51 protein-coding genes and 1 tRNA gene (1 of these 52 running past the window's edge) are annotated in these 57671 nt (G+C 54.6%); 22 read left to right on the plus strand and 30 right to left on the minus strand.

The genetic code is table 11. The features are described from left to right. Positions 1-12 precede the first annotated feature (12 nt). Positions 13-88, minus strand: a tRNA-Thr gene (locus ACETPC_RS14025). A gap of 17 nt (positions 89-105) precedes the next feature. Then, positions 106-366, minus strand: a complete 261-nt coding sequence (locus ACETPC_RS14030) for a hypothetical protein (protein ID WP_380182243.1) — start codon at positions 364-366, stop codon at positions 106-108. Positions 367-536: 170 nt separating this feature from the next. On the opposite strand from ACETPC_RS14030, the gene coaA reads away from it, so the two are divergent. Then, positions 537-1487 carry a type I pantothenate kinase gene (gene coaA / locus ACETPC_RS14035; protein WP_380182245.1) on the plus strand — a complete coding sequence of 317 codons (951 nt, stop codon included), beginning with the start codon at positions 537-539 and terminating at the stop codon, positions 1485-1487. 63 nt (positions 1488-1550) lie between these two features. On the opposite strand, the gene ACETPC_RS14040 is transcribed toward coaA, so the two are convergent. From ACETPC_RS14040 to ACETPC_RS14055, 4 genes are all read right to left on the minus strand, one after another. After that, positions 1551-2447 (minus strand): alpha/beta hydrolase, encoded by an 897-nt coding sequence (locus ACETPC_RS14040; RefSeq protein ID WP_380182247.1) that lies wholly within the window; start codon positions 2445-2447, stop codon positions 1551-1553. A 215-nt stretch (positions 2448-2662) separates the two neighbouring features. Then, the gene (locus ACETPC_RS14045) at positions 2663-3169 is read right to left on the minus strand and encodes a TIGR00645 family protein (protein WP_380182249.1); all 507 of its coding nucleotides are present in this window, start codon (positions 3167-3169) and stop codon (positions 2663-2665) included. Between the two features lie 84 nt (positions 3170-3253). Next, positions 3254-3484, minus strand: a complete 231-nt coding sequence (locus ACETPC_RS14050; protein ID WP_380182251.1) for a hypothetical protein — start codon at positions 3482-3484, stop codon at positions 3254-3256. A gap of 20 nt (positions 3485-3504) precedes the next feature. Further along, positions 3505-3837 carry a helix-turn-helix domain-containing protein gene (locus tag ACETPC_RS14055; RefSeq protein ID WP_380182253.1) on the minus strand — a complete coding sequence of 111 codons (333 nt, stop codon included), beginning with the start codon at positions 3835-3837 and terminating at the stop codon, positions 3505-3507. A 204-nt stretch (positions 3838-4041) separates the two neighbouring features. Between ACETPC_RS14055 and ACETPC_RS14060 the strand changes: the two genes are divergently transcribed. From ACETPC_RS14060 to ACETPC_RS14070, 3 genes are all read left to right on the plus strand, one after another. Continuing rightward, positions 4042-4941, plus strand: coding sequence for a LysR family transcriptional regulator (locus ACETPC_RS14060; protein ID WP_380182255.1), 900 nt, complete (start codon positions 4042-4044; stop codon positions 4939-4941). A gap of 478 nt (positions 4942-5419) precedes the next feature. Further along, complete coding sequence (locus ACETPC_RS14065; protein WP_380182257.1) at positions 5420-6796, plus strand: MFS transporter; 1377 nt, start codon at positions 5420-5422, stop codon at positions 6794-6796. A gap of 102 nt (positions 6797-6898) precedes the next feature. Then, entirely contained in the window at positions 6899-8026 is a 1128-nt protein-coding gene (locus ACETPC_RS14070; protein WP_380182259.1) for a GNAT family N-acetyltransferase, read from the plus strand. A 29-nt stretch (positions 8027-8055) separates the two neighbouring features. On the opposite strand, the gene ACETPC_RS14075 is transcribed toward ACETPC_RS14070, so the two are convergent. Continuing rightward, a complete protein-coding gene (locus ACETPC_RS14075; RefSeq protein ID WP_380182261.1) occupies positions 8056-9888 on the minus strand; it encodes an ABC transporter ATP-binding protein in 1833 nt (610 codons plus the stop codon). A 190-nt stretch (positions 9889-10078) separates the two neighbouring features. Between ACETPC_RS14075 and ACETPC_RS14080 the strand changes: the two genes are divergently transcribed. After that, on the plus strand, positions 10079-10990 hold the full coding sequence (locus ACETPC_RS14080) for a LysR family transcriptional regulator (protein ID WP_380182263.1): 912 nt from the start codon (positions 10079-10081) through the stop codon (positions 10988-10990). 121 nt (positions 10991-11111) lie between these two features. Next, on the plus strand, positions 11112-11717 hold the full coding sequence (locus tag ACETPC_RS14085) for an alpha/beta hydrolase (protein WP_380182265.1): 606 nt from the start codon (positions 11112-11114) through the stop codon (positions 11715-11717). Here the strand turns inward: ACETPC_RS14085 and ACETPC_RS14090 are convergent. The 20 genes from ACETPC_RS14090 to tssH form a co-directional block, all read right to left on the minus strand. Further along, positions 11692-12219: a GNAT family N-acetyltransferase gene (locus ACETPC_RS14090; protein WP_380182267.1), complete on the minus strand. Its 528-nt coding sequence runs from the start codon at positions 12217-12219 to the stop codon at positions 11692-11694. The two genes, ACETPC_RS14085 and ACETPC_RS14090, sit on opposite strands and share 26 nt — an antisense overlap. Positions 12220-12296: 77 nt before the next feature. After that, positions 12297-12692 (minus strand): polyketide cyclase, encoded by a 396-nt coding sequence (locus tag ACETPC_RS14095; protein ID WP_380182269.1) that lies wholly within the window; start codon positions 12690-12692, stop codon positions 12297-12299. Between the two features lie 74 nt (positions 12693-12766). Continuing rightward, a complete protein-coding gene (locus ACETPC_RS14100) occupies positions 12767-13258 on the minus strand; it encodes a type VI secretion system baseplate subunit TssE (RefSeq protein WP_380182271.1) in 492 nt (163 codons plus the stop codon). Positions 13259-13267: 9 nt separating this feature from the next. Next, positions 13268-14065: a type VI secretion system accessory protein TagJ gene (locus tag ACETPC_RS14105; protein ID WP_380182273.1), complete on the minus strand. Its 798-nt coding sequence runs from the start codon at positions 14063-14065 to the stop codon at positions 13268-13270. Between the two features lie 17 nt (positions 14066-14082). Next, on the minus strand, positions 14083-14916 hold the full coding sequence (locus ACETPC_RS14110; protein WP_380182275.1) for a TagK domain-containing protein: 834 nt from the start codon (positions 14914-14916) through the stop codon (positions 14083-14085). A gap of 3 nt (positions 14917-14919) precedes the next feature. Next, positions 14920-15186, minus strand: a complete 267-nt coding sequence (locus tag ACETPC_RS14115) for a PAAR domain-containing protein (RefSeq protein WP_380182277.1) — start codon at positions 15184-15186, stop codon at positions 14920-14922. A gap of 93 nt (positions 15187-15279) precedes the next feature. Beyond that, the gene (gene tssI / locus ACETPC_RS14120) at positions 15280-17691 is read right to left on the minus strand and encodes a type VI secretion system tip protein TssI/VgrG (RefSeq protein ID WP_380182682.1); all 2412 of its coding nucleotides are present in this window, start codon (positions 17689-17691) and stop codon (positions 15280-15282) included. A 95-nt stretch (positions 17692-17786) separates the two neighbouring features. Next, a complete protein-coding gene (locus tag ACETPC_RS14125; protein WP_380182279.1) occupies positions 17787-18401 on the minus strand; it encodes a hypothetical protein in 615 nt (204 codons plus the stop codon). 29 nt (positions 18402-18430) lie between these two features. Continuing rightward, positions 18431-22255 carry a type VI secretion system membrane subunit TssM gene (gene tssM / locus ACETPC_RS14130; RefSeq protein ID WP_380182281.1) on the minus strand — a complete coding sequence of 1275 codons (3825 nt, stop codon included), beginning with the start codon at positions 22253-22255 and terminating at the stop codon, positions 18431-18433. Positions 22256-22266: 11 nt separating this feature from the next. Next, positions 22267-23604, minus strand: a complete 1338-nt coding sequence (gene tssL, locus ACETPC_RS14135; RefSeq protein WP_380182283.1) for a type VI secretion system protein TssL, long form — start codon at positions 23602-23604, stop codon at positions 22267-22269. Further along, complete coding sequence (gene tssK / locus ACETPC_RS14140) at positions 23604-24950, minus strand: type VI secretion system baseplate subunit TssK (protein ID WP_380182285.1); 1347 nt, start codon at positions 24948-24950, stop codon at positions 23604-23606. Before tssK ends, tssL begins: the two co-directional genes overlap by 1 nt. 3 nt (positions 24951-24953) lie before the next feature. Beyond that, on the minus strand, positions 24954-25487 hold the full coding sequence (gene tssJ, locus ACETPC_RS14145; RefSeq protein WP_380182287.1) for a type VI secretion system lipoprotein TssJ: 534 nt from the start codon (positions 25485-25487) through the stop codon (positions 24954-24956). Between the two features lie 96 nt (positions 25488-25583). Further along, a complete protein-coding gene (locus ACETPC_RS14150) occupies positions 25584-26069 on the minus strand; it encodes an Hcp family type VI secretion system effector (protein WP_380182289.1) in 486 nt (161 codons plus the stop codon). A 118-nt stretch (positions 26070-26187) separates the two neighbouring features. Then, positions 26188-27681, minus strand: coding sequence for a type VI secretion system contractile sheath large subunit (gene tssC / locus ACETPC_RS14155; RefSeq protein ID WP_380182291.1), 1494 nt, complete (start codon positions 27679-27681; stop codon positions 26188-26190). A 17-nt stretch (positions 27682-27698) separates the two neighbouring features. Next, positions 27699-28229, minus strand: a complete 531-nt coding sequence (tssB, locus tag ACETPC_RS14160) for a type VI secretion system contractile sheath small subunit (RefSeq protein WP_380182293.1) — start codon at positions 28227-28229, stop codon at positions 27699-27701. 82 nt (positions 28230-28311) lie between these two features. Then, positions 28312-28875 carry a fimbrial protein gene (locus tag ACETPC_RS14165; protein WP_380182294.1) on the minus strand — a complete coding sequence of 188 codons (564 nt, stop codon included), beginning with the start codon at positions 28873-28875 and terminating at the stop codon, positions 28312-28314. Beyond that, positions 28863-31424, minus strand: coding sequence for a fimbria/pilus outer membrane usher protein (locus tag ACETPC_RS14170; RefSeq protein ID WP_380182296.1), 2562 nt, complete (start codon positions 31422-31424; stop codon positions 28863-28865). Before ACETPC_RS14170 ends, ACETPC_RS14165 begins: the two co-directional genes overlap by 13 nt. 72 nt (positions 31425-31496) lie before the next feature. Next, the gene (locus ACETPC_RS14175) at positions 31497-32237 is read right to left on the minus strand and encodes a molecular chaperone (protein WP_380182297.1); all 741 of its coding nucleotides are present in this window, start codon (positions 32235-32237) and stop codon (positions 31497-31499) included. Between the two features lie 86 nt (positions 32238-32323). After that, positions 32324-32872: a fimbrial protein gene (locus ACETPC_RS14180; protein ID WP_380182299.1), complete on the minus strand. Its 549-nt coding sequence runs from the start codon at positions 32870-32872 to the stop codon at positions 32324-32326. 65 nt (positions 32873-32937) lie between these two features. Then, complete coding sequence (tssH, locus tag ACETPC_RS14185; protein WP_380182301.1) at positions 32938-35661, minus strand: type VI secretion system ATPase TssH; 2724 nt, start codon at positions 35659-35661, stop codon at positions 32938-32940. Positions 35662-36042: 381 nt separating this feature from the next. Between tssH and tssF the strand changes: the two genes are divergently transcribed. From tssF to ACETPC_RS14225, 8 genes are read left to right on the plus strand one after another with little or no spacing between them, the layout of a single operon-like run. Further along, positions 36043-37920, plus strand: coding sequence for a type VI secretion system baseplate subunit TssF (gene tssF, locus ACETPC_RS14190; RefSeq protein WP_380182303.1), 1878 nt, complete (start codon positions 36043-36045; stop codon positions 37918-37920). Continuing rightward, positions 37920-38927 (plus strand): type VI secretion system baseplate subunit TssG, encoded by a 1008-nt coding sequence (tssG, locus tag ACETPC_RS14195; protein WP_380182305.1) that lies wholly within the window; start codon positions 37920-37922, stop codon positions 38925-38927. Before tssF ends, tssG begins: the two co-directional genes overlap by 1 nt. A gap of 58 nt (positions 38928-38985) precedes the next feature. Beyond that, a complete protein-coding gene (locus ACETPC_RS14200; protein ID WP_380182306.1) occupies positions 38986-40008 on the plus strand; it encodes an ImpA family type VI secretion system protein in 1023 nt (340 codons plus the stop codon). A gap of 2 nt (positions 40009-40010) precedes the next feature. Continuing rightward, the gene (locus ACETPC_RS14205) at positions 40011-41024 is read left to right on the plus strand and encodes a fimbrial protein (protein WP_380182307.1); all 1014 of its coding nucleotides are present in this window, start codon (positions 40011-40013) and stop codon (positions 41022-41024) included. A 12-nt stretch (positions 41025-41036) separates the two neighbouring features. After that, on the plus strand, positions 41037-42368 hold the full coding sequence (locus ACETPC_RS14210; RefSeq protein ID WP_380182309.1) for a GlcNAc-transferase family protein: 1332 nt from the start codon (positions 41037-41039) through the stop codon (positions 42366-42368). Then, entirely contained in the window at positions 42365-42937 is a 573-nt protein-coding gene (locus tag ACETPC_RS14215; protein WP_380182311.1) for a hypothetical protein, read from the plus strand. Before ACETPC_RS14210 ends, ACETPC_RS14215 begins: the two co-directional genes overlap by 4 nt. Beyond that, positions 42934-44352, plus strand: coding sequence for an OmpA family protein (locus tag ACETPC_RS14220; protein ID WP_380182313.1), 1419 nt, complete (start codon positions 42934-42936; stop codon positions 44350-44352). Before ACETPC_RS14215 ends, ACETPC_RS14220 begins: the two co-directional genes overlap by 4 nt. Next, positions 44345-44830 (plus strand): DcrB-related protein, encoded by a 486-nt coding sequence (locus ACETPC_RS14225; RefSeq protein WP_380182315.1) that lies wholly within the window; start codon positions 44345-44347, stop codon positions 44828-44830. The genes ACETPC_RS14220 and ACETPC_RS14225 overlap by 8 nt, the downstream gene beginning before the upstream one ends. Before the next feature lie 39 nt (positions 44831-44869). Here the strand turns inward: ACETPC_RS14225 and ACETPC_RS14230 are convergent, their stop codons facing one another. Then, positions 44870-45379: a helix-turn-helix transcriptional regulator gene (locus ACETPC_RS14230; RefSeq protein ID WP_380182317.1), complete on the minus strand. Its 510-nt coding sequence runs from the start codon at positions 45377-45379 to the stop codon at positions 44870-44872. 762 nt (positions 45380-46141) lie between these two features. Between ACETPC_RS14230 and ACETPC_RS14235 the strand changes: the two genes are divergently transcribed. The 3 genes from ACETPC_RS14235 to ACETPC_RS14245 are packed head-to-tail and all read left to right on the plus strand — an operon-like array spanning position 46142 to position 49625. After that, complete coding sequence (locus ACETPC_RS14235) at positions 46142-48256, plus strand: TonB-dependent receptor (protein WP_380182319.1); 2115 nt, start codon at positions 46142-46144, stop codon at positions 48254-48256. 10 nt (positions 48257-48266) lie between these two features. Next, entirely contained in the window at positions 48267-49283 is a 1017-nt protein-coding gene (locus ACETPC_RS14240) for an ABC transporter substrate-binding protein (RefSeq protein WP_380182321.1), read from the plus strand. A gap of 30 nt (positions 49284-49313) precedes the next feature. Continuing rightward, on the plus strand, positions 49314-49625 hold the full coding sequence (locus tag ACETPC_RS14245) for a hypothetical protein (protein ID WP_380182684.1): 312 nt from the start codon (positions 49314-49316) through the stop codon (positions 49623-49625). Positions 49626-50116: 491 nt separating this feature from the next. Here ACETPC_RS14245 and ACETPC_RS14250 read toward each other — a convergent pair whose 3' ends face one another. Both ACETPC_RS14250 and adhP read right to left on the minus strand, forming a co-directional pair. Further along, a complete protein-coding gene (locus ACETPC_RS14250) occupies positions 50117-51127 on the minus strand; it encodes an alpha/beta fold hydrolase (protein ID WP_380182323.1) in 1011 nt (336 codons plus the stop codon). Positions 51128-51493: 366 nt separating this feature from the next. Then, positions 51494-52513, minus strand: a complete 1020-nt coding sequence (gene adhP, locus ACETPC_RS14255) for an alcohol dehydrogenase AdhP (RefSeq protein WP_380182325.1) — start codon at positions 52511-52513, stop codon at positions 51494-51496. 311 nt (positions 52514-52824) lie between these two features. Here adhP and ACETPC_RS14260 point away from each other — a divergent pair, with 311 nt between their 5' ends. From ACETPC_RS14260 to ACETPC_RS14280, 5 genes are all read left to right on the plus strand, one after another. Then, entirely contained in the window at positions 52825-54414 is a 1590-nt protein-coding gene (locus ACETPC_RS14260) for an MFS transporter (protein WP_380182327.1), read from the plus strand. A 31-nt stretch (positions 54415-54445) separates the two neighbouring features. Beyond that, on the plus strand, positions 54446-55585 hold the full coding sequence (locus ACETPC_RS14265; RefSeq protein WP_380182329.1) for a glycoside hydrolase family 105 protein: 1140 nt from the start codon (positions 54446-54448) through the stop codon (positions 55583-55585). Positions 55586-55599: 14 nt separating this feature from the next. Continuing rightward, positions 55600-56358, plus strand: coding sequence for a 2-dehydro-3-deoxy-D-gluconate 5-dehydrogenase KduD (kduD, locus tag ACETPC_RS14270; RefSeq protein ID WP_380182330.1), 759 nt, complete (start codon positions 55600-55602; stop codon positions 56356-56358). Between the two features lie 42 nt (positions 56359-56400). Continuing rightward, positions 56401-57042, plus strand: coding sequence for an RpiB/LacA/LacB family sugar-phosphate isomerase (locus tag ACETPC_RS14275; protein ID WP_380182332.1), 642 nt, complete (start codon positions 56401-56403; stop codon positions 57040-57042). A 325-nt stretch (positions 57043-57367) separates the two neighbouring features. Beyond that, positions 57368-57671, plus strand: the 5' portion of a protein-coding gene (locus tag ACETPC_RS14280) for an SgcJ/EcaC family oxidoreductase (RefSeq protein WP_380182334.1). Its footprint extends 152 nt past the window's final position; the window shows 304 of its 456 coding nt (coding positions 1-304); its start codon is at positions 57368-57370; its stop codon lies off the right edge, out of view.

Consider the following 57671-nt stretch of genomic DNA (forward strand, 5'->3'; position numbering starts at 1 on the left):
TGGGGTACTTGATGGTGCCGGCTACCGGAATCGAACTGGTGACCTACTGATTACAAGTCAGTTGCTCTACCAACTGAGCTAAGCCGGCATCAAGTGGAGCGCATTCTAGGAAGTGTGGCGGCGGGATGCAACAAAAAAATTGCGATAAAAGTTCTTATGCCTGTTATTTGTGCAATTCTTCGCAAAATCCTGCGCTTCATCAAAAGATTCGTTTAAAGATGCGCCGCTTCGACTGTTTTTCCGCCGCGCCGCCAGCGCCTTTTTTTGTTCTGCTCTGCCCGCCGCCCGGCCTGATTTCTTTTTCACAGGGTAAAAAGCGACAGATGTGCCTTTGATGAGCCGTGATTTTTTCAATAAATGCGGCAAGCGTTCCGTTTGCGGACTCAGATTTTATTTTTCCTTCTGATTCCGCCCCGTCTGGTGTTAACCTCCTGCCCATTGTTTTCTGAAATTTACCTTAGTTACGCGAGCGAGACGGCGCAAGCCCACTCTGCGCACGCCACGACGGGCAAGTTCTTGCTGGCAGAAGCATGCATATGAGTAAAAAAGAGTCCTTGTTGACCACACCCTATCTGCAATTTAACCGTTCGCAATGGGCAGCGCTGCGTGATTCCGTGCCGATGACCCTGAGTAAAGAAGAAATTGCCCGGCTTGAAGGGATAAACGAAGATCTTTCTCTGGATGAGGTGGCGGAGATCTACCTGCCGCTCTCACGCCTGCTTAACTTTTATATTAATTCCGACTTACGTCGCCAGGCGGTGCTGGAACAGTTTCTGGGCACTAACGGCCCGAAGATCCCCTATATCATCAGTATCGCCGGCAGCGTGGCCGTAGGCAAGAGCACCACTGCCCGCGTGCTTCAGGCGCTGCTGAGCCGCTGGCCGGAGCATCGCCGCGTTGAGCTGATCACCACGGATGGCTTCCTGCATCCTAATCAGGTTTTGAAAGAGCGCGGCCTGATGAAGAAAAAAGGCTTCCCGCAATCTTACGATATGCACCGGCTGGTAAATTTCGTTTCCGCGTTAAAGTCAGGTGCGGCCCAGGTTACCGCGCCGGTTTATTCGCATCTGATTTACGATGTCATTCCCGATGGCGATAAGCTTGTTCAACAGCCGGATATTTTAATTCTGGAAGGCCTTAACGTGCTGCAAAGCGGCATGGACTATCCGCATGACCCGCATCACGTCTTCGTTTCCGATTTTGTAGACTTCTCGATCTATGTGGATGCGCCGGAAGATCTGCTGCGCCACTGGTACATCAATCGCTTTCTGAAATTCCGCAAAGGCGCTTTTACCGATCCGGATTCCTATTTCCACAATTATGCGAAGCTGCCGGAGGACGAAGCTGTCGGCATCGCTACGCAGCTGTGGGAAGAGATCAACCTGATGAATCTGAAAGAAAATATCCTGCCAACCCGCGAAAGAGCCAGCCTGATTATGACCAAGAGCACCGATCACGCTGTGGATCTGGTCAGGCTCAGAAAATAACGCCCCGGCTATCCGTGCTACGGAAGGCGCAGAAACAGTCGCGGCGGAGTTGGTTCGCCAATTTTATCGCCGCGCCGCCAGCCAGATCGCATAGGCCTCGTCCCAGATAGCCGCAGGCGTTCCCGCTCTGCCAAGGCCAAAACCGTGCCCTCCTTGCGTTATCTTTATCTGCTCCACTGGCACGCCCATACGGCGGCAGGCATCGTGCATAATCTGCGTATTGTGTGGATTGGAAGTATGATCGTCTTCCGCCTGGGCTAAGAAGGTTGGCGGAAAGCGGCGCGTAACGTAATTTTCCACCGACCAGCCAGCCTCGTCTGCTGGTGAAGCGTTTTTCCCCACAATTTCGCTATGAGTGCGCGTGTGGGTATAGGGCGCCTCTAGCGTAATCACCGGGTAGATCAGCGCCACGCTGTCCGCCACAGGTGAAATTTGATCCAGCGTATCCTGCGGCCTATAGGTAACAAAATCTGGCCGCGCCGCCGTCATACCCAGCAGATGCCCGCCTGCGGAAAAGCCTAACAGATGGACTTTTCGCTCCAGAGAACGCACCAGTCTGATCGCACGCTGCGCATCCTGAAAGGGCGCCAGCCTGCCCGCATGCCATTTTTCGTGCGGCAGGCGATAGCTCAGCACATAGGCCGTATAGCCGCGCGCATTCAGCCAGCGTGCCACTGGCCAGGCTTCGCCGCCCATGCCGATCCAGCGATAGCCGCCGCCCGCCGCGATCAATACCGCAGAACCATTCGGCTCTTGCGGCTGGAACCGTTGGATAGCCGGGCTGACGATATTCGACCAGGAACCGTTAGCGGAAACATGTAAATTGCCATGCGGCCCGCCGCCACCCGGCGGCTCGTCCGGCCATAGCGGAATGATATCTTCTCTGGCGAAAAGTTTTCCGGTGGTCATCGCAAGCATGGCTGCGCCGGTTCCCAAAATTAACCGACGTCGACTAATCATTTGGCATGTTCTTCCTCAGTGACAAAGCTTTTCATCACTTTTTCCGCTGTAAACTCATCCGCAGATCCTGCAAAGCGGATGCCAAATCGGTAGAGCGTGAAGCGAAATAAATTATCGGCAGGAAACAGCGCTTTTTTATGCGATTTGACCGGAAGGAAGCAAGAGAAATTAACGGTGAGGTTGAGACTGCCCGGTGCAAGCCGGGCAGAAAGCGCTTAGTGCGCGCTGCTTTTTTCTCTGCGCGACATGGCATCCAGATAGCCCATCACGAAAGCGGAAAGCACAAACGCCAGATGGATAATCACATACCACATCAGCTTGTTATCAGGGATATTTCTTGCGTCCATAAAGACCCGCAGCAGATGAATCGAGGAGATTGCCACAATCGAAGCCGCTACTTTATTTTTCAGCGAGCCGGAATCCATTTTGCCCAGCCAGCTCAGCTTCTCTTTGTGCTCGCCGATATCCAGTCGCGAGACAAAGTTTTCATAGCCAGAGAGCATTACCATCACCAGCAGGCCGCCAACCAGCGTCAGGTCGATCATCGACAGCAGCACCAGCACCAGATCGTTTTCTGCGATAGCCAGCACGTTGGGCAGCAGGTGAAAAACTTCCTGGAAAAATTTGATCGCCAGCGCCAGCAGACCCAGCGAGAGGCCAAGGTAGATAGGCGCTAACAGCCAGCGCGAGGCGTAGATAAGGTTTTCAGTGAAACGTTCCATAGCATTCCGTAAACAGGTAGACACGTGCGTTAGTATACCCGATGGAATGTTAAATTTTTCACGGCCGCAAAACGGGCAGCGGAATTATTTGACCGGCCGAGCCAGCATGTCCGCCTCAACAGGTTCCAGTACGCGGCGCGCCTGGCGCTCAATACCGCCCATTCCCTGCACCAGCTCGTTACCGGCCTGGACGGGCTGCTGGCAGTCGTCAGGCACGCACCAGCCAGGCATTTCAACAATCGCCAGACGAGCAGGAACGGCAGCAAACCCCGTACTACCGGCCATTAAGGCGATAAGAAGAACATATTTTTTCATGGTTAACTTGAATCGACCGATCAGTGCAGCGCGCGATGCTGGTTGCGATAGTCTCTTGGCGTGACGTTAAAATGCTTTTTGAAAACGCGCTGAAAACACTGCTGGGAAGAAAAGCCCAGATCCATGGAAATGGTCATAATGGTCTTATGCGAGGTGATCAGGCTTTTCGCTGCTTCATCCAGGCGACGGCAGCGGATAAAGCTGCCCAGCGTCATGCCTTTTTTCTCTTTAAAAGCACGCTGTAAGTGCCATTTAGAATAACCGGAGCGGGCGGCCACGGCTTCGATATTCAGTCCATCGTCCAGATGCGCTTCGATCCAGTCGACGATAACGTCTACGATTTCACCTTTCACTTGCTTTCTCCTACGGCAACGCCCTGCATACGGCGTCGCCTGCCACGATGTAATTTTATATCTATATGTTTTTATTAGTTAAATTTTGATATGCAAAAAAACGAATAACTTATCAAAATTTGCCGGGAGGATATAAAGAAGCGTAAAATAGTTCAAATAGATAATTTTAATCTTCGTTAATAGATAGTCTCTATAGAGGTAGCTATGCTGGATCTCAATCTGGTGCGCGTTTTCACCGCTATTTATGAAACGCGCAGCGTCAGCGGCGCTGCCGATCGGCTTTTTATCACCCAGCCATCCGCCAGCTATGCCCTCGCCCGCCTGCGCAGCGAAACCAACGACGAGCTTTTCAAACGCAGTCGTAAAGGCATGGAGCCGACGCCGACCGCAATGCAGCTTTATAAAGTCTTTAAAAAGTCGCTGACCGGCATAGAAAAAGCCGTAGCGGAAACCCGCATCTTCTCGCCGGAAACCTCACGCTATAAGTTTCGCCTGGCGCTGACGGACTTAGGCGAGCTACTGCTTCTGCCCAAGCTGATTACGCTATTTCGCAACGTAGCGCCGCACATTCAGCTGGAAGTGGTGCCGGTAGACGTGCATAAGCTGGACGAATGGCTGCTGACGGGCCGCATTGACGCGGCGCTTTGCAGCCGTAACGAGTCCGTTTCCTCAGCCCAGCGGGAGCTGATGGCGTATGAACGCTACGTCTGCCTGTTAAACGTCGGGCATCCACGCATTCAGGATAAACTGACACTGGATGACTATATGCAGGAGCGCCACGTCGTGGTCGCTGCCACCAGCGGCCATCATATTGTGGAAGACAGGCTGAAAGAGTTTGGGCTGGAGCGGGAAATCGCGCTGGAAGTGCCGCACTTTGCCGCGCTGGGCGAGCTGATCGCCTCCAGCGATCTGCTGGTGACGCTGCCTTCCAGCGCCGCCAGGATCTATGCGCGCCGGGGTAATGGCCGCATGCTGGAACTGCCTTTCCACGTACCGAACCAGGAAGTCTTTCTCTATGCGCATACCGAAATCGGCGATATCACCGCAAAAACCTGGTTTTATAATGTGCTGCGCATTGCCGGGCCGACCATGATCGATCCCTGAACGTCCCGTCCTTAGAAGAGCTTACGAAAAGAAAACCAGACCCAGAGCACGTTCCTGACAAGCCACACCGTCAGGCAGCGATTGAGATGACGGAATGTGAAGCGGTTCAAGCCGCTTTGGGCGTCTTTCCGAATATATCGCAGAAATTTCCTGCTAATCCCGACAACAGCACAATGACCCCTTCTGAACCCGCCTCCTATAGTTGATGAAAACGTCCACCGGGCGTTTCAAACCTGAAGCGATGGAGGGCCTGTGGCTGGAGCAAAGCATTACGGGCCATGGACGGCCCGTACTGAGCTGCCATGGAAGGCGCTTTTTGCGTCTTTGCGTAAGACACAGGCCCTCCTGAGCCGGCATCGGCATGCTTTGTCATCAACTTCAAACGCCTGCCGGGCGTTTCCTCTCTCACCTGCCGCTACGGCAAGCTTCGTCATCTCTGCGCCTGTATTCAGAGCGACAATAAATAAGGGTAAGCACTATGACAGCAAAAAACGCATCGCACGTGCGCGTATGGATATTAATGCTGATACTGTTTCTTTCCGTTATCGCCTATGCGGATCGCTCAATTCTCTCTATCGCGGGCGGCGCCATTAAGGAAGAATTCGGCCTCTCGCCGATCCAGCTCGGCTTTATCCTTTCTGCCTTTAGCTGGGCCTATGTCATCGGCCAGATCCCCGGCGGGCTCTTTTTGGATCGTTTCGGCACCAAGCGAGTTTATGGTATCACCCTGGTGCTCTGGTCGATCTCTACACTGGCGATGGGCTTTGTCGGTGAGTTTTCTACCGGCCTGACCAGCGCGCTGGTGATTATGTTTTCCCTGCGCTTCGCGCTGGGACTGATTGAAGCGCCGAGCTTCCCGGCCAACGCCCGCGTCGCCATTATGTGGTTTCCGAAAGCCGAACGTGGCCGTGCCTCTTCGCTGTTTGCCTCGTCACAATATTTCGCCGTTGGTATCTTTTCGCCGCTCTCCGGCTGGCTGGTTTCCGAGTTCGGCTGGCCGTGGCCCTTCTTTGTGCTGGGCGCTATCGGTATCGTCGCCTTCTTTGTCTGGCTCTGGTATATGCAGGAACCCAGGCTGCACCGCAGCGTGTCGCCGCAGGAGTTGAATCATATTGTAGCGGGCGGCGGCCTGATTGATATCGATTCGGCGCAGCAGCGCAAAGACAAATCACGCCTTTCGCGCGCTACCTTTCGCAAGCTGCTAACCAACCGTATGCTGTGGTGCGCCTATATCGGCCAGTATTGCACCATAGCGCTGAGCTACTTCTTTATTACCTGGTTCCCTATTTACCTTGTGCAGGCGCGCGGCATGGATATTCTGCACGCTGGTTTCGCCACCGTCGCGCCCGCGCTGTTTGGCTTTGCAGGCGGCATTTCCGGCGGCATCATTTCTGATTATCTGATTGGCAAAGGCTGGTCGGTTTCCTGGGCGCGCAAAACCCCTTATATCGTTGGCATGTTAATGGCCGCCACGCTGATCGCCGCTGCCGTCGCTAACAGCAACTTTTGGGTAATAGCTATTATGTCCTTCGCTTTTTATGGCAAGGGCGTAGCGGCAGGCGCGGGAACCTGGGCAGTGATCAGCGACACGGCGCCAAAAGAAGCGGTCGGCCTGGCGGGCGCCATCTTTAACTGCGTCGGCAATATTGCCGGGATCGTCACCCCTATTATCTTTGGTTATCTGGTAGCGCTGACCGGCAGCTATAGCCTGGGACTGGTGTTTGTCGGCGCTCACTGCATAGTCGCTGCCTGCTGCTTCCTGTTCATTATGGGGCCGATAGAGCGCGTCGGCGGCGAAACGCCGGAGGATAAAGCATACCCGACCGGCACAGCGCCCGCCGCGCGCAGGCTTTAGCCGCGACAGGAAGACGTTGATCTTCGCCGATAAAACCTACACTTTACCTTTATGAGCAATCGGGCAGGCTCTTTCCTGCCCGCATAAAGACGGAGTGCACCTATGTCGCTAACCCTTCTGACGCAGTTGGCCGACCTTCCCGCCAGTCAGTGGGATGCTTTACTTCCTGATGACCAACCCTTTCTCCGTCACGCCTTTTTGAGCACGCTGGAAGAGAGCGGCAGCCTGGGCAAGCAGAGCGGCTGGCAGCCGGAGCACCTGCTCTGGGAGGAACAGGGCAAGATCCGCGCTGCGCTGCCGGGCTACCGCAAAAGCCACTCAATGGGCGAATACGTTTTCGATCACGCCTGGGCGGACGCCTGCCGTCGCGCCGGATTGCCCTATTACCCTAAATGGCTGGCCGCCGTGCCGTTCAGTCCCGTTACCGGCGCGCGGCTGCTGGGCGAAAGCGGCTTCGCCGCAAAATTGTTGCAGCATATTCCCGATTTTCTTCAGCAGCGCCAGCTGCACAGCGCTCATATTAACTTTGGCAATGCGCAAACCCGCGAGCTGATGGCGAAGCAAGAACGCTGGCTGCCGCGTCTCGGCTGTCAGTATCACTGGCGCAATCCCGGCTACCGCGACTTCAAGGATTTTCTGGATACGCTGATGTCGCGCAAACGCAAGCAGATGCGCAAAGAGCGAGAGCTGGTCGCCAGCCAGGGCTTTGAGTTCGAGTGGCTGGCCGGGCATCAGCTCAGCGAGGCGCACTGGGATTTTGTTTATACCTGCTACGCCAATACTTACGCGGTACGCGGCCAGCGGCCCTACCTTACCCGTGATTTCTTCAGCCTGCTGGCGGAGAAAATGCCGGAAGCCATTCGCGTAGTGCTGGCGACGCTAAACGGCCAGGCGGCGGCAATGGCCTTTAGCCTGGTGGATAGCGGAACGCTGTATGGCCGCTACTGGGGCTGCCTGGCGGAGTTTAACCGGCTGCATTTCGAAACCTGCTTCTACCAGGGAATGGACTACGCCATTGAACACGGGCTGAAAAGGTTTGACGCTGGCGCGCAGGGCGAGCACAAGCTGGTGCGCGGTTTCGAGCCGGTGATTACCGAGTCATGGCATTATCTGCGGCACGAAGGCCTGTTCGAAGCGGTAGCGGATTATTTACAACAGGAGCGGCCTGGCATACAGGCCTGGGCTGAGGAAGCCCGCGAGTCACTACCTTATCGGCGCGACGGTGAATAACGGGCAGTCCGTAAACTGCCCGCAACACGCTAAGCTTCGCCGACGAAGCCGCCGGTCTGATGCCGCCACAGCCGCGCGTACAGGCCGTTTTGCGCCAGCAGTTCGCTGTGGCTGCCCGTTTCGGCGATGCGGCCGTTTTCCAGCACCACCAGCCGATCCATTTTAGCGATGGTAGAAAGGCGATGCGCGATAGCAATCACCGTTTTGCCGCCCATCAGCGTCTCCAGGCTCTCCTGAATCGCCGCTTCCACTTCAGAATCCAGTGCGGAGGTCGCCTCATCCATAATCAGAATCGGGGCGTCTTTGAGGAGAACCCTGGCAATAGCGATACGCTGGCGCTGGCCGCCGGAAAGCTTCACGCCGCGTTCGCCAACGTGTGCATCCAGCCCGAAACGGCCCTGCGGATCGGAAAGCAACGGGATAAACTCATCGGCCTTCGCGCGATGGATCGCCTGCTGTAACTCTTCTTCAGTTGCGTGAGGACGACCATACAGCAGGTTATCGCGGATGGAGCGATGCAGCAGAGAAGTATCCTGCGTAATCATACCGATCTGCGCGCGCAGGCTTTCCTGGCTGACATGAGCAATATCCTGACCGTCGATGGCGATGCGTCCGCCGTCCAGGTCATACAGGCGCAGCAGTAAATTAACCAGCGTAGATTTTCCCGCGCCCGACGGCCCAATCAGGCCAATCTTTTCGCCAGGCCGGATGGTTAGCTGAAGATTATCGATAACCCGACGTTCTTTGCCGTAGTTGAAATTGACGTTTTCATAGCGAATCTCGCCGCGATCGACTTTTAGCGTCGGCGCCTGTGGCTTATCGTTCACGCTAACCGGCTGGGCGATAGTCTGCAAACCGTCCTGCACCATGCCGATGTTTTCAAAAATGCCGTTGACCACCCACATAATCCAGCCGGACATATTGACGATGCGGATCACCAGCCCGGTCGCCAGCGCGATGGCGCCCACGCTAATCAGCGACTGCGTCCACAGCCATAGCGCAAGCCCGGTCGTGCCCACAATCAGCAGGCCGTTCAGCGTAGTGATAGCAACATCCATATTGGTCACCATACGGCCCTGCTGGCGGGTTTTATCGGTCTGATCGCCAATCGCCTCGCGCGCATAGGCGCGCTCCAGATCGCTGTGTGCAAACAGTTTTAGCGTGGTGATATTGGTATAGCCATCCACAATAGTGCCCATCAGCTTCGAGCGTGCATCGGAAGAGGCGACGGAACGGGATTTCACGCGCGGTACAAAATACTTCAGACTGACAATGTAGCCCGCAATCCACAGCAGCAGCGGGATCATCAGCCGCCAGTCCGCTTCGGCAAACAGCACCAGCGAGGTAATGGCGTAGATCAATACATGCCAGAGCGCGTCTACTGCCTGGACAGCCGAATCGCGTAAAGAGTTACCGGTTTGCATAATGCGCTGCGCGATACGGCCAGCAAAATCATTCTGGAAGAAATTCAGGCTTTGCCGCAAAACATAGTTGTGATTTTGCCAGCGGATCATGCTGGTCATGCCAGGGTTGATGGTCTGATGCACCAACATATCGTGCAGCCCGATAAAGACCGGCCTGAGTACCAGCGCCACAACCACCATCCAAATCAGTTCGCTGGCATGCTCGCTGAAAAAGCTGGCGGCCGGTGTGGTATTCACCATATCAATAATGGTGCTGAGAAAGCGAAACAGCGCCACCTCGATCAGCGAAGAGATCAACCCCACCACCAGCAGGATAGCGAAGCTTTGCCAGACCTGGCGCAGATAGTAAACGTAAAAAGCCCAAACGCGATTAGGCGGCGTGTCGCTGGGCGCATCCTGGAAAATGTCGATCAGTTTTTCAAAACGGCGATACGGCATAGTTAACTCACTTCCACAGCCAAAAGAAGTGATCGTAGTGCATTTTCCCGCTTCCTGACGATGCGGCGGCGGCCCCGGCTGGCCTGCCGGCGAATTTTTTAATACTCTCAGGTGGCACAAACAACGCCCGGACAGGAAGCGACTGGCGGCAAGCGGATAAGGAAACAATGACCGGGACAAAGGGGCGAAGATGGAACGGCTGGATTGTGATCGTATGCTGGTGGCGGTGATGGAACTGGGCAGCTTTGCCGCGGCGGCCGAACGGCTGGGCACCAGCAGCGGTCAGGCATCAAAGCTGATTTCCCGCCTGGAGAGCGAACTGGGGGTGCAGCTCCTGAAGCGCAGCACGCGCTCGCTCTACCCTACGGAAATAGGCCAGGCCTATGTTGAACGTGTTAAAAGCATTCTGGATGATTTCGACGCGCTGGACGCCTCGGTGCGCCACGCCTCAGGTAATCCTACTGGCCGCCTGAAGCTAAGCGTGCCGCTGACTTTCGGCACCCATAGCCTGGCGCCAGCGCTGATCGCCTTCGCCAAAGCCTGGCCGGAGATTGAACTGGACATCAGCTTCTCCGACCGCCTGGTCAACATTGTTGATGAAGGATTCGACATGGCGCTGCGTATCGGCAGGCTTAGCGACAGCAGTCTGATTACCCGCCGCCTGAGCGATATCCGTATTATCGTGGCGGCCAGCGACGCCTATTTGCGTGAGCACGGCGCGCCTGAGGATGTGTGCCAGTTGGCAGAACATAGCTGCATTATCGACACTAATTTCCGCGAGCCAGGCAACTGGCAGTTTCGTGATGAAAACAAGCGAATATTGTCGGTCGCCATCGAGGGAAGATTGCGTTTTTCTAATGCCGAGGCCTGCCTGGGTGCGGCCGTTGCCGGACTGGGTATCGCACGCATGCCGACTTTTATTGCCGGAGATCGGCTGCGGGAGGGCGTTATCAAGCCGCTGCTTCGACAATATGAGATGCCGCCGCTGGGGCTATATGTCGTCTATCCGCCAGCGCGCTATCTGGCGCATAAAGTACGCGCGCTAACAGATTTTCTGGAAGCGTATTATGCAGGCGAAGCGGCATGGGATCGCGGCTGGTAATTCTTTCCATTACGGAAGGAATATTCACCCTTATCCGGGGATTATCATTATAGCGGAATCAGTGTAGCCTTAAGTGAAACCGTTTCCACTGGGGGAAATCGGTTCCTCAGGAGAAATTAACGTGGCAAAAGGACTGATTGTTCTGTTACATGGCGTTGGCAGCAACGGCGAAGATTTGGCTGGGCTGGGCGCGCATTGGGCAAGCACGCTACCGGATGTCGCTTTCGCCAGTCCCGACGCGCCTTTTCCTTTCGAGCACGGCCCAGGCTACCAGTGGTTCAGTCTGAGCGGCGTTACGCCAGCCAACCGGGCGGCGCGGATTTTCAATGCTCGCCAGCATTTCGACCGCTGGCTCAGCGGCGTGCTGGTGGCACACCAGTTACAGCACAGCCCGGAAAAAGTGGTGCTGGCAGGCTTTTCACAAGGCAGCATTATGGCGCTGGACGCGGTAGTCTCTGGCCGCTGGCCGGTCGCTGGCGTGGTGGCCTTTTCCGGCAGGCTGGCTTCCCCGCATCCTTACAACCTGGCGAAGCAGACGCCGATCATGTTAATCCACGGCATGGCCGACAGCGTTATCCCCTGGGCTGAAAGCGAAACGGCAGCCAGACAGCTACGCGAGCTGGGCGCCGCTGTCAGCACCCAGTTCGACGCCTCTGTCGGCCACACGATTTCCGCGCAGGGCGCGCGCAGCGCTGGCGAATTTATCGGGAAATGTCTGGCGCAGTAGCGCTTTCATTCAGCCGCTTTTGGTAAAAGGCGAGGTTCAGCCAGCGATCGAATTTCCAGGCAACCTCGTTTAGCGTACCGGCCAGCGTAAAGCCTTTTTTCTCATGCAAAGCGATGCTGGCGCGGTTATCCGCGTCGATGCTGCCGATCATCAGATGCATCCCTTTTTCCCGCCCCTGCTCGACGATGGCATCAAGCAGCAGCTTGCCCAGCCCGCGGCCGCGAAAATCGGGGTGAATATAAATGGAATGCTCCACGGTAAACTGACAGGCGGCATGTACGCGAAAAGTGCCGTAGCTGGCGAAGCCCATCAGCCTGCCCGTTTCGTCTTCAACGCCGATCACCGGAAAATCTTGCTGGCGCTTCACGGCGAACCAGCTTTGCATGCTTTCCGGCGGACGCGGCTGGTAATCATAAAGCGCCGTGGAATTCACAATAGCTTCGTTGAAAATAGCCAGAATAGCCGCGCTGTGGCGCGCTTCGGTGCAGGCGATGATCTTCATTACTGGCGGACATCCTCAATGGCGGAACGGATAAACAACGGCGGCGCAGGGGCCGCTACGATTAAAAATATCACTAATCAGGTTGTCAATAAGTCGCGCAGCGTCTCCAGATCGCGCTGAACGGTCGCCACATCCTGGGCAAACTTTTCGTCCGAGGTAAAAGGCTGGCGAAACAAAGTAATCAGCACATTCGCGCCCTCCTCGTTACCGACAACCCGCATCGGCACGAAAATCTCCTTGCCGAAACCGGTATCAACATAGTGATCCATCACGCCGTAAGGATTGTGGTCGGTAAAACGGATTTTAATCGCGCCTTCCGGCCCCACGCCTTTCCAGTAGCTGCCATCCTGCTCCAGCTCCGCTTTGCTCAGGCCGCTGGCCCATTTCGGGAACCAGCTGGGTTTCCAGATAGTTTCGTAGAGATCAACCCAGTTACGGGGGATGGTCAGACTAATGGTTTGCGATGGCAGCATAGCAGCTCCTGAATTTTTATCGTCACAGGATTAAACCATTGCCGGATAAGGATGAAAAGGGGCGGCGGGCCGCCCTAAATACTCTTAAGCTCAACTTTTGACGTTTCTGCGTCGTAGGCGGCTCTCAGGCTAAGGTCGAGCGGATGCGGTTGCCAGGCGATAAGTCCGCCGATTTCAAAGCAGACCAGGCTGTTCCTGCCCAATATGCCGTTCTCCGCCAGCGGGCGCACCAGCAGCGTTTCCGGAATAATTCTTGGCTCGAAGCGCAGCAGCGCGCTGCGAATATTTTTTTCAATAATGTTCCAGTTGTGATGGTGCGCATATTTTCCTGTCAGCGGCGCAACGCCATAATTAAATACCGAGGCCATAAGCGGGCCGTGACGGCTCTCATCCAGCTGCTCTTCCAGGTTAGTACTGTTTAGTAAACAGGCGATATCCTTCTGCACGACGGCGCGCATCTCTCTGGCATTCAGATAGCAGGCATCGTAGCTTTCCTGCTGTTTTTTCGGCTCATCGTCCAGCAGTCGTTCCAGCAGCGTCGGCAAAAAACCGCGTTTTTTTTCCATGGTGCTGGCCTAATCGAAGTGGATATTGGCCGCTTCCAGCAGCGAGATCTCGCCGCTGTCGGTAATCAGCACCTTGCGTCCTGCACCGGTGACCAGCGTAGCGGAGATCTGCAACCATTCGCTGCGCAGCCCCAGCTTTTCGCTTTGCTCTGCGCCAGCGCTAAGCGGATAGCGGGCGGGCACATAGCCGTAGTGAAACTCGCCGCCAATTTTGATCTGTGCGCGTGCCCAGACCAAATCGAGCAGATCTTCAGGCGGCCTGACATTCAGCAGCTGGAGCGAAGCAAAGGGCACCTGACGATAGCCTCCCGCGCTGATAAATTCGCAGGCTGGCCCGATGCGTCCGTCGCTGTCGGCGATCCAGACGAATCTGCCGAGGGTCTCGCCGCCGCCAGCGCTTTCCGGTGCCAGCGCGAATGCCTGCTGGCGCAGCTCCTCGGCGCGCTCCGGCTTATTTTCTGTCCGGGCCTTATTCGCCTGTTGCAGCAGCGTCATCCATTCCGGCGTGGTCGGGGTAAACAGGCCGGGGCTACGCTTGCCCGCCAGCACCTCTTCACGCATTAGCTCGCTCAGAATTAAATTTTTGTACAACTCGCACTGCTTCTGCGCGGTCTCATCCAGCAGAGCCAGAGTTTGTAGCTGCATCAGGGCTTTCTCCCACTCGCCCTCAATGCAGTAAAGCCTGAACAACGTATTGCGCAGCGCGCAGTCGTCAGGTTTAGCCTTAACCTGTGCCGTAACCTCAGCAAGAGTCGCGCTTAAAGAAGAGGTTTTCAGTAAAGCGGTCAGGGAAGTAGCTTTATGCATAGTGGTTTCCATTCCTGTTAGTAAGGGCTGTCCAGACCCGGTTTATACAGATCCTGATAGACCAGCTCCGGTACGGCCTTCTTCTCTTTCGAGGCGATATTCTCCGGCGCCAGCAGTTTTAAAATGTCCGTTTTTTCCTCATCGAAAATTAACGCTTCAGAAACGCCTTCAACGTTCAGCTCTTCCCAAACCTTATCGATCAGCGAGGGTGCCTGGATAATGCATTCCGTCAGCGTTTTCGCCTTCATTTCTTCGCGGACGGCATCAAAATAATCATCGCAGTCGGGAAGCCGCACCGCTGTGGGCTGTTCACTGACAAAAGTCCGGTTCTGCTCGCCCCAGATAAGGAATTTTTTATATTCCGCCTCCAGTTTTTTCAGGATATCCGTTTCCGCCACTGTCGAGACGGCGTCGTTAAAATAGCGATAGTCGCCCGTATGGTGTCCACCGTTAGGCAGAATGGTCTCCACCTCCGGTATAACCAGATTGGCCTTTTCCTCTGTGGCGTGCGCTTCCAGCAGGCTGTAGAGTATTTCGTCTTTATCAGCCGCCTCATCATCCGCGTTAATCGTAAAAGCGTAATGCCCTATCTGGATAGCGGCGTTAAGACGCAGCGCGTATCTCTCGCCTGGCACCACAAGGTTGTCATCCACTACGCACAGCAAATTTACGCAGTCGTTGAAAATGACCGGCCCGCCCGCCGTGGTGTAAAACCAGACCACGCCTCCGCTCGGCCCGACATCGCTGAATACGCCGGTTTGCGGGTTAAAACAGGCAGCCCGCTCTTTTGTATAGCGCTCGCCAAGGGCAAAAGCAGGCTGGTTATCGGGCCAGGTCATCAGTAATTGCATAGATTAGCCGCCGATAGTGACATTGCCTGAGCCGCTGACGATGGCCGCTCCGCAGCCGGTCACATCGCCAAGCCGGGCCGCATTGCAGTTGTTGATAAAGACGCTTCCCGAACCTGAAGCCACAGGTGCGCCGCCGTGCAAAGCACAGGGCGCCGCGCTTAAGCCTAAGGCCGCTGCGGAGCAGTTATTGGTAAATACATCGCCCGATCCGCTCACTATCGCGCCGCCATGCGCAATAGCGTCGCCAAGCCTGGCCGCTGGGTTTCCCATATTTCACCTCCTTTTGCTGTTTAACAGAGCGTTGTCCGGCAGAGAAAACCTGCAGCTCGCTGACTATTAATGAGCCACAGGCTGCCAGATGCGTTAATTATTTTCCGGGTCGTCCTTTGTTATTGCCGTTCTGGCGATAATCGTCGGCGTTACCGTCGGCTCTGGCGTCGTTGCCGTTGGCACCGGATCCGTTACCGTCGGCTCCGGCGTCGTTGCCGTTGGCACCGGATCCGTTACCGTCGGCTCCGGCGTCGTTGCCGTTGGCACCGGATCCGTTACCGCCGGCTCCGGTGTCGTTACCGTTGGCACCGGCTCCGTTGCAGTTGTGCAGGGCACCGTAACCGTGACGGTCACTATCGGCAAGCAAGGCAGTGGGAACACCAGCCCGATAAAGCCAAAGATCTTCAGGCTGGGAATACCGGCGATAAAACCACCCCCGCCACCACCACCGCCGCCGCCACAGCTACAGCAGCTACAGCAGTCGCCCGGATTTAAATCGACCTGACCTCCCTGCAGCACGATATGGTCGGCGCAAAGAATGATTTTTCCTGCGCAAAGCGAAAGCACGCCGCCCGCCATCAGCGACATCGCGCCGCCCGCCATAGCGGCCATATAGCCGCCAGCGCTCAGCGAGTAGTAGCCGCCCACATTATTCATCCAGGCACCGCCTACATTCATTGCAGAAGCACCGCCTACGCTCAGCGAATGAAAGCCGCCCACGTTACTCATAAAGGCGCCGCCCACATTAATGCCTTTAGCGCCGCCCACGTCGTCAGACTGCGCGCCAGCTACATTGATGGTGTAAGCGGCGCCAACCATTAACGAACTGTTGCCATTGACCGTAGTGGATTCATTGATCCCGACCACCCTGGAACTGCTGGCGCCAACGCTTAAAGAGCGCGTTGCGCCGACCGAAATATCGGAATGCAGTCCAATGGTCTGCGACTCATTGCGCTTGGTCAGGCGCGACATATCTCGTTCGGCCTGTTCCCAGTACTGCTCCAGCCCAGGCTTGTCCTCGAACTGGATACCGTTGAAGTTGGTACGGCCGCCGCCTACGGTACGGCTGACCAGGCCGCTTTGCGTAGCGTTTTCCGGCAGATCCCAGGGCGGCATCGTCACATTGTTATAGAGGCTGCCGATCACCAGCGGCCGATCCGGATCGCCGTTGATAAAATCTACAATGACCTCATGGCCCACGCGCGGGATATAAATGCCGCCGAAATTATTGCCCGCCCAGGCCTGGCTGACGCGGATCCAGCAGGAATCCGTCTCGCGGTTTTGACCGTAGCGATCCCATAAAAAGCGCACTTTGATCCGGCCCCAGGTATCAGTCCAGATATCTTCGCCCGGCGGCCCTACAACTACCGCCGTCTGTGGCCCGCTGGTTTTAGGGCGCCGCGCCCGCTGCGGATGACGATAGATTTTGGTGGTCGGCTGGACGGTAAAGTGGCACTGATAGCTGAAATCCCCCATACCGGTTACCTGGCTGACGTCCGTCACGGTCAGCTCGCTGGAAATCACCATATATTCCCGGTTCGCTTTTTCCAGCGGATAGTTTTGCAGCTCGAAATTGGTGCCGCACACCACGCCCCGCAGTTCGCCATAGCCCGACGCCCGCGATCCCAGCGCGCCGCGCTCTTCCATACGCACTTTCGCCAGCTGTTCGCCGATTGCAGGCTGGTCGTAATCGCCGGGCCAGTGATAAAGCTCCATTTCGTTAAAGCTGGTATGGCGAGGCTTAACGTCAATAGCCGAAATATCCGCGCGGGATTTCGTGAAGTCGTAATCGTTGGTGTACCACCTGCCGGAGGTAATGGTTTCCTGGAACTCAAAGCGGGTTATATATTCCTGTCCGGCCTTAGGCTCGCTCGGCATATAGTGCAAAACGTGGTAGGCCTCGCTGGCGAACCTTTTATGCGCGCCGACGTGATCCACCAGCACCAGCTTGTGCTTCCGATCTTCGTGCTCGAAAAACCAGTAGATGCCCCACTCTTCCATCAGCCGTTCAATAAAATTAAAGTCCGTTTCACCATATTGCACCTGAAAATCCAGCAGCGGATAGGTGCCGGTCAGCCGCTTCTCCATCGGGAAGTTATATTCCGCCAGCACCTCGTCGATGATAGTCACCACGTTTTTTTGCTGGAATATTTTGAAATCAGAAGTCAGCTCCGTGAGGTAAAGCCAGGGCCGAACAATAATTTCGTAAATAGCCTGGTTGGCGTCGCGACCGAGAAAGCGCGCACGCTGCACCAGGCCGGAAATTTCACGGCTGCCTGCACCGATGCCGATCGCCTCGTCAAGGCCGTTGCCGTCAAGCTCGATGGCGACGGTCATTTCTTTGCCTATCAGCGCTTTAATATCGACGTTTGCTGCCGACTGCCATGGAATTAAATCATTGGCGGGCGTCTTCGCGGTCAGCGTATAGCTATATAAAGAAGAAAATGATTCTTTTCCTTCCAGCTTTGTTAACACCAGCGCGGTTTCGCCCAGCAACAGAGGCATCGCTGAACTACTTAACGTAATGGTTCTTGCCATATCCACACCTGTTCCTTGGTTTATATTGCACGTTAAGGGAACGGATCTCCCTCACCTTTTCTTCACCAGTCAAGCCGTTGTGAGTCGATGATTTTGCCGTAGCGGCTTTGCCGCCAGAGCCAGGCCTGATTGCCGGCCCGAATAGCTGCGGGCCATTCCGGCCACGGCATCCTGCCGACGCCCTTGTCTTCAGTGAGGATGTCATCAAACTCACCATGCCCGGCAAGCAGCAGATCCGACTGGCTGCGAAAGCGGTAGCTCTCGTTAAGTAGCTTTTCGCGCAGCGGAGAATAGTGGGAGCGCAGCAGGTCGAGCCACGACTTCAACGGCCTGTCCTGATGAGCCACGCCCTGCTGTACCGTCATAATCCTCGCCAGCCAGAAGCCAGGATGAAAATTTGTTGCCAACGCCTCCTGTAGCCAGCGATAGCTGACTGCGGCATAGAGCGCGGAAACTGCTGCCTTTTCATCAGTGGTCAGCGCGCCCACATAAAAGCGATCTCTTTTCCCCAGCGGCGGCAGCACGAAACACCAGGGATAGGCTTTGGGCAGCAGCTGGCCTGGTAGCGTCGGCCGCATCGCGGGCACTATTTTCTCTGCTAACGCCGCAGCGACTTTTTTCCGCTCCCGGCTTAGCGCCGGTACGCGAGCCTCCCTGGCAATAATAATGATGCGCACAGTGATGTTTCGCTCCGCAGCCCCGCCGGTCAGAATGCGCCGGGGCAGTTAAAATTTTTAAGTAAATCAACGATAAGCTCATCGCCGTAAGTCAGGCCGGTTACTTCAATCTTGATAGGTCGCCGGTGAAGGTTAAACAGCAGCACCGGCTGCCCGGAAGCTGACGTAGCGATATCGTTGACGGTATCCAGCCAGCGCATTAGCGCCCAGGGGCCGGTCAGCGTCAGGCCGTTTTCCTGCGACAAAATGCGCGGCTTAGTGCTCATATTCACCACCGATTCAGCCCGCGTACCCGGCCAGTGGAAAAGTTTGGGCGTCACCGGGCCGTGGGAATAGCCCATCACGCTGCCGTCGAAATTGAGGTTAAGCTGGGTCACCGACGGCGCCAGATAGGGAATAGCCACGGAAAAATCGATGCCCAGCGTGCGGCCGCCGTTTTGAAAGAAAGCGCTGCGAATTGCCGCCGCCTGCTCGAACACATCCAGCGCTTCCGAAGCCTGCAAATTGATGTCGCCGCGATAGCGCCAGGGCGTGCTGGCGGTATCCACCTTATCCGCCAGATTTTTTTGGAAATAATCATCCAGCACGCCGCCAGCAGCAAAGAAACGCTCGAAATCGCGCAGGCTGACCTCCTCGCTATTGTCAGCAAAGGGATAGCGGCCCTGCAGCGTACTGCGGCAAACTTCGCCAGGGCCTGAAGCTATGGTTCTGTTGCTGCTGTAAACAATCTGGTGATTCACCCGCCGATAAGCGCCGTTCAGCAGCGGGGCGATAATGTATTTAAAGGGATCGGGCCAGACAGCGGACTCGGCGCTCAGCCGCTGTCCGGCATCGGATACCGCTGGCAGATTGCCGTTTCTGAGCGCGCTGTCGGAGATCACCAGCAGCGTATATTGATCGTTCAGCACGCCCATGATCTGATGAAGTTTGGTGCCGGAAGCCGCGCCCGTTCCCTGCTCGCCGCCGCCAACAAATTCACGCAGCGGCACAAAATAGTTATCGACGCCCTGACGCAGCACCTTCTTTTCGTGCGCGGCCAGCGCCAGGTTAAGCTTTGCCGCGGCATCCGTCAGCCGCCCGCTGGTCAGCCTGGTACCGCTCAGGCTCTGGTTTTTCAGCAGGCTCTCCTGTTGATCTTCCGCCAGCGTGGTTTCCCTTACGGCGCGCCTTGCCAGATTTATCAGCGGCGAATTGGTAGCAACCAGCGCGCGCAGCATATAGATATCGAACGACAGCCCGGTATTGTTATGCTCCGCGCCCTCGCTTTTCAGGCGGATACTTTGCAAAAAAGCCTGCCAGCGCCGGGTGTACTCTTTCAGGTAAAGCTTCATCAGCGCCTCGCGGGTGGGATCTACCACGCCCGCGCCCTTGTCCACTTTTAGCGATTTCAGGCCGCCTGCCGCGCCCTCATTGCCCATCACCCAGCTATCTTCAGCCTGTAAATCCCGCACCGTCGTGCCGAGTTTTTTTTTAAAAACCTGGTGATAGCCTTCCCAGGTAAAAATCCCCGGCATGCCTTTCTCCGCCAGATCGGCATCGTTCAGGGTAAAGATCTGACCGGCATCCTCATCGGTCATTTTGCTCAGGGTCAGGTTTTCTGGCGCTTCCGTCTGCATCTGCGCCATCACGCGTTCATAGAGTCGGTTATTCAGCGTGTTGCGGTTTAATATCTCGCGCGCTTCCGCTACCAAATTTTTATCCGTCGGCTGGCCGTACTGGCGCCAGTCCGGGCTGGCGAAAAGCGCGTTGAGATGAGCAATAAACAGACTTCGCTCTTCATAAGGCTGAATTTTTCCGGCGTTGTCCCAGTCGCTGGCAATTTCGCTGACCAGCCAGGCCAGATTAAATTCGCCCTGGCCCGCCAGCATCAGATAACGTTTAAGGCAGCGGTAAATTTCCGCGTTATCGCGTCCGTAAACGGCGTTCTGTAAGGCTTCGTGCGCCTGGCTTTCAATCAGCGGAAACAGCAGCCGCCGCAGAAAATAGTGATAAAGGCTATCGGCGTCTTCGGCCAGATTTTTACCGATATAAAGGCCATAGCGAAAAGGAAGTTCGGGATGCAGCACGTCCAGCCCGCCGTACTCCGGCAGATACTGCGCCAGGTTCAGCAGCAGCGGCAGCCGGTTTTCATCGGCCTTTTTCTCATAGCTTTTTACTTCCGCTTCCAGCCTTGTCGCCTTTTGCGCCGCCGTCGCCAGATAATCGCCGTTGTTGCCGTAGCTGTAATAAATCCCGCTCAGCAGCCAGATGCCGAGGGCGATGCAAAAACAGTGGCCGAAGAAATTTTGAAAGCGGTATTTGGTTTCCACCCGCAGGTTGCGCCGGGCCAGATCGGCATCTTTCAGGATAATCTCCGCAAAGACTTCCTTAAGAAAATAGTGTCTTCCCCAGGCGACGTCCTTCACCAGCGCATCGTTTTCCGGCGCGAGCGAAGCCGGAACGGCCAGCGGAACCGCATGACGATTGGCAATAAAGTTGCGCCATTTTTGTATCAGCGTGCCGTTGTTAACCATCACGCTGTTTTCAGGCTGGTGACTGCTGACGAAATAGATGCCGCGCAGCGAGCTGTAGCCCTGGTTCTCGTCGTAGCGGGAGGCGAAAAAAATGTTCTGCGCGACTTCCGTTACGCCTTCAAGCAGCATTCTGAAATCCTGCGGCAGCGCGTACATCCGCTTTCTGTCCGCATTGTCGTACTCTTCCTGCTGGCGTACCGTCATATAGCGTTCGAGCCGGTTTTCCAGCAGGCTAAACTCCGCTTCGATGCGCTCGCGAAGATCGCCAGTGGCGCCTTTGCTCTCTTCGCCCCAGGGAAAAGTGACGCCCCACGGCTGTTCGCGCTCCTGCTCGGTCAGGCTACGAAAATATTCGGCAAACCCCAGCAGCAAATCCAGCTTGGTCACCAGCACGTAAACAGGAAAGCGCACGCCCAGCGCGCTGCGCATATGATCAAGCCGGGCACGGACTTTTGCGGATAAATCGTACAGTTCCGTTTTGTTTTTGCCCATGATGTCGGTAATAGACAGGGTAACGATCGCGCCGTTAACCGCCTGTGCCGCACGATATTTGCGGATGGCTTTTATAATGCCGTGCCACTCCGGCTGCTCGTCCGCCGAATCGATATATTTGCCTGCCGTATCGATAAACAGCGCTTCGTTAGCGAACCAGCATTCACAATTGCGGGTGGGCAAGCTCTCTTTACAGACCTTATTGAGCTGCTCCGGCAGGGGAAAATGCTGGCCTGAAGAGAGGATCGCCGTAGTTTTGCCGGCGCCTGAAGTACCGGTTACCATGTACCAGGGCAGGTCGCTGCGCATTTTTCCCGAAAAAAGAAACCGTTGCAGCAGCGTACCGTTTTTACGCATTTGCCTGACATAGGCCGCCGCGTCGCGGATAGTGGCGTTAATCTCGCCGGGATCTTTTGCCTCTTTCTCTTCTTTTACGCTGAAAAACCTGTCCAGCAGCTTAGGGTTGCTTTTCAGCGCCAGCAGCAGCTTCCAGCCGCCGTACAGCAACGTCACTAACAGGATCACGCCGATCAAAGTGCATCTGGCAGCGATCCCCGCCAGCGGATAGCCTTCGCCAATCAGGAAATAGGGGCCGATAGTCCAGACGATGACACAGGCCGTGATGGCCAGCAGCAGAAACAGCGGCACGCTAAACCAGAGCCCGATAAGGCAGAGTAGCGCCAGCGCGATAAAGATAATCCGCGCCTCGATCCCGGCCAGCGGACGCGTTTCACCGAACCCCAGCAAAGGCCCCAAAAACCAAATGGCGGCGATGATCAGCGCGAAAAACGCGATAACCATGGCTATTTTGAAGCCGCGAGGCGAGAACATCCTGTTCAGATTAAACATGCTTTAGCTCATTAATAGGTCACGAAAAATTCTACGCGCCGATTCTGCGCACGCCCTTGTTTGTCTTTATTACTGCTAATGGGCTGGCTCTCCCCGGCGCCCTTAACGCTGATTTTTTCCGGCGCAATGCCCTCCGCCAGGAAGTAGCGGGCTACATCCGCCGCTCGTTTTTCCGACAGCACCTGGTTGTTGGGGAAGGTTTTTGATTTAACGGGCGTGGAATCGGTATGTCCGACAATCACCACGGTGCCGTTGACGCGGTGCACTTCCTTCGCCACGCGTTTGATAATGTGTTCCATTTCCGGCATAACCTTGTCCGAGCCGGAAAGAAAAACGGAATCGCCCCGAAAAACCACTTTGCTCTGGCTTTGCGTTTCGTCCACGCTGACCATGCGTTTTCTGATCTCTTCTTTCAGCAGGATAGCCAGCCTTAGTCTGGCCGTGGTCACTGGCCGACTGACGTTCAGGTGCTGCATGGCGTAGACGCGCTGCTGTAGAGTGACCTGCTGCGAAGCCAGCCAGTATTTGCACCACAGCCAGACGCTGCCAACCAGCAAACAGGCCAGCAGCAGCGTCACCCGCACGGGCACAATGCGTCTTTCCCGCCTTTTCTGGCCCCGGATGGCGGCGCCGTGCGGTGACAGAACCGGCGACAGTGAATCGCGCGTACTCTGAATCAACGTCAGCAGGCGCTGGCGAATCCTGGTCAGCTGGCGATCGCCATCCTCAAGAATGCTGTAGCGGCCTTCAAAGCCCAGTCCGAGGATGCGCAACAGCACCTCAAGCACATCAACATATTCGTGCGGGTTCATGGAAAGCCTGCCGATCAGCAGAAAAAATTTGTTGCCGCCGTCGTTGTCGCCCTCAAAATGATTAAGGATATTGCTTTGCGACCAGCCGGTCTGAATGCCCCAGGCCGTGGTATGCGCCGCTTCGTCCAGCGCGGTGCAGAGGCAATAGCGCACGATGGCCATCTTTTTCCAGGCAATATTGGCCTCATCGCACACCACGTTGAAAAGGTTAATTTCATTTTTCAGGCTGCGCTTCAGCAGCTCAACGTGTTCCGGCGAGCGGACGGTTTCCGGCATATCGCTAAGCGCGCGCAGCAGCGGTTGCGCGGCTTCCAGCAGCGGGTTTTCAGCCGTGCGAGCCTTATGCACGCGCTGCTGCACGCCTTCGCTCTGTAGCGACACATCCTGTCTCTGCCCGGCCCAGGCCAGCATTAAAGCGTCCAGATCGTCGCGTGACGGCGCGTTAGCGGCTTCCGCCTCTTCGTCGAGCAGAAACCGGCCCAGCGCCTGCGGCGTCAGCGCCTCTTCCGGCGCGGCCTGTTGGCTCTCATCGCTCATCAGTTCCTGACTCCCCAAAGCTCCATTTTCAGGTCAGGGAAATCCCCGGCGATATGCAGCGCCAGCGCGCCGGTGCCGGCGATTTTTTCCCAGAAAGGCCCGCTTTGCAGCAGATCGAAATAGACATAGCCGGAATGGTAAGGGATCTGGCGCGGCGGCACAGGTAGCCCCTGTAGCACCAGCCCCGGCAAATGCGAACGCACCAGTTCGTGCAGCTGCTGCGGCGCGCTGATCTTCGCCTGCGCCGAAAACTGCTGTTGCAGCACATCCATCGGCAGCTGGGCGTGCACGGCCAGCACCAGATTGGAAAACTCGCGCAGTTCGCCCGGCAGCATTGCCGCCGTCCAGACGCCGTTGCCTTTTGCATGTAGGTCGATCATCTGGCCAGCGCGCACCAGGATCTGATTAAGCAGATAGTGCAGATCTTCTACCAGCGGACGGATAGAGGGATAAAGCCTGGCATGATCGTAACCGGGCGCGCCGATTGGCCGTCGCGTTTGGGTGCGAATAAAAGTCGACAGCTCGCCCGAAAATTTCGCCAGCTCCTGATAAAGCATAATCGGCGGCAGCTCGGGCACGTGCCGCAGATGATCCAGCACCGGCTCATATTTATTAAAAATTTGCAGCAGCAGATAATCGACCACTTCCGCGCTGGCGCTGGCTTTGCCGTCGCTGCCTGACAAGCGGTTCGCCAGCATTTCGGCGCGCATTTTCACCAGCCCGTTCAGATGGGTCAGCCATTCACTCAGCAGCGTGCTGGCCGCGTAGCCCGTAACGGGCGGAATATAATCTTCGCTGTGCAGCAGCACGCTGCCGTCGGGCTGGATCGCTCTGACTTTGGTCAGCGGCAGTCCGATCCAGGATTCCGTCATTTCACTTTCGGCGATCAGGCTCAGACGCAGCCGCGCCAGCTGGATCGGTTTAGGGCCTTGCCGGATCGCGTTGGTGTCGCTAAGTTCCGTTTCAAAAGCGGCAAAACGCGCCAGCGAGCCGCTGTCGTAGCGATCGAAGATAGTTTCGTCGCTGTTGTCCAGCCGCAGCGGCACCGCCAGGAAAATCAGCTTATTCAGATGATCCGGCGTGATGGTCAGCGGCTCGGGAAGCTCGGCGTGGCCGGGAATATCGAAAGGCGTGCCGTCCGGCAGGACGCCACGCCCGGCGCGCAGCACCAGCTTGCCGTAAGACAAGGCTTCCATATCGATTTCATAATGGGCGAAGCCCCAGAAAAAAGGCGAAATCGTCGCCGCCCGTTTGTGCGCGTAATACTCGAAATAGCGTTCCTGCTGTTGAAACAGCTGAGGGCGCAGAAACAATCCCTCGCTCCAGACGACTTTATTTGTTCTCACTGGTTAATCCGTTTTATCAAGTGTGATAGCTAAGGCGCCGAAATGCACCGTCAGGGCGACCGTCTCACCGGGCAAGACCTTTCGCCACCAGGAACGTTTTTTATGTTTTTTATAAAGTGGCCAGGTTTCGCTCCAGCCAGCCCTGTCGATATCCCGATAGGCGGCGACGATGCCCAGCGCCATCGTCTCTTTTTCTGGCGTTAGGGTAATAATTCGGGTTTCGCCGGGCTGTAATATGCCTTCATATGCTTTTTTCGCTTCGGCCTGCAGTGTCGGGTTGGTGCCGTCCACCAGGGTAAAAAAATCGCTGTTTTCGAAATTATCCACCGATTTCAAAAGGTAAAAAGCAATATCCAGCGGCGCAGCTTCCTCTTTTTCATTGGGATTAATATCTTTCGCCGCCTCCAGCCGAATAGTTAACTCCGGCGCTTTTTTCTCGCTAAAAGGGCTAAAAGGAGAAGCGCAGCCGGATAACGCTAAAACGGCTAAAATAAGTAAAAAGCCCATCGGATATCGGGCCACTCTTTTTAAATACATTCTTACCTCATTCTGCCTGGGCCGGAGTGGCAGGTATTCAGTTCGGCACGCTGAAAAGCCTGCCATCAGCCAGGATGGCAGGCATGGCTTACTTAATTAGCTGCTCAGGTTAGCTTTGACGTCATAGCTTGCGGAAATAACGCCGGACTTGCTGCCTTCAGAATTCTGCATGACATAATCCTGAGTTACTTTGGTGAAGGAGAATTTCACCAGTTCGCGAGGGCGAGTTTCATCTTCGGAAGAACCTGACATATCGACACGGGTGATAATAGTGTCGCTAAAAGTGATAGTCAGATATTCCAGCGGATCGCCGCCTGCTTTACGCACCACGAAAACAATATTTTTAATATGTTTACCGGTCAGGCAGTAGCTCAGTAAATTAGGGCTGGCCTTGTCGGTGTAATGGGTAAAGCAGAAATCGGCTACGCTGGCCTTGCCTGAACCGCCGCCGGATCCGCTGTGCATATTGGAATGCTGAGAAACATCCCAGTGCCACTCCAGTACTTCGATTTCATTGGTATGGGTGGCATCAAGCGACTCGCCTTCAATGCCGTCGATTTTAATGAACATATCCTGTGCCATGATAATTCCCTTATTTAGCACTCGTTAAGATCGTTACGCTTACGCGCAACACATTCTGTTAAAGACGGCTTGCCCTGGCGGGCTAATCACACCGTCTTTAACAATTTCGCCGCTATTGTTACGCCGCCCCTTTCAGCGAGGGCAATTTAGCGACCATGCGTAGCGAAACCGTCAGGCCTTCCAGCTGGAAGTGCGGACGCAGGAAAAATTTCGCCTGGTAATAGCCCGGATTGCCTTCCACATCCTCAACCACCACTTCCGCTGCGGCCAAAGGGCGGCGCGCCTTGGTTTCAAAAGTTGAATTAACCGGATCGCCATCGACGTAATTCATAATCCAGTCGTTCAGCCATTTCTGCATTTCGTCGCGTTCTTTAAACGTGCCGATTTTGTCGCGCACTATGCATTTCAGATAGTGAGCGAAGCGCGAGCAGGCAAACATATAGGGCAGACGGGCGGAAAGGTTAGCGTTCGCCGTAGCATCCGGATCGTAATATTCCGCGGGTTTCTGCAAGGACTGCGCGCCGATAAAAGCGGCGTAATCGGTATTTTTACGATGGATTAATGGAATAAAGCCATTTTTAGCCAGTTCCGCTTCTCGTCGATCGGAAATAGCGATTTCCGTTGGGCATTTCATATCTATGCCGCCGTCGTCGGTGGGGAAAGTATGACAAGGCAGACCTTCTACTACGCCGCCACTTTCCACGCCGCGAATTAGCGTGCACCAGCCGTAGTGTTTAAAGGAACGGTTAATATTTACTGCCATCGCATAGGCCGCGTTAGACCAGGCATATTTACTGTGATCCGCACCGTCGGTTGTTTCTTCAAAATTGAAGTCATCCACGGGATTAGTGCGGATACCATAGGGCAGGCGCGACAGAAAACGCGGCATGGCCAGGCCGATATAACGCGAGTCTTCCGACTGGCGCAGCGAGTTCCACGCCGCATATTCCAGGTTCTGGGTAAAAATCTTGGTCAGATCGCGCGGATTGGCCAGCTCCTGCCAGGAATCCATTTGCAGCACTGAAGGCGCAGCGCCGGTGATAAAAGGCACATGAGCAGAGGCGGCGATCTTGCCTATCGACGCCAGCAGATCGACATCCGGCGCGGTGTGATCGAAGTAATAATCCGCCACCAGACAGCCATAAGGTTCGCCGCCAAGCTGACCATATTCTTCTTCATAAATCTGTTTAAACAGCGGGCTTTGATCCCAGGCGATGCCTTTGTAGCGTCGCATATTACGTCGCAGCTCATCCTTGGAAATATCCATAAAGCGCAGCTTTAACTTTTCGTCGGTTTCGGTGTTGTACACAAGATAATGCAGGCCGCGCCACGCGCTCTCCAGAGCCTGAAACTCAGGATGATGCAGGATCAGGTTGATCTGTTCCGAAAGCTTGTGATCGATCTCGGCGATAAAGGCGGCGATATTTTTATAGGCGTCATCGGCCATAGTGACCGAACTGGCGAGCGCCTGCTCGGCCAAAGTTTTCACCGCGCTTTCCACGGCCGATTTCGCCTGGTCGGACTTGGGCTTGAATTCTTTGCTCAGCAGCGATTTAAAATCGTTGTAGCTGGTGCTGGCCGCCTGGCTTGTTTTCTCAGTTTGCATCGACATGTTCTTTCTCTCTCCCCTTACTCTTTGGGTAACTGGCCGTTGTCGGTTTGCTCCGGCCTCGGCGCCGAAGCCAGCGTGTTCAGCAGTGATTTATCCTGCAGGACTTTCATTACCAGGCTTTCCGCGCCAGCCTTGCCGTCCATATAGGTTTGCAGGTTGGCCAGCTGCGTGCGCGCCTCCAGCAGTTGAGAGAGCGAGTCCACTTTTTTAGCGATTTCGTCCGGCGAAAAATCGTGAATGCTTTCAAAAGTCATATCGATCATTAACTGCCCTTCTCCCGTTAAGGTATTGGGCACGGCAAAAGCCACACGCGGCTTCATGGCTTTCATCCGCTCGTCAAAATTATCGATATCAATACTGAGAAATTTGCGATCGGCCACCGGCGGCAACGGCTCCAGCGCCTTACCGGATAAATCGGCCAAAACGCCCATCACAAAAGGCAACTCGATCTTTTTTTCGCTGCCGTAAATTTCCACATCGTATTCAATCTGTACGCGTGGCGCCCTGTTGCGGGCGATAAATTTTTGAGCACTGCCGTTTCTTAACATTTGATTTCCCTTTCACCGTGCTTTAGAAAAAATCTCTTCGGTTCCGTTTACTTGCTGACTGCGCTACAGACTCCTGCTCCTCCTATTTGTAGACCAGTTGGATCCCGGCCACGGCTTTCACGCTGCCTGCCGTGACGCCGGATGTTTTGGCATAGTAGCCTGCTGAATAATCGTGACTGACCTCTTCGCCGGTAGCCGGTATAAAGTATTCCTGCCCGCTTTCTGCGTTATCGATAGCGATCTGAGAGCCATCCTCTTTGCGGAGCCTGATCTGGACGTTTTTGCTGTAGTTCTCGCCGCTGGCGTTCACAAGATTGCCGGTGGCGGCGTCGGCCTGAGCTAAATTACTGATAAAAGTAACGCTGACCTTGCGATCGGCCGGGCAATCTTTCAGCGCAATGGCAAAGTCTTTGGCACCCGCTTCGTCGCCTGCTGACGAGAGCGCGCTAACGGCAAGCGTAGGCAGCGTTACCGTTTCAATATTGCTGCCGCCGTTGATGCTGACGACGCAGGTTTCATCGGTGTAGACCCCCTGGAACAGCACCTCGATAGTGCAGCGGCTACAGCCCGTATCCGCCTTGCCGGACAGCGCGGCCCAGCTCATCAGCAACGCCGCCAGCGGCCAGCCCTTGTTTATCGCGAGCATATGACCTCCAGGTAAAGCATGCCGTTTCTGTTTTGCTCCGCGCCCGCGCGGCATTTTTTTGCTTCTTCGCCCGCCACCGATAACGTGCCGCCAGCATGCTCCCAGCCGCGAATAAACGCCTGGCCTCGCTGGCCGACGATGGTCTGGCTGACGCCCTGCGCATCAACGAGTTCCGTGCCGACGGGCAGATATCCGCCGTCGCTTTCCCTGACCGTCAGAATGGCGGGCGCGCCCGTCAGCGTTTTCATTTTTACGGACAGCGCAGCGCCAGCGCGCGGAATGACTACGGCTTCGTTTTCCATAACATCGACGGTATCCGGCAGCCCTTTTGCGTCCACCGCAACGCTATTTTTTCGGTAGGCCGTTAGCGACGGCATAATTGCGTAGCCGCGTCCGTCGACCACCGAACCATAGCCATTTTGCAGTTTCGCGCCTTTGCCGCCGGGCACGTTGACGATAGCGAAGGCGTTGTCGCCCAGCTGCGGCCCCGCCGTTATGCCGCCCTGATGCGCTATCAGGCTGCCGTTAGCCGACAGCGACAGCTGCCGGGAAGCGAAACGGGTTCCCGAACCGGTTATCCCCAACTGGCCATAAGGCGAGCGATAGCTAAGGTTGCCGGTGACGGACTGACTGTCGATGCTGTCGCGATGCTGTCCAAGAGAGGCGCCGACGCCGTAAGTCAGCTCGTTGCGATCGCCCTGATAGCCGGTAGCGTTGGTCTGGAACAGCGCATTCCCCGCATTGTCGTGGGTATAGGAGCTATAAAGTGAATTGAACAGCGGCTTACTGGTCACGCCGCCCGCGCCCAGCGGCACATTCACGGAAAGCGTGATGCTGTTTAAGTCCGTAGCCTCAGCGCGCTTTGAACGGCTGGCGGCAAGCGACCAGGAAAAATAGCGGGCGCTCTGGCTATAACTCAACGAATACTGCGTCACCGGCGGGCGTCCGTCCCAATAGCGGTAAAGACTGCCTGAAGCGTTAAGATAAGCCCCATGCCAGAGCGGCTGCCCCAGCGTCAACGTCAGGCGCTGGCGGGCGCGGTAACTCGGTTCGTAATAGCTGGCACTCCTGTCGTCATGGGCAATACTGGCTTCCCGCAGGTTGTAATAGCCTTTTGTGGAGTAGCGCCAGGCGGCCAGCATGATGTCGGTGTTAGTTGACTCCAGATATTTGCTGTAGCCGATACGGAAGCTGTTACCGCTGGTGGTTTTGCCGTTCGCCAGCTCGGTTTTCGCATGGGTGCCGTCAAGCGAAATGCCGCCGATCGGCGTGTTAAAAGCATTGCCTGCTGCAAAGGCGCGGTAGTGTTCCGTCAGCTGCGTGCCGCCGTAGATCGTATACATGTTCGCCAGGCCATACTGATAAACGCCCTCGAACAACTCAGGATGATGGCGCAGACTGCTGTCGCGCAGCTGACCGCCAGCGAAGCTAAATTGCGAAACGCCTTTATGCAGCAGCATCGGCGGCGCGGAGAAAGGAATCGTCTGGCTGCGTTCGCTGCCGTTGGCTTCCGTGATGGTCATTAGCAGATCGCCGCCGTAGCCCATGGCACCAACGTCCGCCAGCTCGAACGGGCCGGGCGGCACCGTGGTTTCGTAAACAATCTGGTCGCGTTGCATGACCCGGACTCTGGCGTTGCTTTCCGCAATGCCGCGCAGTAGCGGGACATAATGGCGAATGCCGTCCGGCAACATGCGTTCGTCCGACTGTAGCTGGATGCCGCGCAGCGTAAAGCTGTCGAACAGCAAACCGCGCGTAGCGCTGTCGCCAAGCGTTAGCTGGCTTTTCAGCGCTATAATATCGGTCTGTCCATAGCCATACTGGCTGGTGGTTTTCATTCCATCCTGGTTTGACCAGACGTTGTTGAGCTGCTTTCTGAGCCGCCATCCGCCCGCGTTTACGCCTGCGGTCAGGTTAAGGTTATTGCTGTAGTGATGCGAGCGGCTTTCCGGCCCGCTATAGAGATTGTAAAAGTTATTGCGATAATCAATAAAAACAGCGGGCACGCCTGCTTCCCAGCTTGCCGGATCGGTATAACCTCGCGGGAAATAGTGCATATAAGCCTGCGGAATAATTAATGAGAGCAGAATATCGCCGCTGTCGTAATTACTACTGCTGCCGGGAATAGCCTTTTCCAAACGCGCGCAGTTTCCTTTAGCGATAACAGCCTGCGCGAAGCTCTCTTTGATTTCTTCTGTTTTCACGCCCAGCCGCTGTAAAGCATCCAGCGTAAAACAGGGCTGCGCGCCTGACTGGCCGTCAAAAGCATAAAAAGGCAAGGTAGCCTTGCCATGGCTTACATTATTTACCAACACGGTCACGGTATAGCTGCCGGGATCCACCACGTTGCCGGTAGCAAAACGAGAGACGTCTATCGTTGCGCCATGTACGAAAGCCGGATTAAATTCCATTATCGTCGACGTTTCATCTGCTGCGGCCTGGGCGGCCAGCGTCATATAAATAGCGCTGGCGATAAACGTCCTGCTTAACGCTAAGCCCGGCGAAAACTGCATCCGCTTTTCAGATAAAAATGGTTCAGGATGATGCATCTGGCAAACTCCTTTTATCCAGTGACCAAACCGCCGCTTCTTTTTTTGGCCACTCCCGGCCTTTTGCAATAATCAATTGTTTTGCAGCAGTAATTTGTTATCCGCTGATAAAATAAGCTTCTTTTCAATCGCCGCGCCGTAATCGTTAATCAGGCGAATAGTGGCGCCGGTGACGCCCGCCATCGCTCCTTTTTTCAATAAAAAGCTGGCGCTGCCGAAAGGCGCCACCATAGCAGTATCCAGCTCGCCGCTGCCGCCGCCGTTCTGCAAAGCGGCGCGGTCAAAAGAGAGGTAATAAGGCGTGTTATTGATTACGCTAACGCCTTTATTGCCCGGCAAAACCTGCCACTGAATTTTTTCCATCTGCCCGGCAGAAGAGCTGGTCAGCGTTTTCGGGCGATAAAATATTTTGATGCGCGTGCGGAAAGCCAGCTCCAGACGGTCAACGTTAGCCGTGTCTTTATACAGGGGCGGCACTTCCAGCAGATTGAACCAGAAGATGGACTCCCGATCCTGCGGCAGCTCGCTGCCGTTGTAGATTAGCCTGACGCTTTGCCCTTTGCCGGGTTCGACCCGAAAAACGGGCGGCGTGGTTATAAAAGGCACGTCTGTTTCATTTAAGTCGGCGTTGATATCGCCATCGTCTACCCAGACCTGTACCAAAGCGGGTTTGCTGCCTTTATTATTGGTTCTGATGGTGACTTCTTTTTCATTGCCGGGGAAAATAATACGCGTGCCGCTAATAGTCATACTGGCAAGCGAGCTGGCAGCAGAGAATAAAAAGAAAAAAGGAATAACTAATTTACCCAGCATGGCGCACCCGTTTAATTTACCAAATAAAAAACTTAATTAATAAGCGGCCACGATAATGCTGGCCGCTTCTGGCCCGAATATATGCTTTATGGGTAGCTTAATGTATATTTCGCTTTAGCATGTACTTTACCTGAGGTAGTAGCGCCGGTAGCGTAATAACCGCCGTAATAGCGCAGCGTGGCTTCATGCGTAGTGCCATCTACCTCAAAGGAAGCGCCAGTACTGCCTAATATCAACTGCTTCTGGTCAGCGTTATAAAGGCGGACTTCTACATTTTTGGCTTTTTCAGTATCTGCCGCATCGTTAATCAAGTTGCCGGTGGAGGCATCCAATGCCGAGCCGCTGATGGCTTCAAAATGCGCCGCGACTTTAGTGATCTCTGCAGGGCAACCGCTGACCTTAATATCAAAATGCGTTGAACCCGCCTCATCGCCCGATTTAAGCAGCGTTTTAGTTGAGAGTTTAGGTAACGGTACCTGGATAGGTTCAAGGACGCTGTCATCAATCACACAGGTTTCATCAATGAGTTCACCATTAAATTCTACGGTTCCGGTAGTTCTTTCATCGGCTGCGTATCCCAGAGAAGAACAGAGGCCTAAAGCTAACGCACACATAGTCAGTTTAAAATTATGCATTTAAAATTTCTCCTGAAAAAAATTGCAAACGGTCAGGCCATTAATGCCTGCCACTCCTTTGCTCCCTAAATTGCTGTTTCTTTTTTTGGCTTTTTCTTCGCTTTCTCCTTCTTGCGGAAATGAATAGCTATATTGTTATTTTCCAGCGTGACAGAGAGAACGCTGCTGCTCAGCGGCAGCTCGCTGGCTAATATCTGTCTGGCAGCTTCCGGCGCGATATTTTGTTCAATAAAACGAATCAGCATTCTTGCGCCGGTTTCCGCGACCGGGCACTGCTCGATAATATGCGCGACCAGCTCTTCGCTGTAGTCAAGCAAAGCGCCGTGCTGCTCCTGTAAACGCTGCGCCAGCCGGCCAAGATGCTGCCGGACAATGCGCTGTAGCGAGTCTTGCTGTAGCGGTAGATAGGGCACAACGGCCAGCCGCCCCAGAAACGCCGCCGGGAAAACCTTCAGCAGCTCGGGCTGCAAAATTTTCCGGAGGCTGGCCGCGTCGGGTGCCGTATCCGCATCGGTAAACAGGCTGGCGAGGGTTTCGCTGCCAACGTTGCTGGTCAGCAGCAGCACCGTATTTTTAAAGTCGATCTGGCGTCCTTCACCATCTTCAAGGCTGCCCTTATCGAAAACCTGAAAAAACAGCTCGTGAACGTCAGGATGCGCTTTTTCGATTTCATCCAGCAGTACCACACTGTAAGGCTTGCGCCGCACCGCTTCCGTCAACACGCCGCCTTCGCCATAGCCGACGTAGCCCGGCGGCGATCCTTTCAGCGAAGAGACGGTATGTGGCTCCTGATACTCGCTCATATTGATAGCGATCAGATTCTGTTCGCCGCCGTAGAGCTGTTCGGCAATCGCCAGCGCGGTTTCCGTTTTCCCTACGCCGGATGGGCCGACCAGCATAAAGACGCCAACCGGCTTACGCGGATCGGCCAGCCCGGCGCGCGCGGTCTGAATGCTTTCGCTGACCTGCTGCAACGCATACTCCTGGCCAATTACACGTTCACCCAACCGCTGCGGCAACTCCAGCACCGCGCGAATATCATCTTTTAACATCTGGCCAACCGGGATCCCCGTCCAGTCAGCCACAATGGCACCGATAACGGCGGCATTGACTTCCGCCTGCACCAGCGGCTGCTCGTCGCGGGCCGCTTGCAGACGAGTTTCCAGCTCCGCCAGCTCTTTTTGCAGCAGAGCTTGCTCTTCTTCCGGCAGGGCGTTTTGTTGAGGTGCCTCTTCCGGCACGCCTTCCTGTAGCGCCTGTAGCTGCGCACGTACCGCTACTATGGCGGCGACCAGCTCTTTTTCCTGCGCCCAGCGCTGCTCAAGCTGCTGCGCGGCTTCCGTCTGGCGAGCAATTTCCTGCTGCAGCCGCTCAGACCTGTCGTCTGGCGCTTTGCCGAAGCGGCATGCTTTTTCAATTAGCGTCAGCTCCGCGCTGGCAGCTTGTGTCTGGAACTGAAGCAGTTGCAGCGCGACCGGCGCGGTATGCTGCGCCACGGCTACACGCGCGCAGGCTGTATCCAGCAGGCTGATTGCCTTGTCCGGCAACTGGCGAGCGGGAATATAGCGATGCGACAGCCGTACGGCGGCCTGTAGAGCCTCATCCATAATCCAGACGCCGTGATGCTTCTCCAGCACCGGCAGCAGCCCGCGCAGCATGCAAACGGCCGTTGCCTCGTCCGGCTCCGCCACCTGCAATACCTGAAAACGCCGCGTCAGTGCCGGATCTTTTTCTATATGCCGTTTGAATTCGCTCCAGGTGGTCGCGCCGATAGTGCGTAGCTGACCGCGAGCCAGCGCAGGCTTTAACAGATTGGCGGCATCGCCCGTACCTGCATTACCGCCAGCGCCGATTAGCGTATGCACCTCATCAATAAAAAGGATCACCGGCTGGGGAGATGCGATAGCTTCATCCAGCACCGCCTTCAGCCTGGCCTCAAACTCGCCTTTCATGCTGGCGCCGGCCGCCAGCGCCACCACATCCAGCGCCAGCAGCCGCACCCGTGCCAGCGCAGGCGGCACGTTGCCTGCAGCTATCGCCTGGGCGAGGCCCTCCACCACCGCGGTTTTCCCTACGCCAGCCTCGCCGGTCAGCAAGGGATTATTCTGCCGACGACGCAGCAAAATATCGGTCATGGTACTGATTTCGCGATCGCGGCCCGTTACCGGATCGATCTTGCCCTCGCGCGCTAAAGCGGTCAGGTCAGTAGCATACTGCGCCAGCCCACTGCCTTTTTGCCCGGCGTCGATAGCGCCGTTTATCTCGCCGGGCAGCGCTCCCGCCGCGCTGCTGCCGTCATTGGCCGCCTCGTGGACTTCCGGCGAAGCCTGCGTGATATAGCCGAAGTCTGCGGTCAGATGCTCCAGCGAAATGCGTTCAAAAGCGGAAGAGATGGCAAACAGCGCGCGCCGCAGCTCCATAGTGGTCAGCATGGCTATCAGCAGATGCCCGCTGCGGATACGGCTCTCAAAGCACTCCAGGCTGGCGTAGATCCAGGCGCGCTCTATCGCCAGCTCAATATGGTATGAAAAGTCGGAAATCGTGCTGGCGCCAGCCGGCAGCCGGGCCAGCGCCTGGGAAAGGCCTCTTTCCAGCGCCTCGGCATCCACCTCGAAATGCCGCAGGATCAGCCGGAAATCCGTTTGCTCCTGCTGCCAGAGTTGGTTGAGCCAGTGAACCAGTTCGACATAGGGGTTGCCGCGCAGCTTACAAAGCGTGGTAGCACTTTCAATGCTTCTGAACAATGTTTCATCCAGTTTGCCAAATAAATTCTGCCTTGTAATCGCCACGAATAATGCCCTCTTGTGTCCAACTCAGTTGTTATAAAAAGCGGATTACCAGATTCATCCTGGCAAGAAAAACAAAAACGTTCGGGCTTGTCTACCCTGTATTTTTAAATTGAGAATATCGCCCGAAACCTATTCCTGAATTTATAACTTATAAAAACGCCCAATCTATTCTTTAAAAAAGAATTTTCATCAAAAATATTTTTACAAGTGGGATATTTTTCGCTTGTAAGGCTAACTATGTTGAGCCTGTATTTCTTGCGTGATATAAAACCGCAAGATGATCCCAACAACATAAAATTCGCAAACCAGTTTTTTCCTGGCTTTAAATTATGGAAAGCAAGCTTATAGATTCGGCTTATAACAGAATAATGGGAGCCTTTAGTGAATCATAAATTTCTTGATTACTACAATCAGGAACTCACCTTTATGAAGGAGATGGCGCGCGAGTTCGCTGAAAAACATCCCAAAATTGCCGCAAGGCTGGGCATGCGCGGCATAGAAACCGCCGATCCCTATGTCGAAAGGCTGATTGAAGCTTTTTGTTTTTTATCCGCGCGCACGCATTTAAAACTGGACGCCGAGTTCCCAAAATTCACACAGCGCATTCTGGATATTGTTTATCCGAATTATAATTCACCCACGCCTTCTATCGGCGTGGTACAGCTGACGCCGAATGCAAAAGAGGGAGATTTAACCCACGGTTATCTCGTGCCAAAAAATAGCGCTTTTTATACTCGTATTTTGCCAGGAGAAAACTCGCGCTGCGAATTCCGCAACGGCCAGGATATCAGACTCTGGCCCGTGGAGATTGCGGACGCGCACCTGACCTCCGTGCCGCCGGATATCCCTAATCTGGAAAGGTATCGTATTCCTTATTCCCGGCTTAAAGGCGCGCTGCGCATTAAACTCCGTTTGCAGGGAGAAGCCCTTTTTTCACAGCTGAGCGGTTTCGATCGGCTGCCGTTCTATATTGACGGCGATGAGCGCATTGTTTCCCAAATTTTCGAATTGCTGCATACCAGCAGTGTAGCCATGCTGGTGCGCTCGGGGCAGAGCAAAGCGCAGGATGTGGTGGTCAGCCAGCGGCCGCTGGTTTTTGAAGGACTGGATCCCGACCAGACGCTGCTGCCGCTCTCCTGGAATATGTTCCACGGCCATAATCTGATCCACGAATATTTCGCCTGCCGCCAGCGCTTTTACTTTTTTACGCTTACCCAACTGGCCGCCGGATTCGCCCATAACCACAGCAACGAGGCCGAGCTCATCGTGCTGCTGGATCGGCTGCCGCAGGCGCTGATGGGGCATATAGATGCCTCAAAATTTCTGCTGTTTTGTACGCCCGTTATCAATCTCTTTCCCAAAGTCGTGGACAGGATCGAGGTCAACAGAGCGCTGAACGCTTTTCACGTTGTTCCTGACCGCAGCCGACCGCTGGATTATGAGGTTTTCTCCGTTCACAAGGTGCTGGGCCAGCAGGCGGAAAAAAGCGAGGAAGTGGTGTTTCATCCTCTTTATCAAACCCGCCACTGCGACTACGGCAATTTTGGCCGCTATTTTTCACTGAACCGCGAGGCGCGGGTAAAAGGCGACGGCGGCAGAAAGTATGATACCCGCACGCCCTACCTGGGAACGGAAGTCTTTGTCTCGCTGGTGGATCAGCAGGAAGCGCCTTATGCCGACCCAATCCGCTATCTGACGGTTGAAGCGATGGTGACCAACAGGGATCTGCCGCGCCTGATATCAAGAAGCGGCAGTTTCGATCTCACCATGTCGGATGCGGTGCCCGTGCTGGGCGCGACCTTTATCTGCCAGCCCAGCGCGCCGCGCGAGCCTTTTGCGCTGGGTGAGGCGGCCTGGCGCCTGATCCGCCAGCTCAGCTTCAATTATCTGCCGCTTTCCGATATGGATCATGGCCCGGGAGGGGAATCGTTACGCAATATGCTGCGCCTGTTTTTACACAGCGCCGATAGCGAAGCCAATGCTCAGGTAGACAGCGTTATCGGTTGTAAAACCTATCCGGTTACCCGCCGCCTTCCCGGCGATGGCCTGCTGATCTACGGTCGGGGCGTGCGCTGCATCCTGACGGTGGATGAAGAAGGGTTTTCCGGCATCAGTCCCTACCTGTTCGGACTGGTGATGGAAAATTATCTTTCCCGCCACGCCGCTATCAATATCTTCACCGAAACGGAACTGCATTCAATGCAGCGGGGTGTGATAGCCCGCTGGCAGGCACGTCCCGGCAAGCGAGGTGCACTTTGATGCCGGGTTATCTGCCGAACGCACTGCACGCCTGGTTTGACGACAGTCATCCCTGGGAAGCGGGTTTTATCAGCCTTATGCGCGCTATTGCCGCTAAAAATCCGGCCATGCCGCTGCCGGGCGCCGCCATCCTGCCCGCCCAGGAAAACTTCCGACTGGGCCAGACGGTGACGATGGCTTTCCCCCCGCGCGAGATCGCTTCTGTCGAAGAGCAAAACGGGCGGATCGGCATACAGCTGTTTGGGCTGGGTGTTTGGGGGCCACAGGGCGCGATGCCGCTGCATTTATCAGAGCTGGCTTACTCACGGACGGAAGCCCACGACCCTACGCTGACCCATTTTCTCGATATTTTTCATCATCGCGCCATGGCGCTGTTTTACCGCGCCTGGTTTGTCGCTCAGGATACCGCCTCGCTGGACAGGCCAGAGCAGGAAAGGTTTTCCTTTTATATTGCCAGCCTGGCGGGCATGGATCCGGCAGAGCTGGGCGGTAAGCCTTTGCCGACGCACGCCCGGCTCGCTTCTTCTGCGCACCTGATCCGCGAGGCGCGAAATCCGGAAGGACTGACAGGCGCTATTGAATACTACTTCCGCATCAAGGCGAGACTGGAAGAGTTTGTTAATCAGTGGATTTTTCTGGAGCCAAAAGATTGCTCCGTGCTGGGGGCGCCTGACTCGGCGCTGCTGCTGGGCGACGGCGCTATTCTCGGCGATACGGTCAGGGACAGGCAGCATAAGTTCAAGCTGATCCTCGGCCCTTTGACGCTGGAAAATTACACCCGTTTCAGTCCCTGGGGCACGGATTTACCGGTACTGCGGGAATGGGTGCGCAATTTTACGGGCTTCGAGTATGCCTGGGATGCCCAGCTGGTGCTGGCCGCCAGCGAAGTACCTGAAGCGACCCTCGACGGCAGCCACCAGCTCGGCTATGCCGCCTGGCTGGAACGGAAAAGCAACGATACGCCGGTTTACGGCATGAGCTTCGAACCGGAACTTTATCATCCATAGCCGCTGCGCAGCGGCGGTCTGAGATGCGCCTGCATCGGGCGGCGCAGAGGAAAACATCGTGGCGGAAAGGAATACGGAACACGCTTACTATCATGCCTTGTTGCAGGCTATTCCCGGCGATCGGCCCTGCGGCGAAAGTCTGGAGTACGACGCTGGCTTTATTATGCTGCTGTCCAAATTGCAGCCGAAGCTGGATGCCGAGTACGGCAGCTTTGTCGAGGCGGCCGAGCCGGTAAACTGGGCGGAAATTGAACGCGACTGCCTGGCTTTGCTGCAGCGAAGCCGCGATATTCGGCTGGTGGTGGCGCTGATGCGCTGCCGTATCAGGCAAATTGGCGTGGCGGCAATCAATGAAGGCCTGCTGGTTTTACGGCAGCTACTGGCGACTTTTCCGCAGGATCTCTATCCACAGCTGACGGAAGAAGGCGAATACGATCCGGTTATGCGCGCCAATGCCCTGGCCGAGCTGGAAGATATCAACGGGCTGCTGGCCGATTTCCGCAGCCAGCTGCTGCCAAAGGCGGCAGGTCTGCATATCGCCGTGAAAGATTTTGAAAAAGCGCATGCCACGCCGCGTGAAGAAGGCGCACTGCCTGAAACTACCGTAGCCGCTTTAAAGATTGAGTGGGAGGCGCGCGGCGATCCGGCCATTCTGTCGTTGCAAAAAGCCTGGCTCTGCCTGACGGAACTGCGCACCTCGCTACAAGCCTCGCTGGGCGAAGAGACGCCCGATTTCGCCCGGCTGTCGCGTCTTCTTCGGCTTTTTGTCGACGATAATAATTTGCCCGAAGCCCGTCAGCCTGAACCGCTCACAGAAGCAGCGGCTACGCCACAACCAGAGCAGGAAGCCGCAGGCGAACCGGTAAGCGAAGCCCGGCCAGCGCCAACGGAAATCACCGGCCGTGCCGAAGCCTTGCTTAAGCTACAGGAACTGCGGCTATGGTTTAGCAGAATGGAGCCGGGCAGCCCCGCAATAGTGCTACTGCGCTTTGCGGAACAGACGGTGGGCAAAAGCTATAGCCAGCTGTTGAAAATGCTGCCGCCCGAAGTTATCGAAAAACTGGCTATTGATAAGGATTAACCATGCCAAGGATAAGCACAGTGCTGCTGGCGAGCCTGCTTCTGACGGGCACGGCTTACGCATGCTCTCCCGACCCTGAGTCCTCTCCGCCACAAACGCTGACTATTGCCAGCCAGACTATCCCGATAAGCGCGGACGCGGCCAGCGATACTTCCGTTCCTGTTGCCGTTTACGATTCGCCTTCGGCCGTTCAGACGGAATATATTAACTGTGTGTTCGGCACAAACTACGGCAGAGCGGTTATTGGCCTTGGCTCTCAGGATACCGCGACTAAAATTTACCCCACGCAAATCCCAGGCCTGGGCGTAAAAATTTTATTTAATAACACTAAGTTGCTGAAAGATTTTCCCGCTACGGAAACCATATTATTTAACCCCAGTGAGGGAAATAACCCTGATAAACTCAGCCGACTACAATTTTTGGCGGGCGCCCATTTCCGTCTGGAGTTTTATAAAACCGCAGAAAAACTCTCCTTAAGCAAAGTAAATAACAACCCGGTATTACCCGCTGGCGAACTGGCTTATCTCTGGGTTAACAGCCCCGATTTGGCAAATTATGCGCTAAAGCTGGTGACCGGCGGTTTCACTATCGCTTCTACGCCCGCCTGTACCACGGACAGCGCCAAAACCATAGATTTCGGCACGGTTACGCCCGCGTTGCTCCGGGACGGCGGCGTGGAGCGAACGCTGGATTTCGCCCTTAGCTGCCAAACGGATTACGCCAGCTGGTCTGCGACAGCCAGTATGACTACGCCAACGCCTTCCGCAGACGCCAGCTATATCAGAGTTAGCGATGCAGCAAACAATACTGATGCATTAGGCATTGAGATCTATAACAGCGCGGGCGACCTAATCAAAGTGGACGGCTCGTCCACGGAACAATCCGCGGCCAGGGCGAATAATGCCTCAATGCAATTTAACTGGAAGGCAAAATTAATTAATGCCGCCAGCGCCGCCGCTCGTCCGCAAAACGGCGCCTTTATGGCGCGGGCGGAAATTATTCTGCAGATCGAGTAACAGGGTTGCCATATGGAAATGAAACCTGCTGTTTTTATCAGTATCGCCAGCTATCGCGACAGCGAACTGATCCCAACGTTATGCGATTTAATCGACAAAGCTTCCGGACGCTATCGGCTTGCCGTTGCCGTCTGCTGGCAGGACGATAATAACCTGCAAATCTTTCAGCAGGCTGGCATGACGCTTTGCGGCACCAAAGAGGCGGGAGAACATGAAGTCCTGCTCTGGCGCTACGCTGGCGTAGAAATTCAGGTTATCGCGCTGCACTACTTTCTTAGCCAGGGCGCCTGCTGGGCCAGACACCTCTGCGAAACGCTTTATCAGCAGGAGAACTACTTTCTGCAAATTGATTCCCACTGTCGCTTTGTAGCTGACTGGGACAGCGAAATGATCGCTATGCTGACCCAGCTAAAAGCAACAAGCGCCAGGCCCGTGCTCTCTTCTTACCCGCCGGGCTACGAGCCGGGGAAAGAGGATAAAAAAACCAACACTATTTTTCGTCTGGTTTTTCGCGGCTTCTCCAGCGAAAAGATCTTACAGCTTACCTCCGTTGATTTTCAGCAGGATTCGCCGGTGCGAGGAAGCTACCTGGCGGGCGGCTTTATCTTTGCCGAAGGCTCTTTTGTCCGGGATGTGCCAAACGACCCGCAGATCTTTTTCGAAGGCGAAGAGATTGCGATGGCGGCGCGGGCTTTTACCCACGGCTATGACGTCTGGCATCCGCATAAGGCGCTACTCTGGCACTTTTACGGCAGGAAAGAGTTTACGCGTATTTGGGGCGATCATACTGACGAGGCGAAAAAGGCCGGTTCGGTCGACCACGCCTGGTATGAGAGAGACCGCATTTCGAAAAGGAAAGTCAGGGCGCTGCTCGGTATGGAACAGCCAGAGCAGCAGGATGAAGATAAATATGCTTTAGGCAAGCAAAGAACGCTGGCGGAATTCGAAGCTACGCTGGGCGTCAGTTTCACCAGACAATCGGTGCTGCCAGAGGTTGTAGCGGCGGAACGTATCGCCTGGTTTCCTGCGCCTCATCAAGAAAACTGGCAGGAGCGGCTGACCAATCGGATGCAGAAAGAGGTCACGCTCGCTCAGGAAGAAGTTGCCGTGCCGCTGGCCGATATCGATTCTCTGCATATCGGCGTCTACAGCGACAATAACGACTTAATTTATAAAAAAACGCTCTCCGGCGAGGAAATAAGCGCCAGCCTGGTCAATGGCGGCAGGCAGATAAAGGTAAAAATGGAGGTCGCCTTTTCTCCTCTGCACAACCCAACCCGGATCCGTTTTAGCCCCTATGACGAAAACGAAGGATGGGGAAAAGTCGTGGAGAGAGTCTGGTGAAAAGCGAGAGCCTGTTCAACCGACTGATTTGCGTGGATGCGCTGCTCTCTTTTAACGGCGTCATCCCTTCGCTGCCGGAATTCCAGTTAAAGCTGGTCACGCTGATCGAGCTATTCAGTAAATTGCTGATTTCCGAAGGGGAAGACGAACTGCTCTGCGATCGTCTTTGCCATCTGCTCTGCCGCCATCTGGACAGACATATCGCTTTAAGCCTTAGTACGGAAAATATTTGCTGGGCGCGTTACTCCCTCACACAGCACTTTTACGGCTATGAAGAAGCCAGAGAAGAGATAAGCGTAGAGCTTGCACAGCTGCTGGAAATCGCTACGGGCAGGCTCTATGCCTGCGCCAGCAAACTGCACAAGCTTATTTCAGTAAGCAAGAAAACAGACGCTTTTGCTGCGCTGCCGGAAGTAGCCGGGGAAAAAGAAGTACCTGTGGCAGAAGTAAAGATCGCCTCTCTGCGCCCGGTGCCTTTTCCGCTATGGGCAACGATTGTTGCACTAACCGGAGTGCTGGCGGTTCTCTGGTTTATTTGCCTCTGTTACCTGAAGAGCTTTGACTTATGAGCGCCTTAACCTCTTTGCCGGAAAACGAGCCTTCCGCCGCCGCTTCCGTGATCTTTATCATCGGTCCCTGGGCCGCCACATGGTTTTCCACCGCACAAACGGAATGGCAGGAAGAAAATGTACGCTGGCTGGTGGCGCCAGAGGCGGAGGATCTTCACAAAAACCTCAGTCGACTGCGGCTGAAAACCGACCGCGTCAGCACCTTCTTTCCCTTTTTTCCGGACGGCGAAGAGAGCGAAGAGCAGGTGCTGGCGAAGCTGACGACGTGGCGGCGGCGTTTCCGTCTGGAAGAACCTCTTTCCTGCTCGCTGGCGATTTATGCTCGTTTGAGCTATGAAAAAGCGGCTGAAGGAGCCTGGTGGTCGGGAGAAGTTAATTTTAGCGGGCGAGAGACTACTGTGGAACAAGCGCTGGAAGAATTGATCGCCGCATTTGCGCCGCGCTGTCGGCCTGTTATCTATCGCCACGCCATGACGGAGGCGCTGCGGTTATGGCTGGCGGAGTCCGGCATAGCAAAAGCGCTGCATTCGCTGTTTACAACCTCGCCGTTACGGCTGTCGGACGTGCTGCTGGCCGATAGCAACGAAGGTTTTACGCGGCACGGCGCCTGGTCATGCTGGCTGCACCGCAAGTTTCGCCTTTATCCGGGGCTCTCTTCAGCCGTTGTGCTGCCCGGCCTTCCTGCTGTCAGCGAACGCCGCGCGCCGCTCTTTGTTAGCCCTGACAGCGGCCGTGGTTTTGCCCTGCCCTGGCTGCCGGTTTTGGTTGCGTTACTGCTGGCATTTTGTCTCGTGGCATCCGCCTGGCTGACGGGCAGCCGTATAAACGCAGCCAGCCATGCGCTGGCCGAATTTCAGCAAACAGATGAAATGCAGCTCCAGAAGAAACGGGCGGCTTATCAAAGGATAACTCTTCTTAATCAACAGTTACTGCGCTGCCGCGATGCCTGGTACAGCCGAATTTGGGGATCTTCGCCTTGCGGAAAAATGGCCGAGCGGGCGCGGCTGGCGCTGCAGAATTACGATCCTGCGCCAGTATTTATGCCGTCTGGATCCGTGGCGCTATTCGACCGTGGCAGCGCCACGCTCAGGCCGGAGAGCAGCCAAAGCCTGGCCAGCCTGCTGCCGCTGATCCGCGATAATGCCCAAACCCTGTTTATGATCGTCGGGCATGCAGACAATACCGGCAGTGCCCAAAACAATCTGCAGCTTTCCACACGCAGAGCCAGAGCAGTACGTGACTGGCTAGTAAGCCACGCACAGGTGTCGCCGGACAGATTTACTCTTGGCGGAATGGGCGACAGCAGCCCGGTTGCCAGCAATCAAACCGAAAAAGGGCGAAAGCAAAACCGGCGAGTGGAAATCATCCCTTTGCCGAACTCAGCACATGTACAAACAGGTAAAAATCATGAGTAAAAAAAAGCAATATATTATGTACGAAGGGACTTTTTTAACCGAAGTGCCCTATTACGATCAAAGCATCAATGTATTACGCTTCCACGATCCGGAACAGAATGATTACACGATTCTGGTCAACCGGGCTTTTAAAACAGAAGGCCAGACGCTGGAAGAATTCTGCGAAGCGCAGATGAAGTTTATGGCCAACAGCCTGCCTGGCTATAAAAATGAAGGAAAAATGTTGAAAAATGAAATCGGCCCGGCGAAGCTGCAGGTCATTCAGACGGCTAACTCTTTCCTGGAAAACCGGGAAACGGTCAGGCAAGTACAGACAACGATTGAACTCCCCTGGCATCCGGTTATCAATCCAGGTCGATTAAATTTAATGATTTTTACGCTGGCTTCACAAAAAGAATTTAACGATTTTCAGCGCAAGCACTATGTTCAGATTATTAATAGTTTTGATCCTGTCACTGTCCCGCTTGGCGATAACTAAATGCTTTCTTATCCGGCCCGTCCGATCGGGCCGCATTCTTTACAGACAAAGCGTATTCCCTTTTTTACCTTCGCTCCGGGCGATAAAAGAGGCATAGCGATAAAAATCCATCCGGTTGAGCATACCCATTTTTCTGATAGCGTTGCGGCAATGCGTGTGCACCGTTTTTTCTGAACGTCCCAATATTCTGGAAATAGCTTCCGCATCGTAACCCTGACCAATCATCAGCATAACTTTGCTTTCGGTAGAAGAAAGCTGCATAAACTCTTTCAGCCCGTTGATTTTATAGCCTTCACGGCTGGTAAGGCTGGCGGCGTTCATATTGGCTATCATCAGGATTTTCTTTATTTTTCCGGTGATTTGCGGCAGATTATCGCCCCGACAGATAAAAGGAATATGTAATGCCGTTACCTGTTTATCCGCCTTGTTTTTTCCCCGAAAGGGGTCGCTGCTCTCTTTTTTGCAGAAAATAGTAATGATAATATCCCTGAAAATGATATCTGCTTCCATTCTGGCAGGATCCTCTTCAGCGGCGATCACTTTAAACATTCCATTCTTTATACTATTACCTGTATTTGCGATCAGGTATTCCAGTCCCTTTCTGTAGTAGATGTTATTACTGGCAACGGCTATCTTTAGCATAATATTTCATCCTGAATATAAATTACGCAGTAAATGGTGATCCCGTAAAATTCGGTTTCCCTGGGGAATTTATGCCATCAATTAATTTATTAAACACCTATTACTGAATAACAGGCTAATTAGCGACCTAAAAAATCTTAATGTTTACATTTTATAGAATGGAATCTATTTCTCAGAAAACCCTGATTCATCTATTACTAAATATTTACACTCTACTTAAGAAGTCCATACTAACCATCCCGATAAATATGTCATCCAAAAAAGTTATAATTTTAAAAATCAAGATTATTCCTAATGGTATAGCAGCCGCTTTCATTTTTGCTGGTTTACCCTGTTTATGGGTCGCAGGGAAAATAACGTTTCTATTTGAGATTTCGCCAGCAGCCTTTATTGCAGATAAATAAGATAAAGGTAATTTAGCTACGCCGGACCGGCAATAGCCTGTAATTCTCGCGTACTCGACAAAATAATGTGATGCAAATCACGTTTTACTTACCTCTATCCTTTGCCTGAAGGCGCTTAAGCAGCAGCATGTTCCAATCTTGCGGCGACAGCATTCGCTATATAGGATGCGACATAACGTTATGCTAACCTTTGCGCGATCTTTACATTCATCTGCACGCGGCTGACGATTGCGTAAGCTGCAGTTCGGCAAGGCATAACAAAAAAATGACTATGTTCTCTTCGCCCCGCGCGACTAAAAGCGCGCTGTGCGTACTGATTTTTATGGCGGTGCAGAGCGCCGCTGCCCAGGAAAAAACCCTGACTGTAGAAGCGGCAGCACAAAACGGCGAGGTGCCAGCGCCTGAAAAGCAGGCCACGCTGGGCAACCTGGGCAGGCAGCAAATACGCAACACGCCTTATTCGGTACAGGTTGTCTCTCCCACGCTAATGAAGCGCCAGCAGCTGAAAAGCATCACCGATATCTACCGTTATATGCCTTCAGTGCAGGGCGATGGCGCCCGCCCGCAGACGCGCGGTATGCAGGGCAGCGTTGTACAAAACTCAATGATTGACGGCCTGAATGTTGTTTCCACCACCGATTATGCTGCAGAACAGTTCGATCATCTCGAAGTGCTGAACGGCCTGGGCGGCTCGCTCTATGGCCCGGCGAACCCTGCCGGGCTTTTTAACTTTGTGGCGAAGCGACCAACCGATATCGCGCAGCATAGCCTGACTGTCGGCGCGGGCACCGGGCTAAGCCATCTGGTTTCCGGCGATTTCAGCGGTCCGCTGGACGCTAACGATCGCCTGCGCTATCGCGCCAATTTCCTTGATGACGAGGGCGACGGCTATGTCAGCGGCAGTAAAAAACGCCGCCAGCTGTTTAGCCTTGCGCTGGATGCCACGCTGACCGATAAAACGGAGCTGGAAAGCAACTTCAGTTATTACCACTATTATGAGAAAGGCCTGCCGGGGAAATTCGCGCTGGGCAACGGCCTTTCTTTCCCGGCTGCGCCCGATCCCAAAACCGCGCATCTGGGTCAATACTATGCCGGTAGCGACAATCATACGCTGACTGCCAGCCTGCATCTGAAGCATGATTTTGACGGCAACTGGCAGGGTGAACTGGGCGTGCTGCGCCAGATAGCCGATCGTGAATCCACGGCGGTGACCAATACCTTTACTGACCATGCAGGCAGTTACAAAACTACCACTTCCTCGTCCACTGCCAGCCGCTTTACTATTAATAGCTATATGGCGAACCTTAATGGCGAGGTGGAAACCGGCTGGCTGCATCATCAAATTTCCACCGGCATCCGCGGCTTTGTCTGGAAAAATTACAATCCGCTAAACGGCGGCACCAGCACGCTGGGCAGCGCCTCGCTTGACGACCCGCAATCTTTCGCCGAGCCGGACTACCCGGATTTCACTCATCGCTACCATTCGGCTACCGCCACCCAACAGGCGCTGCTGCTGAGCGATACGTTGACCTTTTCGCCACAGTGGAGCCTGCTGCTGGCCGGCAGCGAAAGCTTCCTGACCTCGGCTAACTATGCGAAAACCGGCAGCCGCAGCAGCCATTCTGATGACAGTGGCTTTAGCGGCTCCGCCAGCCTGATGTACAAGCCTGTGGATCCGCTGACGCTCTATGTGACCTATGCCGATAGTCTGCAGCAGGGCGATACCGCACCAGCCGGCTCGAATAATGCCGGCAGCATCCTGTCGCCTTACCGTAGCAAACAGGTTGAAGTAGGCAGCAAGCTGGCGGTCAATAAACTATTGTTGACTGCCGCGCTGTTCCAGATCGACCGTCCTTTTGCCTATACCACCACCAGCGGTGATTATGCTGTAGATGGCAACCAGCGCAACCGCGGACTGGAGCTGATGGCCGACGGCGATCTGAGCGATAACCTGCATCTGTATGGCGGCATGACCTGGCTCGATCCGCGCCTGCGAGATACCGCAAGCGCGGCTACCAGCGATAAACAGATTGTCGGTTTGCCTCGTTACACGGCCAGTCTGTTCGCCGCTTACGATCTGCCTTTCCTGAGCGGCACGGATATTCACGGCGGCATGCACTATGTCGGGCGCCGCAGTACGGATAACGCCAATGATAGCTGGGTAGGCAGCTATGCTACTTTCGATATTGGCAGCAGCTATAAAACTCACCTATTTAATACGGAGACCACTTTCCGCCTGGACATGACTAACCTGACCAATCGCCACTACTGGACGAATATCGTGCCGGGCGGCCTGAACGGCTATAGCGGCGCGGGTTACGCCAGCGCGCAGCTGGGCGAGCCGCGCATGGTGCAGGTTTCCATGCAGCTGAATTTCTGATGAGGATCTGATGAAGAAACGCCTGATTGCGTCGCTGCTGGCGGCGCTCACTCTGCTTACAAGCTCCGCCGCTTTTGGCCGTACCGTTGTAGATGATGCGGGTAATAAGGTGACGGTGCCGCAGCAGGCGCGGCGAATTGCCGACGGCTGGTACGCGCATCATTCGCTGCTGATGACGCTGGGCGCAGGCGACCGCATCGTGGCAACGGTGAACCATGCGGCCGATCGTCCGTGGATGTTTAAAATTCAGCCATCGCTGAATCAGGCGCTGGCGGTGCATGGCCGCACCTTTAACAGCGAAGCGCTACTGGCAGCAAAGGTTGATACGGTATTCGTCGCGGCAGAAGATGCCGATGCCGATGCGTACCGCCGGGCGGGTCTGCCGACGCTGGTAATGCATTTTGACGACTTTCCCTCTATGCAGCGTTCGCTGCTGACTACGGCGGAAGTGGTCGGCACGCCGCAGGCGAAAAAGCGGGCGCAGGCTTATAACGCTTATCTCGATCGGCAGATCGCCGCTATCAAAGCGAAAACCGCCGGGTTAAGCGAAAGCCAGCGCCCACGCGTGTTGCATATCCAGTCGCTGCATCCGCTAAAGGTTGACGGGCGCAATACGCTTATTGATACCTGGATCAGGCTGGCTGGCGGTCGCAACGCGGCGGCGGAGATTGACGGCAATATGAAAGAGACCTCGCCGGAAAACGTGCTTTTCTGGCAGCCGGATATCATCATTATTGGCGCGGGAGCCGGAAAACTTGCTGATTCAGATTACGCTACGCTGTTCGCCAGTTTGCAGGCGGTAAAAAATCATCAGGTCTGGCAAAATCCGGCGGGCGTTTTCCCCTGGGATCGCTACGGCACCGAAGCCGCGCTGCAAATCCAGTGGGCGGCAAAGCTACTGCATCCCGAACTTTTCCCACAGATTAATATGGTGAAAGCGACACAGGACTTTTATCATCGATTCTTTGATTACGCGCTGACTGCCGAGTGGGCGCAGCGAATATTACAGGCAGAAGGGCCGCAATAAAGGCGAATTATTGCTGAAAGGAGAGAAATGATGATTGTCAGAACCTGGCACGGCTGTGTTCCTTTAAAATATGCGGAAAGTTTTGCGCAGCATTTGCAAAATACTGGCGTGGAGCATGCGCAAAATACGCCGGGTAATTTGGGCGCCTTTGTGAAAATGCAAATACAGGCCGACCAGGCACATTTCTTCCTGGCGACTTACTGGCAGGATATAAAAGCCGTCAAGGCTTTCGCGGGCGACGAATACGATGTCGCCGTCACCTGGCCGGAAGACGAGCGCTTTGCCCTGATCTCCGATCCCTATGTTTTTCATCATCATGTCGCAACCGTAACGCCGTTATAGCTTGTCCGGCACGTTCCAGTCACAGTCGATTTCGTCATTGTGGCTGGAACATTGGGCAGCCCTGTTCGCGCTGGCAGTTGCCTCATGCGGGTGTTTATGCCCCATGCAGCCGCATAACGACAATAAACAGCATATTATCAGGCTATATTTTTTCATATTATCTACAGAGAAGTTTTCCCTTCCCGATAATACAAAAAAAACCTCAACATCCAACTAACAGATGAATAATTACTCTTTATTTTACATGATGGATAAATATGAAATTATTAATGCAAATTAAAATCATTAATAAGTTAACTTATCCTAATTAAAATTAACAAGAGTAAGGTTCTCGTTTAATAGTTATCCATCCGCCTAATCAAAGATCCGTTTAACGTTGATTAGGGATTTAAAGGCTATTCTTTTATCGTGTAGAACAGAATCGGACGCGCGGCAGGTCAGGATTTTTCGTTTTGTAGGCGCGCAGGCGTTTAGCCTGCGCTCTGTAGCCATCAGGGCTGGCTGAGTTCAGCAATTAACGTCTGGTTAAACAGCGCCGGATCTTCCATTTGCGGCGCGTGGCCCATGCCTTTGAACTCTTTCAGCGTCGCATGCGGGATCAGCGCCGCTACGGCTTTGCCAAGTTGATCATAATGGCCGATTTTCGCTTTTACGTCTGGCGGCGCTATATCACTGCCGATAGCGGTGGTATCGGCCGTTCCGATCAGCAGCGTGGTGGGAACAGCAAGGTTTTTGAATTCGTAATAAACCGGCTGGGTGAAAATCATGTCGTACAGCAGCGCGGAGTTCCAGGCTACCAGCTTATGGCCCGGGCCGTTATTGAGGCCTGCCAGCATATCGACCCAGCGATCGTATTCTGGTTTCCACTGGCCTACGTAATAGGTTTTCTGCTCATATTTTTTAATGCTTGCCGCGCTGGTTTTCAGCTCTCGCTGATACCAGTCATCCACGCTGCGCCAGGGCACGCCCTTTGCTTTCCAGTCTTCCAGCCCGATGGGGTTCACCAGCGCCAGCTTCTCTACCTGCTGCGGGTACATCAGTGCGTAGCGCGTGGCCAGCATGCCGCCGGTCGAATGACCAACCAGCGTGATTTTATCAATGTGCAGGCTGGCAAGCAGCTGATGGGTATTTAAAGCAAGCTGCTGAAAACTGTACTGGTAGCTGGCTGGTTTGGTCGAGGTGCAGAAACCAATTTGATCCGGCGCGATGACGCGATAGCCGACGCGGCGCAGTGCTTCGATCGTATCCTGCCAGGTTACGCCGCAAAAGTTTTTACCATGCAGCAGCACTACCGTACGTCCGTTGGCTTTGCCCTGCGGCCGCGCGTCGATGTACCCCATCGCCAGCGGCTGGTTTTGAGATGAGAAAGTAAATTTTTCAATGGAGTAAGGGAAATTAAATCCCTGTAGCTCAGCACCGTACTGCGGCGTTGAAGCGGCCGCAATTGCGCTAAAAGTCAGCAGCGCGCCTGCCGATAAGAAAATGCGGGCTGTTTTTAACATGTTAATTATCCTCGTTAACATTCAGAAATCGTCAGACAGCCGCTTCAGCTTAGTGGATCGCCAGAGGGTTAAAGAGGATTAAAGGGCAGTTTTATTGCCGCCACGTGCGATTTTCCACCGATGCCTTAGCAAAAAGAGCTATGGCTGTGGCGAATTACCGATTGCTGAGTAAAGTTAATTTGTTACCACGTGTTAAAAGGAAAGACGAATGTTAAGCAATGTCAGCTGGCTGGTATCGCTGCTGTGGTTAAGCCTCTGCTGTCGGCTGGAGCCGGAAGCGCCCGAGCGCTCCAGCTTCTTTATGAGCGCCTGAACGGCGCTTGCGGCGATCTGCCTGTGGAAACCGCGTCCACAGGCAGATCGGCGTCAGACGGCACTACGGGTAAAGTCGATCACCATCCTGCCTTTGATTTTCCCTTCCAGCATCTCATCGAAAATATCGTTGATTTCCTCAACGGCGCGTTTTGTCACTTTTGGTACCACTTTGCCTTCTGCTGCGAACTGGAAAGCCTCGGCCAGATCTTCCCGCGTTCCCACCAGCGAGCCCACCACCTGAATGCCGTCCAGCACCAGACGTGGGATATTCAGGCTCATGGATTCCGGTGGCAGCCCGACAGCAACGATGCGACCGCCAGCGCGCATCGCATCTACCGCCGAGTTGAACGCTGCCTTAGCGACAGCGGTCACCACCGCCGCATGCGCGCCGCCCGTTTTTTCCTGAATAACCTTCGCCGCGTCTTCTTTCGCCGGATTGATAACCAGATCGGCTCCCATCTCCTTTGCGAACTCCAGCTGGGCATCATTGACATCGACGGCGATCACTTTGGCGTTAAAGACGTTTTTCGCGTACTGCAGCGCCAGGTTGCCCAGGCCGCCCAGGCCGTAAATCGCCAGCCATTTTCCGGGCTGGATGCCAGAGACTTTTACCGCTTTGTAAGTTGTGACGCCCGCGCAGGTTACGCTGCTGGCTGCGGCAGGATCCAGACCTTCCGGCACTTTGACCGCGTAGTCGGCAACCACGATACACTCTTCCGCCATGCCGCCGTCTGCGGTAAAGCCCGCATTCAGCACATCGCGACACAGGGTTTCATTGCCTGTAGTGCAATATTCGCAGTGCCCACAGCCTTTATAGAACCAGGCCACGCTGGCCCGATCGCCCACTTTTAACGACGTTACGCCTGGCCCCACCGCACTGACGACGCCCACGCCTTCATGGCCTAATACCACGCCAGTACGATCGCCGAAATCGCCATTTTTAACGTGGAGATCCGTATGGCAAACGCCGCAGCATTCCATTTTCAGCAGCGCCTCGCCGTGCGCCAGCGGGCGCAATTTTTTATCAATAATTTCAACAGTACGGTTCTTACTAACCACGGCAGCTTTCATCGTCCTTTCCTCTTTGACTGGGTGTGGTTTAACTATATGAATATTTTCGACCCTTGCTTTGATTTAGCGCGGATAAATATCCTGCGATTCTTCCCAAATTACGCAACATGCAGGCGAGATCGCTGATTCAATTAAATTGAAACGCCATTTTATTAAATTGGTGAAGCAGGCCGCCGCTATCTTTCCTCTTTCGCCACTTCCTGCTGTCTGCTGGCAAAATCGCAAAGGTTTTCTGCCCGTCATAACTCTAACGTACCTCATCTCCCGACATACAGCCGGGCTGTGCATGTTGGTTACTCAGGATGAATATTATGACTATACGCAAACCAGGAACGCTTAATTATCTCGCCTATGGATCAGGAGATTTTCTTGGTGCCGGCACGATGGCATTAACATCTGCCTGGCTACTCTATTTTTACACTACCTTCTGCGGCCTTACTCCCATCGAAGCGACCTCGATTTTCGCCATGGCCCGTATTGTGGACGGCGTGGTCAGCCCGCTGATGGGCTACCTGACCGACCATTTCGGTTCTACCCGACTTGGCAAGCGATTTGGCCGCCGTAAGTTCTTTATTCTTCTCGGTATTCCGCTGGTTTTCAGCTACAGCGTGATGTGGGTCAGCGATATGACCTACGTTTACTATCTGCTGACCTATCTGTTCTTTGAAGTGGTCTATACCTCGATCCTGGTACCTTACGAAACTCTGGTACCGGAAATGACCGATGACTTTAAAGAGAAAACCAAGTTCTCCGGTGCCCGCATCGCGCTGGCTCAGCTTTCCGCTATCCTGGCCGCCTTCCTGCCAGGTATTTTGCTGAGCTACTTCGGTAAAGATAATCCCCTTTCCTTTTTCTACTCCAGCCTGGTCTTTTCCGTACTGTGCGCCTGCGTGCTGACGCTGGTTTATCTCTATACCTGGGAGCGTCCCGCCGAGAAAAAATCTGCTGCCGCGCTGGCTGCCGAGCAGCAAAAACTGACGCTGGGGCAAAGCCTCAACCGCCTGAAAATCGAACTACTTTCCACGCTGCGCATCCGCATTTTCCGCCAGCATTTGGGTATGTATCTTGGCGGTTATATTGCGCAGGACGTATTTAACGCCGTCTTTACCTACTACGTGGTCTTTGTGCTGATGCAGCAGGCCACCGTCGCCTCTAATCTGATGGGCACCATGGCGATCCTGCAGTTTGTCGCCGTAATCGGCATGATCCCGCTCTGTATCCGCATCGGGCCTGCGCCTGCTTACCGCATCGTTGTGACGCTGTTTGCGCTCAGTACGCTTTCCTACGGCGTGCTTTATTACAGCGGCATGAGCGATGTCTTCTCTCTGCTGCTGCTGATCTCCGCTATCGCAGGTCTGGGCCGTGGCGGCATCAACTACGTGCCGTGGAACATCTACACCTACATTGCGGATGTGGATGAAGTTATCACCGGCCAGCGTCGCGAAGGCATCTTCGCCGGGATCATGACTTTGACCCGTAAAGCTTCACAGGCTGGCGCAGTAATGCTGGTAGGTATTCTGATGCAGCTTTCCGGCTTTGTTACAGGCGCTACCGAACAGACAGAAAGCGTCAGCCACGCGATCCTGATGATCATGTGCGGCGGCACCATCTTCGTCCTCTTCCTTGGCTTTATGATCTCTTTGCGTTTCAAACTCAATTTGACCACGCACAAAACCCTGCGTGAGGAAACAGAGAAAATGCGCAAAGCAGGCAATATCGTGCCCGATCAGATCGCGCCTCAGGCCCGCGCTACCGTCGAGATGCTGGCAGGCATGCCTTACGAATCGCTCTGGGGCAACAACAATATCGGTTACCTGAATCGCAATAAACCTGCGGCTGGCGTATTGCCCGCACAGGAAAAAGCAGCAGATAACCCTGGCGACAACTTAACGCATTCATAGTCAACATTAGATCCACGAGGACAGAGCAATTATGGTCGTATACCCAGTAAAACACAGCCCACTCCTGCGCCAGCCGGAAAGGTTTATCGCCAGCCACGAGCTTCATCAGCTGATCAACAAGCTGGTGGACAACCTGGTGAATATAACCGATGAAACCGGCGAGTTTTTGCTGAGGCTGGATGATGGCCGGGTGATCGACACCAAAGGCTGGGCAGGATGGGAATGGACGCACGGCATCGGGCTGTACGGCATTCACCGGTATTACCGCCAGACGGGTGATGACAGGCTGCGCGCCATCATTGACAACTGGTTCAGCGACCGTTTTGCTGAAGGCTCCACGACCCGTAACGTGAACACGGTTTGCCCGTTTCTGACGCTGGCTTACCGTTACGAAGAGACCCGCGATCCGCGCTGGTTGCCTTATCTGGAAAGCTGGGCGGACTGGATTATGCACGCCATGCCGCGTACCCGCATGGACGGCCTGCAGCACATTACCCTGGCGGAGGAGAACCACCAGCAGCTGTGGGACGACACGCTGATGATGTCCGTGATGCCGCTGGCAAAAATCGGCAAGCTGCTTAACCGTCCGGAATACGTAGAAGAAGCGAAATACCAGTTCCTGCTGCATACCCAGCACCTGATGGATAAGGAAACCGGCCTGTGGTTCCACGGCTGGACTTTTGAGGGCAACCATAACTTCGCTAACGCACGCTGGGCGCGCGGCAATAGCTGGCTGACCATAGTAATCCCGGAGTTTCTGGAGCTGCTCGATCTGCCGGAAACGGACGCCACGCGCCGCTATCTGATTCAGGTGCTGAACTGCCAGCTGGCGGCGCTGGAAAAATGCCAGGATGAAAGCGGCCTGTGGCACACGCTGCTGGACGATCCCGACTCCTATCTTGAAGCTTCGGCGACCGCTGGCTTCGCCTTCGGCATGCTGAAGGCGGCCCGTCGCCACTATGCCGATGCCCGCTATATCAAAGTAGCCGAAAAAGCTATTAAAGGATTGATTTCCCGCATCAACAAGGACGGCGAGCTGACCCAGGTTTCCTTTGGAACCGGCATGGGCAAAGACCTTGAGTTCTACCGCCAGATACCGCTGACCTCCATGCCTTACGGCCAGGCAATGGCGATCCTGTGTCTGGTGGAATACCTGCACGTTTATCTCTGAATTAAGGAAACTGCATGATCGACAATTTTTCTCTACAGGGAAAGGTGGCCGTGGTCACCGGTTGTAATACCGGCTTAGGGAAAAGTATGGCAGTAGGTCTGGCGCAGGCGGGTTGCGATATCGTGGCGATTAACCGCAGCGATCCCGCTGAAACCGCCGCGGAAGTTAAGGCTGCGGGGCGTCGTTTTCTCAGCCTGAAGGCCGATCTGGGTCGTCAGGCTGAGCTGTCATCGCTGTTGGAACGTGCAGTACAGGAAATGGGGCACATTGATATCCTGGTCAATAACGCGGGGCTTATTCGTCGTGAAGACGCGCTGAACTTCAGCGAACAGGACTGGGACGACGTGATGAACGTCAATATCAAAACGCTCTTCTTTTTATCGCAGCTGGCTGCCCGCCAGTTTATCCGGCAAGGGAGCGGCGGCAAGATTATCAATATTGCCTCAATGCTCTCTTTCCAGGGCGGCGTACGCGTGCCTTCCTATACCGCATCGAAAAGCGCGGTAATGGGGCTGACGCGTCAGCTGGCGAACGAGTGGGCTAAGCACGGCATCAATGTCAACGCACTGGCGCCGGGCTATATGGTCACCAATAACACAGAACAGCTGCGCGGCGATGAAGAACGCAGCGCGGAAATTCTGGCGCGTATCCCGGCAGGCCGCTGGGGCACGCCACAGGATGTTATGGGCCCGGTGATTTTTCTGGCATCGAAAGCCGCTGACTATATCAACGGCTATACCCTCGCGGTAGATGGCGGCTGGCTGGCGCGCTAGCGCGCCATCGGCTTCTCAATGACTGAATACTGGAGAACAAAGATGAATATCGCACTGATGATGGAAAACAGCCAGGCGCCGAAAAACGCCCTGGTTCTGGAGCAATTGCAGGCCGTAGCGGCGCAAAATAAAGATACCGTGTTCAACGTTGGTATGAGCGACGAGAACGATCATCATCTGACCTATATCCATCTGGGCATTATGGCCAGCATTCTGCTGAATGCCAAAGCGGTGGATTTCGTCGTCACCGGCTGCGGCACCGGCCAGGGCGCGATGATGTCGTTGAATATTCACCCAAACGTGGTCTGCGGCTACTGCCTGGATCCGGCAGATGCATTTCTGTTCGCCCAGATCAATAACGGCAACGCGCTTTCGCTGGCTTTTGCCAAAGGATTTGGCTGGGGCGCCGAGCTGAACGTACGCTATATGTTTGAAAAAGCCTTTACCGGACGTCGCGGCGAAGGCTATCCCTTAGAGCGTAAAGAGCCACAGGTGCGCAATGCCGGTATCCTGAATCAGGTGAAAAGCGCGGTGATCAAAGAAAATTATCTGGATACGCTGCGCGCTATCGATCCGGAACTGGTTAAAACCGCCGTCGGCGGCGAGCGTTTCCAGCAATGCCTGTTTGAACAGGGCAAGGATGCGGAGATCATCGCCTGGGTTAAACAGCTTTTACAGAAGTAAGCTTTACGCTGTGGCCAAACCTGGCCACAGTTTTTTCGTCCTGACGATTTCCAGACCGCTTGCTCTTATTCTGTACCGCTAAAGACAGACTTCTACCTGACGCTAAAATTGCTCTTATCCATTCTTACCTTATCAATTAAAAACGTTCCTGTATTAAAATGCATATAATTAATTAACATCTACCTCTTTGTAATTATTGTTCAGCTAAGGTGATCTGTATCAACCTGTCCGCCGGAAAAGGTTATGATTATTATTCATATTTAATTGCCGTTTATTTATTTCTGTTATTTTGTTTTCATTATAAATAACACCACGGAGTTTATTAATGAAAACTGGATTAATTGGTCTGATGATTGCTGGCGTGCTCACCAGTTCGGCCGCGTTCGCGCAGGATACTACCAGCTGCGTTAAGATGACGGAGAAAGAAGTCGCCGCTATGTTCGATCGCTGGAACGACTCGCTGCAAACTGGCGATGCAAAAACCGTTTCACAAAATTATCTTTCTGATGCCGTGCTTCTGCCCACGCTCTCTAACAAAACTCGCCTGACCGACGAAGAACGCATCGATTATTTCGAAAAGTTCCTGGCGAAAAAACCAGTTGGCCATATCGACAGCCGTACTATCCGTA

Source organism: Pantoea sp. sgz302252 (assembly GCF_042610525.1).
In the GTDB taxonomy this organism is placed as follows: domain Bacteria; phylum Pseudomonadota; class Gammaproteobacteria; order Enterobacterales; family Enterobacteriaceae; genus Erwinia.

What these genes read in the sequence shown, in the direction of transcription:
- coaA (WP_380182245.1), top strand. Translation starts at nt 537, where the DNA reads ATGAGTAAAAAAGAGTCCTTGTTGACCACACCCTATCTGCAATTTAAC.
- ACETPC_RS14040 (WP_380182247.1), bottom strand. Translation starts at nt 2,447, where the DNA reads ATGATTAGTCGACGTCGGTTAATTTTGGGAACCGGCGCAGCCATGCTT.
- ACETPC_RS14045 (WP_380182249.1), bottom strand. Translation starts at nt 3,169, where the DNA reads ATGGAACGTTTCACTGAAAACCTTATCTACGCCTCGCGCTGGCTGTTA.
- ACETPC_RS14050 (WP_380182251.1), bottom strand. Translation starts at nt 3,484, where the DNA reads ATGAAAAAATATGTTCTTCTTATCGCCTTAATGGCCGGTAGTACGGGG.
- ACETPC_RS14060 (WP_380182255.1), top strand. Translation starts at nt 4,042, where the DNA reads ATGCTGGATCTCAATCTGGTGCGCGTTTTCACCGCTATTTATGAAACG.
- ACETPC_RS14065 (WP_380182257.1), top strand. Translation starts at nt 5,420, where the DNA reads ATGACAGCAAAAAACGCATCGCACGTGCGCGTATGGATATTAATGCTG.
- ACETPC_RS14070 (WP_380182259.1), top strand. Translation starts at nt 6,899, where the DNA reads ATGTCGCTAACCCTTCTGACGCAGTTGGCCGACCTTCCCGCCAGTCAG.
- ACETPC_RS14075 (WP_380182261.1), bottom strand. Translation starts at nt 9,888, where the DNA reads ATGCCGTATCGCCGTTTTGAAAAACTGATCGACATTTTCCAGGATGCG.
- ACETPC_RS14080 (WP_380182263.1), top strand. Translation starts at nt 10,079, where the DNA reads ATGGAACGGCTGGATTGTGATCGTATGCTGGTGGCGGTGATGGAACTG.
- ACETPC_RS14090 (WP_380182267.1), bottom strand. Translation starts at nt 12,219, where the DNA reads ATGAAGATCATCGCCTGCACCGAAGCGCGCCACAGCGCGGCTATTCTG.
- ACETPC_RS14095 (WP_380182269.1), bottom strand. Translation starts at nt 12,692, where the DNA reads ATGCTGCCATCGCAAACCATTAGTCTGACCATCCCCCGTAACTGGGTT.
- ACETPC_RS14100 (WP_380182271.1), bottom strand. Translation starts at nt 13,258, where the DNA reads ATGGAAAAAAAACGCGGTTTTTTGCCGACGCTGCTGGAACGACTGCTG.
- ACETPC_RS14105 (WP_380182273.1), bottom strand. Translation starts at nt 14,065, where the DNA reads ATGCATAAAGCTACTTCCCTGACCGCTTTACTGAAAACCTCTTCTTTA.
- ACETPC_RS14110 (WP_380182275.1), bottom strand. Translation starts at nt 14,916, where the DNA reads ATGCAATTACTGATGACCTGGCCCGATAACCAGCCTGCTTTTGCCCTT.
- ACETPC_RS14115 (WP_380182277.1), bottom strand. Translation starts at nt 15,186, where the DNA reads ATGGGAAACCCAGCGGCCAGGCTTGGCGACGCTATTGCGCATGGCGGC.
- tssI (WP_380182682.1), bottom strand. Translation starts at nt 17,691, where the DNA reads ATGCCTCTGTTGCTGGGCGAAACCGCGCTGGTGTTAACAAAGCTGGAA.
- tssM (WP_380182281.1), bottom strand. Translation starts at nt 22,255, where the DNA reads ATGTTTAATCTGAACAGGATGTTCTCGCCTCGCGGCTTCAAAATAGCC.
- tssL (WP_380182283.1), bottom strand. Translation starts at nt 23,604, where the DNA reads ATGAGCGATGAGAGCCAACAGGCCGCGCCGGAAGAGGCGCTGACGCCG.
- tssJ (WP_380182287.1), bottom strand. Translation starts at nt 25,487, where the DNA reads ATGTATTTAAAAAGAGTGGCCCGATATCCGATGGGCTTTTTACTTATT.
- ACETPC_RS14150 (WP_380182289.1), bottom strand. Translation starts at nt 26,069, where the DNA reads ATGGCACAGGATATGTTCATTAAAATCGACGGCATTGAAGGCGAGTCG.
- tssC (WP_380182291.1), bottom strand. Translation starts at nt 27,681, where the DNA reads ATGTCGATGCAAACTGAGAAAACAAGCCAGGCGGCCAGCACCAGCTAC.
- tssB (WP_380182293.1), bottom strand. Translation starts at nt 28,229, where the DNA reads ATGTTAAGAAACGGCAGTGCTCAAAAATTTATCGCCCGCAACAGGGCG.
- ACETPC_RS14165 (WP_380182294.1), bottom strand. Translation starts at nt 28,875, where the DNA reads ATGCTCGCGATAAACAAGGGCTGGCCGCTGGCGGCGTTGCTGATGAGC.
- ACETPC_RS14170 (WP_380182296.1), bottom strand. Translation starts at nt 31,424, where the DNA reads ATGCATCATCCTGAACCATTTTTATCTGAAAAGCGGATGCAGTTTTCG.
- ACETPC_RS14175 (WP_380182297.1), bottom strand. Translation starts at nt 32,237, where the DNA reads ATGCTGGGTAAATTAGTTATTCCTTTTTTCTTTTTATTCTCTGCTGCC.
- ACETPC_RS14180 (WP_380182299.1), bottom strand. Translation starts at nt 32,872, where the DNA reads ATGCATAATTTTAAACTGACTATGTGTGCGTTAGCTTTAGGCCTCTGT.
- tssG (WP_380182305.1), top strand. Translation starts at nt 37,920, where the DNA reads ATGCCGGGTTATCTGCCGAACGCACTGCACGCCTGGTTTGACGACAGT.
- ACETPC_RS14205 (WP_380182307.1), top strand. Translation starts at nt 40,011, where the DNA reads ATGCCAAGGATAAGCACAGTGCTGCTGGCGAGCCTGCTTCTGACGGGC.
- ACETPC_RS14210 (WP_380182309.1), top strand. Translation starts at nt 41,037, where the DNA reads ATGGAAATGAAACCTGCTGTTTTTATCAGTATCGCCAGCTATCGCGAC.
- ACETPC_RS14220 (WP_380182313.1), top strand. Translation starts at nt 42,934, where the DNA reads ATGAGCGCCTTAACCTCTTTGCCGGAAAACGAGCCTTCCGCCGCCGCT.
- ACETPC_RS14225 (WP_380182315.1), top strand. Translation starts at nt 44,345, where the DNA reads ATGAGTAAAAAAAAGCAATATATTATGTACGAAGGGACTTTTTTAACC.
- ACETPC_RS14230 (WP_380182317.1), bottom strand. Translation starts at nt 45,379, where the DNA reads ATGTTTAAAGTGATCGCCGCTGAAGAGGATCCTGCCAGAATGGAAGCA.
- ACETPC_RS14235 (WP_380182319.1), top strand. Translation starts at nt 46,142, where the DNA reads ATGACTATGTTCTCTTCGCCCCGCGCGACTAAAAGCGCGCTGTGCGTA.
- ACETPC_RS14240 (WP_380182321.1), top strand. Translation starts at nt 48,267, where the DNA reads ATGAAGAAACGCCTGATTGCGTCGCTGCTGGCGGCGCTCACTCTGCTT.
- ACETPC_RS14245 (WP_380182684.1), top strand. Translation starts at nt 49,314, where the DNA reads ATGATTGTCAGAACCTGGCACGGCTGTGTTCCTTTAAAATATGCGGAA.
- ACETPC_RS14250 (WP_380182323.1), bottom strand. Translation starts at nt 51,127, where the DNA reads ATGTTAAAAACAGCCCGCATTTTCTTATCGGCAGGCGCGCTGCTGACT.
- adhP (WP_380182325.1), bottom strand. Translation starts at nt 52,513, where the DNA reads ATGAAAGCTGCCGTGGTTAGTAAGAACCGTACTGTTGAAATTATTGAT.
- ACETPC_RS14260 (WP_380182327.1), top strand. Translation starts at nt 52,825, where the DNA reads ATGACTATACGCAAACCAGGAACGCTTAATTATCTCGCCTATGGATCA.
- ACETPC_RS14265 (WP_380182329.1), top strand. Translation starts at nt 54,446, where the DNA reads ATGGTCGTATACCCAGTAAAACACAGCCCACTCCTGCGCCAGCCGGAA.
- kduD (WP_380182330.1), top strand. Translation starts at nt 55,600, where the DNA reads ATGATCGACAATTTTTCTCTACAGGGAAAGGTGGCCGTGGTCACCGGT.
- ACETPC_RS14275 (WP_380182332.1), top strand. Translation starts at nt 56,401, where the DNA reads ATGAATATCGCACTGATGATGGAAAACAGCCAGGCGCCGAAAAACGCC.